General features: G+C 67.6%; 61 protein-coding genes, 1 pseudogene and 1 riboswitch (2 of these 63 running past the window's edge). Of the genes and pseudogenes, 22 read left to right on the top strand and 40 right to left on the bottom strand.

Translation table 11 applies throughout. The annotated features are described in order from the left end of the window. The 3 genes from ACO2SS_RS18880 to ACO2SS_RS18890 form a co-directional block, all read left to right on the top strand. Nucleotides 1-91 carry the 3' end of a hypothetical protein gene (locus ACO2SS_RS18880; protein WP_423279317.1) on the top strand. 2402 nt of this gene lie to the left of the window's left edge, so the window shows 91 of its 2493 coding nt (coding positions 2403-2493); the start codon falls outside the window, past its left edge; it ends in the stop codon at nucleotides 89-91. Between the two features lie 142 nt (nucleotides 92-233). Beyond that, on the top strand, nucleotides 234-1160 hold the full coding sequence (locus tag ACO2SS_RS18885; protein WP_423279422.1) for a sulfite exporter TauE/SafE family protein: 927 nt from the start codon (nucleotides 234-236) through the stop codon (nucleotides 1158-1160). Continuing rightward, a complete protein-coding gene (locus ACO2SS_RS18890) occupies nucleotides 1157-1924 on the top strand; it encodes a TIGR02186 family protein (RefSeq protein WP_423279318.1) in 768 nt (255 codons plus the stop codon). Before ACO2SS_RS18885 ends, ACO2SS_RS18890 begins: the two co-directional genes overlap by 4 nt. 4 nt (nucleotides 1925-1928) lie before the next feature. Here the strand turns inward: ACO2SS_RS18890 and ACO2SS_RS18895 are convergent, their stop codons facing one another. The 3 genes from ACO2SS_RS18895 to ACO2SS_RS18905 form a co-directional block, all read right to left on the bottom strand. Then, nucleotides 1929-2342, bottom strand: a complete 414-nt coding sequence (locus ACO2SS_RS18895; protein WP_423279319.1) for a helix-turn-helix domain-containing protein — start codon at nucleotides 2340-2342, stop codon at nucleotides 1929-1931. A 92-nt stretch (nucleotides 2343-2434) separates the two neighbouring features. Further along, on the bottom strand, nucleotides 2435-3130 hold the full coding sequence (gene pdeM / locus ACO2SS_RS18900) for a ligase-associated DNA damage response endonuclease PdeM (protein WP_423279423.1): 696 nt from the start codon (nucleotides 3128-3130) through the stop codon (nucleotides 2435-2437). Nucleotides 3131-3141: 11 nt separating this feature from the next. Further along, the gene (locus tag ACO2SS_RS18905; RefSeq protein ID WP_423279320.1) at nucleotides 3142-5631 is read right to left on the bottom strand and encodes a ligase-associated DNA damage response DEXH box helicase; all 2490 of its coding nucleotides are present in this window, start codon (nucleotides 5629-5631) and stop codon (nucleotides 3142-3144) included. Between the two features lie 132 nt (nucleotides 5632-5763). Between ACO2SS_RS18905 and ACO2SS_RS18910 the strand changes: the two genes are divergently transcribed. From ACO2SS_RS18910 to ACO2SS_RS18920, 3 genes are read left to right on the top strand one after another with little or no spacing between them, the layout of a single operon-like run. Next, nucleotides 5764-6750 (top strand): MBL fold metallo-hydrolase, encoded by a 987-nt coding sequence (locus tag ACO2SS_RS18910; RefSeq protein ID WP_423279321.1) that lies wholly within the window; start codon nucleotides 5764-5766, stop codon nucleotides 6748-6750. A 50-nt stretch (nucleotides 6751-6800) separates the two neighbouring features. Continuing rightward, complete coding sequence (locus ACO2SS_RS18915; RefSeq protein ID WP_423279322.1) at nucleotides 6801-7025, top strand: type II toxin-antitoxin system VapB family antitoxin; 225 nt, start codon at nucleotides 6801-6803, stop codon at nucleotides 7023-7025. Then, nucleotides 7022-7417, top strand: coding sequence for a PIN domain-containing protein (locus tag ACO2SS_RS18920; protein WP_423279323.1), 396 nt, complete (start codon nucleotides 7022-7024; stop codon nucleotides 7415-7417). Before ACO2SS_RS18915 ends, ACO2SS_RS18920 begins: the two co-directional genes overlap by 4 nt. Nucleotides 7418-7420: 3 nt before the next feature. Here ACO2SS_RS18920 and ACO2SS_RS18925 read toward each other — a convergent pair whose 3' ends face one another. The 4 genes from ACO2SS_RS18925 to ACO2SS_RS18940 form a co-directional block, all read right to left on the bottom strand. Next, entirely contained in the window at nucleotides 7421-8347 is a 927-nt protein-coding gene (locus ACO2SS_RS18925; RefSeq protein WP_423279324.1) for a methyltransferase domain-containing protein, read from the bottom strand. After that, nucleotides 8347-9678, bottom strand: a complete 1332-nt coding sequence (locus ACO2SS_RS18930; protein ID WP_423279325.1) for an AmpG family muropeptide MFS transporter — start codon at nucleotides 9676-9678, stop codon at nucleotides 8347-8349. Before ACO2SS_RS18930 ends, ACO2SS_RS18925 begins: the two co-directional genes overlap by 1 nt. Nucleotides 9679-9726: 48 nt before the next feature. After that, nucleotides 9727-11601 carry an ABC transporter ATP-binding protein/permease gene (locus ACO2SS_RS18935; RefSeq protein ID WP_423279326.1) on the bottom strand — a complete coding sequence of 625 codons (1875 nt, stop codon included), beginning with the start codon at nucleotides 11599-11601 and terminating at the stop codon, nucleotides 9727-9729. A gap of 115 nt (nucleotides 11602-11716) precedes the next feature. Then, entirely contained in the window at nucleotides 11717-12871 is a 1155-nt protein-coding gene (locus tag ACO2SS_RS18940; RefSeq protein WP_423279327.1) for a 2'-deoxycytidine 5'-triphosphate deaminase, read from the bottom strand. 95 nt (nucleotides 12872-12966) lie between these two features. On the opposite strand from ACO2SS_RS18940, the gene ACO2SS_RS18945 reads away from it, so the two are divergent. Continuing rightward, nucleotides 12967-13293: an NIPSNAP family protein gene (locus ACO2SS_RS18945; RefSeq protein WP_423279328.1), complete on the top strand. Its 327-nt coding sequence runs from the start codon at nucleotides 12967-12969 to the stop codon at nucleotides 13291-13293. A gap of 7 nt (nucleotides 13294-13300) precedes the next feature. Here the strand turns inward: ACO2SS_RS18945 and ACO2SS_RS18950 are convergent, their stop codons facing one another. The 5 genes from ACO2SS_RS18950 to ACO2SS_RS18970 form a co-directional block, all read right to left on the bottom strand. Beyond that, nucleotides 13301-14611, bottom strand: a complete 1311-nt coding sequence (locus tag ACO2SS_RS18950; RefSeq protein ID WP_423279329.1) for an HlyD family type I secretion periplasmic adaptor subunit — start codon at nucleotides 14609-14611, stop codon at nucleotides 13301-13303. After that, nucleotides 14608-16392: a type I secretion system permease/ATPase gene (locus ACO2SS_RS18955; protein ID WP_423279330.1), complete on the bottom strand. Its 1785-nt coding sequence runs from the start codon at nucleotides 16390-16392 to the stop codon at nucleotides 14608-14610. The genes ACO2SS_RS18950 and ACO2SS_RS18955 overlap by 4 nt, the downstream gene beginning before the upstream one ends. 427 nt (nucleotides 16393-16819) lie before the next feature. Further along, nucleotides 16820-17341: a translation initiation factor IF-3 gene (gene infC, locus ACO2SS_RS18960; protein WP_423279331.1), complete on the bottom strand. Its 522-nt coding sequence runs from the start codon at nucleotides 17339-17341 to the stop codon at nucleotides 16820-16822. Between the two features lie 222 nt (nucleotides 17342-17563). Then, nucleotides 17564-18625: a malate/lactate/ureidoglycolate dehydrogenase gene (locus ACO2SS_RS18965; protein ID WP_423279332.1), complete on the bottom strand. Its 1062-nt coding sequence runs from the start codon at nucleotides 18623-18625 to the stop codon at nucleotides 17564-17566. A gap of 40 nt (nucleotides 18626-18665) precedes the next feature. Continuing rightward, nucleotides 18666-18977 (bottom strand): polyhydroxyalkanoic acid system family protein, encoded by a 312-nt coding sequence (locus tag ACO2SS_RS18970; protein WP_423279333.1) that lies wholly within the window; start codon nucleotides 18975-18977, stop codon nucleotides 18666-18668. Between the two features lie 115 nt (nucleotides 18978-19092). Here ACO2SS_RS18970 and ACO2SS_RS18975 point away from each other — a divergent pair, with 115 nt between their 5' ends. The 4 genes from ACO2SS_RS18975 (at nucleotide 19093) to ACO2SS_RS18990 (ending at nucleotide 22845) form a co-directional block, all read left to right on the top strand. Further along, on the top strand, nucleotides 19093-20097 hold the full coding sequence (locus ACO2SS_RS18975) for a cysteine synthase A (protein ID WP_423279424.1): 1005 nt from the start codon (nucleotides 19093-19095) through the stop codon (nucleotides 20095-20097). A gap of 233 nt (nucleotides 20098-20330) precedes the next feature. Beyond that, nucleotides 20331-22022 (top strand): sensor histidine kinase, encoded by a 1692-nt coding sequence (locus ACO2SS_RS18980; RefSeq protein WP_423279334.1) that lies wholly within the window; start codon nucleotides 20331-20333, stop codon nucleotides 22020-22022. Nucleotides 22023-22113: 91 nt separating this feature from the next. Continuing rightward, nucleotides 22114-22542 carry an Hsp20 family protein gene (locus ACO2SS_RS18985; protein WP_423279335.1) on the top strand — a complete coding sequence of 143 codons (429 nt, stop codon included), beginning with the start codon at nucleotides 22114-22116 and terminating at the stop codon, nucleotides 22540-22542. A gap of 33 nt (nucleotides 22543-22575) precedes the next feature. Continuing rightward, a complete protein-coding gene (locus ACO2SS_RS18990) occupies nucleotides 22576-22845 on the top strand; it encodes a DUF1150 family protein (protein WP_423279336.1) in 270 nt (89 codons plus the stop codon). On the opposite strand, the gene ACO2SS_RS18995 is transcribed toward ACO2SS_RS18990, so the two are convergent. Further along, nucleotides 22838-23623 (bottom strand): alpha/beta hydrolase, encoded by a 786-nt coding sequence (locus tag ACO2SS_RS18995; RefSeq protein ID WP_423279337.1) that lies wholly within the window; start codon nucleotides 23621-23623, stop codon nucleotides 22838-22840. The genes ACO2SS_RS18990 and ACO2SS_RS18995 overlap by 8 nt on opposite strands. Nucleotides 23624-23707: 84 nt before the next feature. Between ACO2SS_RS18995 and ACO2SS_RS19000 the strand changes: the two genes are divergently transcribed. Continuing rightward, entirely contained in the window at nucleotides 23708-24922 is a 1215-nt protein-coding gene (locus ACO2SS_RS19000) for a glycosyltransferase family 4 protein (RefSeq protein ID WP_423279338.1), read from the top strand. Nucleotides 24923-24933: 11 nt separating this feature from the next. Then, nucleotides 24934-25200, top strand: coding sequence for a DUF6460 domain-containing protein (locus tag ACO2SS_RS19005; RefSeq protein WP_423279339.1), 267 nt, complete (start codon nucleotides 24934-24936; stop codon nucleotides 25198-25200). Between the two features lie 4 nt (nucleotides 25201-25204). Here the strand turns inward: ACO2SS_RS19005 and ACO2SS_RS19010 are convergent, their stop codons facing one another. Both ACO2SS_RS19010 and ACO2SS_RS19015 read right to left on the bottom strand, forming a co-directional pair. Further along, nucleotides 25205-25561 (bottom strand): PaaI family thioesterase, encoded by a 357-nt coding sequence (locus ACO2SS_RS19010; protein WP_423279425.1) that lies wholly within the window; start codon nucleotides 25559-25561, stop codon nucleotides 25205-25207. Between the two features lie 66 nt (nucleotides 25562-25627). Then, nucleotides 25628-25960: pseudogene (locus tag ACO2SS_RS19015) on the bottom strand (DUF952 domain-containing protein); the annotation flags it as partial. Nucleotides 25961-26060: 100 nt separating this feature from the next. Here ACO2SS_RS19015 and ACO2SS_RS19020 point away from each other — a divergent pair. Beyond that, nucleotides 26061-26693 carry a S24 family peptidase gene (locus ACO2SS_RS19020; protein ID WP_423279340.1) on the top strand — a complete coding sequence of 211 codons (633 nt, stop codon included), beginning with the start codon at nucleotides 26061-26063 and terminating at the stop codon, nucleotides 26691-26693. 21 nt (nucleotides 26694-26714) lie between these two features. Here the strand turns inward: ACO2SS_RS19020 and ACO2SS_RS19025 are convergent, their stop codons facing one another. The 8 genes from ACO2SS_RS19025 to ACO2SS_RS19060 form a co-directional block, all read right to left on the bottom strand. Next, nucleotides 26715-27260: an RNA pyrophosphohydrolase gene (locus tag ACO2SS_RS19025; protein ID WP_423279341.1), complete on the bottom strand. Its 546-nt coding sequence runs from the start codon at nucleotides 27258-27260 to the stop codon at nucleotides 26715-26717. Next, nucleotides 27260-28453, bottom strand: coding sequence for a divergent polysaccharide deacetylase family protein (locus ACO2SS_RS19030; RefSeq protein WP_423279342.1), 1194 nt, complete (start codon nucleotides 28451-28453; stop codon nucleotides 27260-27262). Before ACO2SS_RS19030 ends, ACO2SS_RS19025 begins: the two co-directional genes overlap by 1 nt. A 150-nt stretch (nucleotides 28454-28603) precedes the next feature. Continuing rightward, a complete protein-coding gene (locus ACO2SS_RS19035; RefSeq protein ID WP_423279343.1) occupies nucleotides 28604-29950 on the bottom strand; it encodes a S41 family peptidase in 1347 nt (448 codons plus the stop codon). Further along, on the bottom strand, nucleotides 29950-31302 hold the full coding sequence (locus ACO2SS_RS19040) for a murein hydrolase activator EnvC family protein (RefSeq protein ID WP_423279344.1): 1353 nt from the start codon (nucleotides 31300-31302) through the stop codon (nucleotides 29950-29952). The genes ACO2SS_RS19035 and ACO2SS_RS19040 overlap by 1 nt, the downstream gene beginning before the upstream one ends. Beyond that, entirely contained in the window at nucleotides 31302-31793 is a 492-nt protein-coding gene (gene rlmH, locus ACO2SS_RS19045; RefSeq protein WP_423279345.1) for a 23S rRNA (pseudouridine(1915)-N(3))-methyltransferase RlmH, read from the bottom strand. The genes ACO2SS_RS19040 and rlmH overlap by 1 nt, the downstream gene beginning before the upstream one ends. Before the next feature lie 18 nt (nucleotides 31794-31811). Further along, nucleotides 31812-32195, bottom strand: coding sequence for a ribosome silencing factor (rsfS, locus tag ACO2SS_RS19050; RefSeq protein WP_423279426.1), 384 nt, complete (start codon nucleotides 32193-32195; stop codon nucleotides 31812-31814). 115 nt (nucleotides 32196-32310) lie between these two features. Further along, nucleotides 32311-32940 (bottom strand): nicotinate-nucleotide adenylyltransferase, encoded by a 630-nt coding sequence (locus tag ACO2SS_RS19055; RefSeq protein WP_423279346.1) that lies wholly within the window; start codon nucleotides 32938-32940, stop codon nucleotides 32311-32313. Then, on the bottom strand, nucleotides 32940-34253 hold the full coding sequence (locus ACO2SS_RS19060) for a glutamate-5-semialdehyde dehydrogenase (RefSeq protein ID WP_423279347.1): 1314 nt from the start codon (nucleotides 34251-34253) through the stop codon (nucleotides 32940-32942). The genes ACO2SS_RS19055 and ACO2SS_RS19060 overlap by 1 nt, the downstream gene beginning before the upstream one ends. Before the next feature lie 74 nt (nucleotides 34254-34327). On the opposite strand from ACO2SS_RS19060, the gene ACO2SS_RS19065 reads away from it, so the two are divergent. Next, nucleotides 34328-35056, top strand: a complete 729-nt coding sequence (locus ACO2SS_RS19065) for a DUF72 domain-containing protein (RefSeq protein WP_423279348.1) — start codon at nucleotides 34328-34330, stop codon at nucleotides 35054-35056. Here ACO2SS_RS19065 and proB read toward each other — a convergent pair. From proB to ACO2SS_RS19105, 8 genes are all read right to left on the bottom strand, one after another. Continuing rightward, the gene (gene proB / locus ACO2SS_RS19070) at nucleotides 35043-36194 is read right to left on the bottom strand and encodes a glutamate 5-kinase (RefSeq protein WP_423279349.1); all 1152 of its coding nucleotides are present in this window, start codon (nucleotides 36192-36194) and stop codon (nucleotides 35043-35045) included. The genes ACO2SS_RS19065 and proB overlap by 14 nt on opposite strands. Then, on the bottom strand, nucleotides 36191-36463 hold the full coding sequence (locus ACO2SS_RS19075; protein WP_423279350.1) for a PIN domain-containing protein: 273 nt from the start codon (nucleotides 36461-36463) through the stop codon (nucleotides 36191-36193). Before ACO2SS_RS19075 ends, proB begins: the two co-directional genes overlap by 4 nt. Before the next feature lie 122 nt (nucleotides 36464-36585). After that, the gene (locus tag ACO2SS_RS19080) at nucleotides 36586-36864 is read right to left on the bottom strand and encodes a type II toxin-antitoxin system VapB family antitoxin (RefSeq protein ID WP_423279351.1); all 279 of its coding nucleotides are present in this window, start codon (nucleotides 36862-36864) and stop codon (nucleotides 36586-36588) included. 50 nt (nucleotides 36865-36914) lie between these two features. Beyond that, a complete protein-coding gene (obgE, locus tag ACO2SS_RS19085) occupies nucleotides 36915-37952 on the bottom strand; it encodes a GTPase ObgE (protein ID WP_423279352.1) in 1038 nt (345 codons plus the stop codon). Between the two features lie 67 nt (nucleotides 37953-38019). After that, entirely contained in the window at nucleotides 38020-38655 is a 636-nt protein-coding gene (locus ACO2SS_RS19090) for a GNAT family N-acetyltransferase (protein ID WP_423279353.1), read from the bottom strand. 181 nt (nucleotides 38656-38836) lie between these two features. Further along, nucleotides 38837-39103 carry a 50S ribosomal protein L27 gene (gene rpmA / locus ACO2SS_RS19095; protein WP_423279354.1) on the bottom strand — a complete coding sequence of 89 codons (267 nt, stop codon included), beginning with the start codon at nucleotides 39101-39103 and terminating at the stop codon, nucleotides 38837-38839. Between the two features lie 28 nt (nucleotides 39104-39131). Continuing rightward, complete coding sequence (gene rplU, locus ACO2SS_RS19100; protein ID WP_423279355.1) at nucleotides 39132-39521, bottom strand: 50S ribosomal protein L21; 390 nt, start codon at nucleotides 39519-39521, stop codon at nucleotides 39132-39134. Nucleotides 39522-39692: 171 nt separating this feature from the next. Beyond that, nucleotides 39693-40202, bottom strand: coding sequence for a hypothetical protein (locus ACO2SS_RS19105; protein ID WP_423279356.1), 510 nt, complete (start codon nucleotides 40200-40202; stop codon nucleotides 39693-39695). A 147-nt stretch (nucleotides 40203-40349) separates the two neighbouring features. On the opposite strand from ACO2SS_RS19105, the gene ACO2SS_RS19110 reads away from it, so the two are divergent. After that, the gene (locus tag ACO2SS_RS19110; protein WP_423279357.1) at nucleotides 40350-40733 is read left to right on the top strand and encodes a VOC family protein; all 384 of its coding nucleotides are present in this window, start codon (nucleotides 40350-40352) and stop codon (nucleotides 40731-40733) included. A 574-nt stretch (nucleotides 40734-41307) separates the two neighbouring features. On the opposite strand, the gene ACO2SS_RS19115 is transcribed toward ACO2SS_RS19110, so the two are convergent. Together ACO2SS_RS19115 and ACO2SS_RS19120 are read right to left on the bottom strand one after the other, a co-directional pair. Then, nucleotides 41308-41814, bottom strand: coding sequence for a hypothetical protein (locus ACO2SS_RS19115; protein ID WP_423279358.1), 507 nt, complete (start codon nucleotides 41812-41814; stop codon nucleotides 41308-41310). Nucleotides 41815-41875: 61 nt separating this feature from the next. Next, nucleotides 41876-42421, bottom strand: a complete 546-nt coding sequence (locus tag ACO2SS_RS19120; protein WP_423279359.1) for a hypothetical protein — start codon at nucleotides 42419-42421, stop codon at nucleotides 41876-41878. A 189-nt stretch (nucleotides 42422-42610) separates the two neighbouring features. Here ACO2SS_RS19120 and ACO2SS_RS19125 point away from each other — a divergent pair, with 189 nt between their 5' ends. From ACO2SS_RS19125 to ACO2SS_RS19135, 3 genes are all read left to right on the top strand, one after another. Next, nucleotides 42611-42886, top strand: a complete 276-nt coding sequence (locus ACO2SS_RS19125) for a DUF2277 domain-containing protein (RefSeq protein WP_423279360.1) — start codon at nucleotides 42611-42613, stop codon at nucleotides 42884-42886. Nucleotides 42887-43246: 360 nt separating this feature from the next. Further along, nucleotides 43247-44230 (top strand): DGQHR domain-containing protein, encoded by a 984-nt coding sequence (locus ACO2SS_RS19130; RefSeq protein WP_423279361.1) that lies wholly within the window; start codon nucleotides 43247-43249, stop codon nucleotides 44228-44230. 2 nt (nucleotides 44231-44232) lie between these two features. Continuing rightward, nucleotides 44233-45198 (top strand): hypothetical protein, encoded by a 966-nt coding sequence (locus ACO2SS_RS19135; RefSeq protein WP_423279362.1) that lies wholly within the window; start codon nucleotides 44233-44235, stop codon nucleotides 45196-45198. A gap of 585 nt (nucleotides 45199-45783) precedes the next feature. Here the strand turns inward: ACO2SS_RS19135 and thiC are convergent. The 7 genes from thiC to panC form a co-directional block, all read right to left on the bottom strand. Next, the gene (thiC, locus tag ACO2SS_RS19140) at nucleotides 45784-47682 is read right to left on the bottom strand and encodes a phosphomethylpyrimidine synthase ThiC (protein WP_423279363.1); all 1899 of its coding nucleotides are present in this window, start codon (nucleotides 47680-47682) and stop codon (nucleotides 45784-45786) included. A gap of 78 nt (nucleotides 47683-47760) precedes the next feature. After that, a riboswitch (TPP riboswitch) is annotated at nucleotides 47761-47869 on the bottom strand. A gap of 39 nt (nucleotides 47870-47908) precedes the next feature. After that, entirely contained in the window at nucleotides 47909-48154 is a 246-nt protein-coding gene (locus ACO2SS_RS19145) for a hypothetical protein (protein ID WP_423279364.1), read from the bottom strand. Between the two features lie 18 nt (nucleotides 48155-48172). Next, nucleotides 48173-48541, bottom strand: coding sequence for a polyhydroxyalkanoate synthesis regulator DNA-binding domain-containing protein (locus tag ACO2SS_RS19150; RefSeq protein ID WP_423279365.1), 369 nt, complete (start codon nucleotides 48539-48541; stop codon nucleotides 48173-48175). 127 nt (nucleotides 48542-48668) lie between these two features. Further along, nucleotides 48669-49016, bottom strand: coding sequence for a hypothetical protein (locus ACO2SS_RS19155; protein WP_423279366.1), 348 nt, complete (start codon nucleotides 49014-49016; stop codon nucleotides 48669-48671). A gap of 42 nt (nucleotides 49017-49058) precedes the next feature. Then, on the bottom strand, nucleotides 49059-49859 hold the full coding sequence (locus tag ACO2SS_RS19160; protein ID WP_423279367.1) for a Crp/Fnr family transcriptional regulator: 801 nt from the start codon (nucleotides 49857-49859) through the stop codon (nucleotides 49059-49061). Between the two features lie 191 nt (nucleotides 49860-50050). Next, on the bottom strand, nucleotides 50051-51265 hold the full coding sequence (locus ACO2SS_RS19165) for an SMP-30/gluconolactonase/LRE family protein (RefSeq protein WP_423279368.1): 1215 nt from the start codon (nucleotides 51263-51265) through the stop codon (nucleotides 50051-50053). Between the two features lie 110 nt (nucleotides 51266-51375). Then, the gene (gene panC, locus ACO2SS_RS19170; RefSeq protein WP_423279369.1) at nucleotides 51376-52221 is read right to left on the bottom strand and encodes a pantoate--beta-alanine ligase; all 846 of its coding nucleotides are present in this window, start codon (nucleotides 52219-52221) and stop codon (nucleotides 51376-51378) included. A 301-nt stretch (nucleotides 52222-52522) separates the two neighbouring features. On the opposite strand from panC, the gene ACO2SS_RS19175 reads away from it, so the two are divergent. The 3 genes from ACO2SS_RS19175 to ACO2SS_RS19185 all read left to right on the top strand — a co-directional run. Continuing rightward, entirely contained in the window at nucleotides 52523-52732 is a 210-nt protein-coding gene (locus ACO2SS_RS19175; protein ID WP_423279370.1) for a cold-shock protein, read from the top strand. A gap of 85 nt (nucleotides 52733-52817) precedes the next feature. Further along, the gene (rpsU, locus tag ACO2SS_RS19180; RefSeq protein WP_423279371.1) at nucleotides 52818-53108 is read left to right on the top strand and encodes a 30S ribosomal protein S21; all 291 of its coding nucleotides are present in this window, start codon (nucleotides 52818-52820) and stop codon (nucleotides 53106-53108) included. A gap of 15 nt (nucleotides 53109-53123) precedes the next feature. After that, nucleotides 53124-53351, top strand: partial view of a hypothetical protein gene (locus ACO2SS_RS19185; RefSeq protein ID WP_423279372.1) — the 5' portion only. Its footprint extends 84 nt past the window's final position; only the first 228 of its 312 coding nucleotides appear in the window; its start codon is at nucleotides 53124-53126; its stop codon lies beyond the right edge, outside the window.

The following is a 53351-nucleotide window of genomic DNA, read 5'->3' on the forward strand; positions in this document are numbered from 1 at the left end:
GTCGCCGTCCAACCCCAAGGCCAACGAAGTCCCGGTCCCGCCGACCGGCTGGTCCTCCGACAGCCGTTCGAAGCGTTCGGGCCGCGCATAGCCTTTCGCCACGGAAGAATCGGGCCTCTCCACGGATCTTCAGGCACGGTTTAGGAGGTTCGGGCTAGGCTTCGCTTCGCTCACGCAGTGGCCGTGAGCGAAGCATGCCGTCCTACAGCGGGGCGGCGTCCGGGACAGGCGCGTTGGAGATCTACCTGCCGATCGCGGAGATGCCTGTAAGCATCTTCCTGCTGCTCGCAATGGGCGCCGCGGTGGGCTTTGTCTCGGGCCTGTTCGGGATCGGCGGCGGCTTCCTGATGACGCCGCTGCTCATCTTCCTCGGGATCCCGGCGGCGGTCGCGGTTGCGACCCAATCGGCCCAGATCGCAGCCTCTTCCACGACAGGGACACTCAACGCGGTCAGGCGGGGCGCTCTCGACCTGAAGCTCGCACTCGTGCTGACCGCAGGCGGCTTCGTCGGCACGCTCCTCGGGGTCTGGTTCTTCGCAGCCATCCGGCGAGCGGGTCAGCTCGAGCTGATCATCGTCCTGTCCTACGTGACGCTGTTCACCGTGCTCGGATCTCTCATGCTGGCCGAAAGCCTGCGCGAGCTCTGGTGGGCGCGCAAAGGCACGGTGCGGCCGCGGCGGCGCGGCGGCGAGCATCCTTCGCTGATGAAGCTTCCCCTGAGAATCCGGTTTCCGAGATCCCGTCTGTATTCAAGCGTCATACCGATCCTCGGCCTGGCGCTCGGGGTTGGGTTCATCGGGGCCCTCCTCGGCATCGGCGGAGCCTTCATCATGGTGCCGGCCCTGTTGTACCTGTTCCGCGTGCCGACGACGGTCGTGATCGGCACCTCACAGTTCCAGGTCCTCTGCACGGCCCTCCTGGCCGTCGTGCTCCAGGCGACCCTGAATTCCGCGGTGGACATCATCCTCGCGCTCATCCTCATCCTGGGTGGTGTATTCGGGGCCCAGTTCGGCGCCCGTGCAGGACGCACGCTCCGGGCTGATCTGTTCCGCTTCCTGCTCGCCATCCTGATCCTGGCGGTAGGCCTGCGGTTCGCCATCGAGCTGGTCATGCGGCCGACCGAGCCCTTCTCGCTCTCCGTCCAGGATGTGCGCCGGTGAAGGTTCCGGCGCTCACGGCGCTCGTCGCGGCGCTCATCCTCTCCGGCCCTGCCGCGGCCGAGCGCCTCGTCCTGTCGCTCTCGACCAACCTCGTGGCGATCGGCTCCACCTATACGGGTGCACGCCTCGTGGCCTTCGGCGTGATCGAGCGGGATTCCCAGACGGCGTCGCGATCGGGTGCCTACGACGTCGTGGTCACCATCCGGGGACCGCGGGAGACGATCACGGTCCGGCAGAAGGAGCAGCTCGGACCCATCTGGCTCAACCGCTCGCAGCAGAAATTCGCACAGGTGCCATCGTTCCTGGCAGTCCTCTCGACCCGTCCCGTGAAGGACACGGTCAGCGAGATCATGCGTCGGCGCTTCCGCCTCGGCATCGAGGCAGTCGTCAACGCGCCGGAATTCGCGTCCGGTCAGGAACAGGAACGGGACCCGTTCCGGGCCGCCCTCGTCCGCCTCAAGGCACGCGACCAGCTCTATCGTGAGAACCCGCGCGGAGTGACCTTCATAACGGGCGAGTTCTTCCGGGCCCCGATCTCCCTTCCCGCAGGCGCTCCGGTCGGAAACTACGACGTCGAGGTGAGCCTTCTCGCCGATGGCATCGTCGTGTCGCGGCGGAATGCGAGCTTCGAGCTGGTCAAGATGGGCCTGGAGGAGCAGATCACGGAGATGTCACGGGAGCGTCCGGTCTTGTCCGGCTTCATCGCCGCAGCGATGGCGCTGAGCTTCGGCTGGCTCGCCAGCGTCATCTTCCGGCGGGATTAGCCGCTCAGCTCTTGGAGAGAGCCTTCGCCACGCGCAGGAGAATCTCGCGGTCCTTCGGGTCTTTGATCGCGCCGAAATACTTCAGGAGTTCGGTTGTGGCGCCTCCGGCATCATAGGCCGGTCCAGCGCCTTCCGCGAAGCCCTCTGCACCGGCCGGCGCCGCCTCGCCGATCAGGTCCTGGAGGGTGACCCCGAGGAGCGACGCAGCCTCGCGCAGCCTCGCGCCCGAGACGCGGCTCGCACCCTTCTCGTATTTCTGAACCTGCTGGTAGGAGACCCCGAGGACGTTGGCGAGCGCTTCCTGGCTCAGCCCGGCCGCTTTTCGCAGGACCTTCAGGCGTGCTCCGAGCGCGCGGTCCTGCTCTGTCGGGCGCCGCGGATCCTGGGCGCCACCGCCGCCTGTTCGCTGCCGTGCCACAAGGTCCCCGCGTAGCGAACGAACTCAGAGGTGTGTACTGAACCTGGGTTGTAACTAGCGCCAATCGTCACACCCAGGACGTGCAAAACACCTTAGTCGCCGCAGAGGACCGCCCTGGCGAGCGCGAAAAGCCGGTTACGGCCGATGACGTGAGCCGTGAAGCCGCCCGGAAAAAGCGGCGCAAACGCCTGATCGCAGGCATTAAGTCCGCCCGCATAGGCGCCGAAGGCGGGCAGGACGCAGCGCTCGCCGTTGGTCAGGAAGGCCTTCGAACGCACGCTCCGCCCATAGAGCACCACCTTGGCCACCGGATGCAGGTGGCCCGCGAGTTCGCGGCATGCGCCCGCGGACGGATGGTGGCGGAGGGTCAGAGCTCCCAGCGCAGCCTCCGCGACGACAGTGCCGCCGAGGTCCGGCGGGAGTTCCGGGTCATGGTTCCCCGTCACCCACAGCCAGTCCCGCGCAGCCATGACGTCGGCGAGCGCTGCCCGTTCGGTGTCACCGAGCCGGCCCGGTCCGTGCCGGTCATGGAAGCTGTCGCCGAGGGCGATCACGCGCGCGGGCGAATGGCGCGCGACCACTTCGGCCAGCCCCGCGATGGTGGCGCGGGTGTCGTAGGGGGGCAGGAACGAGCCGCGCCGCGCGTAGGAGGAGCCTTTTTCCAGGTGCAGGTCCGCGACGACGAGCGTCCGCTCGCCGCTGAAGAAGATCGCGCCCGACGGATCGAGGAGGCAGGCGAGGCCCGCGATCTCCGCCTCCGCCGCGGCCACCCTGTGCGGCAGAGCCATCGCGGCCGCACTCACGCCAACGCTTCCTCGAGCAACATCGCTTCCGCTTCCGCCAGGATTTCGTCCGCCGCTTCCCCGATCACGCTCTCGCGCCCGATCTCGAGAATGAGCGAGATGGCGAGCGGGGAGACGCGGTCCAGTGCCTTATGCCTGATTCGTCCCTTGATGCGGGCCAGCATGGCGCCGAGCCTCTTCACATCCAGGAGACCGGTCGCCGCATCCGCCCGCGCGGCGCGGAGCAGGATGTGGTCCGGCTCGTGACGGCGAAGGACATCGTAGACGAGATCGGTCGAAATCGTGACTTGGCGCCGCGTCTTGCGCTCGCCAAGGTGGTTGCGCTCGATCAGGCCCGCGATGACCGCGCAGTCGCGGAAGGTCCGCTTCATCATGGCGGATTCAGCGAGCCATTCCTCCAGATCGTCGCCGAGCATGTCCTGCCCGAACAGCGCGTCGAGGAAGCCAGGCTCGGCCTCCGCCCGAGCCCCGATATCGCCCATGCACCAGGTGGCGATGCCGTAATCGTTGGCCACGAAGCCGAGCGGGCGCAGCCGGGCGCGCTCGAGCCGCCGGGTGAGGAGCATGCCGAGCGTCTGGTGCGCGAGCCGCCCCTCGAACGGGAAGGCGACGAGATAGTGCCGGCGCTGGCGCGGGAACGTCTCGATCAGCATCTCGCCGGGCTCGGGGATGACCGAGCGGCGCTGCTGCTGATGCAGCCATTCGTCCGCACCCATCGGCAGCCGGTGCCATTCTGACGGATGCGCCAGCAGGCCGCGGACGCGCTCGGCCAGGAAGGTGGAGAGCGGGAACTTCGCGCCCGCATAGGCGGGGATCTTGGGATCGGTGCCGGCGGTCGTCCGCGTGACCAGGGCCTCGTCCTCGTGAATGGCCTCGAAGCGGAGGATCTCGCCGGCGAAGATGAAGGTGTCGCCCGGGCTCATCGCCTCGACGAAGCCTTCCTCCACCTCGCCGAGGACGCGCCCGCGGCGCGGCACCACCGCCCCCGGCTTGCCCGAGGACGACCGCGACAGGCGCACCTTCAGCATCGTGGCCTCGGTGATCGTCCCGACATTCATCCGGTATTGCTGCGCGACGCGCCCATCGCGCACCCGCCAGAGCCCGTCCGGCCCGCGCCGGATCTTCGCGAAGCGCTCATAGGCGCGGAGCGAGTAGCCGCCCGTCGCGACAAAATCGACGACGGCCTCGAAATCCTCCCAGGTAAGGCCCGCATAGGGCGCCGCCTGCCGGATCTCCTCATAGAGCTGTTCGAGCGCGAATGGCTCCGCGCAGGCGCGGCCGAGCACATGCTGGGCGAGTACGTCGAGCGCGCCGATGCGCGGATCGGGCGTGTCCTGCGCGGCGACCGCGATCGCGTCGAGCGCGGCCTGGCATTCGAGGATCTCGAAACGGTTCGTCGGGGCGAGATAGGCCTTCGAGGGCTCGTCCATGCGGTGATTGGCCCGGCCGATCCGCTGCATGATGCGGGAGGCGCCCTTGGGGGCGCCGACATTCACGACGAGGTCGACGTCGCCCCAGTCGATGCCAAGATCGAGCGTCGCGGTGCAGACCACCGCCTTGAGCTTGCCGGCCGTCATCGCGGCCTCGACCCGGCGGCGCTGCTCCACGTCGAGCGAGCCGTGATGGATCGCGATCGGCAGGACGTCGTCGTTCAGCCGCCAAAGCTCCTGAAAGGTGTATTCCGCCTGGAAGCGCGTGTTCGTGAAGACGAGCGTCGTCTTGTGCTGGCTGATCAGTTCGTAGATCGCCGGCATCGCGGTCGGCCCGAGATGGCCGGCAAGCGGCAGGTCGTGGCCGAGATCGAGCATGCGGATGTCCGGCTCCGCCCCACCCTCGACGACGATGACGTCGGCAATCGATCCAGTACCCTGCGGTACCAGATAGCGCCGGAGCGCGTCCGGCTCGCGGACGGTGGCAGACAGGCCGGTCGTAGACAGCCCTGGGGCGATCGCCCACAGTCGCGCGAGGTCAAGCGAAAGCAGGTCGCCGCGCTTGGAGGTGACGAGGGCGTGCAACTCGTCGAGCACGACGCGCTTCAAGCCGCCGAAGAGCTCCGAGGCGCTGGGCGACGCCAGCATGAGCGCGAGCTGCTCGGGGGTGGTCATGAGTACGTCCGGCGGCCGCTCCACCTGCCGCTTGCGCTTGGCCGGCGGCGTGTCGCCCGTACGGGTCTCGATGCGGATCGGGAGGTCCATCTCGCGCACCGGAGTCTCGACGTTGCGGGCGACGTCGATCGCGAGCGCTTTCAGGGGCGAGATGTAGAGGGTGTGCAGCCCCCTCCCCTTCAGGGGAGCCGGACCGGCCGCGGCGAGATCGACGAGGCTCGGCAAAAAGCCGGCCAGCGTCTTGCCCGCGCCGGTCGGGGCGACGAGCAGGGTCGAGCGGTCATCCTGCGCCCTCTCCAGGAGTTCGAGCTGATGCGGCCGGGGCGCCCAGCCGCGAGACGCGAACCACTCGCGAAAGTGCGCGGGAAGGAGGTCGTCCATTGTTGTACCGGATTACACCCCAGAGGTCGGACCGGCATAACTCCACCCGTCGACGTCGAGAGGAACCGTAGACGCAAGTCTTGAAGTCGATACTGTGGCCGAGCCCCTGAAAGATGTTGCCCAGAGGATTGGATGACCAGCATTAGCCGTCGCCGCATGTTGTCTGGGGCCGTCGGCCTGGGAGCGCTGGCGGGCGGTGCGGCGCGGCTCGTCTCGCCCTCGCTGGCGGCCACCCCGCTCGCGACCGTGCAGGCACCGAGCTACTACCGCCACACCCTCGGGACCTTCCAGGTCACGATCGTGAGCGACGGGGCCCGCCCCATGCCGCTTCCGGCAGCCTTCGTCCGCAACGTGTCGAACGAGCAGGTCCTCGCGGCTGCCGAGGCCGCCTACATGCCAAAGGGCAAGATCATCGCGCCCTTCAACCCGATCGTGGTCAATACGGGGACGAAGCTGGTCCTGATCGACACCGGCTACGGGCCGGGCCTCCGCCCCACAGTCGGGCTGCTGCCCGCAACGCTCGCCGCTGCCGGGTTCGACCCGAAGTCGATCGACATCGTCCTGATCTCCCACATGCACGGCGACCACATACTCGGGCTGAAGAACCCGGATGGCTCGCTCGCCTTCCCGAATGCAGAGATCAAGGTGCCCGAGCACGACTGGGCCTATTGGATGAGCGACGAGAACATGGCCCGGGCGCCCGAGGGGTTCCAGAAATCCTCGTTCGGGTTCGCGAAGAAGATCTTTTCGGACATTGGCGAGCGCGTAACGCGGTTCCGCTGGGGACAGGAAGTCGTGCCAGGGATCACGTCCGTCGAGTCGCCCGGGCACACGCCGGGACATTCCTCGTTCCTGATCCAGTCCGGCGGAGCCAGCCTCTTTTATCAGGGCGACGTGACCAACGTGCCGGAACTCTTCCTGCGGAATCCGGATTGGCAGGTCATGTTCGATGCCGAGCCGGATCGTGCCGTCGCCACGCGGCGGCGCATTTACGACATGCTCTCGACAGACCGCCTGCTCGTATCGGGCTATCACTTCCCCTTCCCCGGGCTGGGCCACATCGAGAAGGTGGGAACGGGCTACAGGCTCGTTCCTGCCGCTTGGAATCCGGCGCTGTAGAAGTTCCTCACCCAATCCGCCGAGCGTAGCCTCGGCCCAGCGAGGATCGCATGGCGCTCCACATCCGGGACGAGGAGACCGAGCGCCTCGTGCGCAGCCTGTCCTCGCTCAAGAAGGTCGGGCTGACGGAGGCCGTGCGGTTCGCGGTGGAGAACGAGCTACAGCGCATTCCGCTCCGGGAACGCATACGGCCGATCCAGGATCGGATCGCCGCGATGCCGAAGACCGGCCTGAGGGCCGACAAGGCCTTCTTCGACGAGCTCTGCGGCGAATGAAGATCGTCGATGGATCGGCATTGACCGCCTTGGTGGTCGGCGGCCCGGACGATGAACGCGTCACCGGCCAGTTGGAGGAGGCGAAGCAGCGCGTGACGCATCCTCTAGCCGTCTACGCGGCGACGGCAGCGATTGCCCGAGAGACGGGCCGGCCGATCGATGCGGCTTATCGCATGCTGGCGGAGTTGATGACGGCAGCCGAGATCGAACTCGTGCCGGTGGGAGAGCCGGAGACCATCACGGCGCTGGAGGCCTACGCTCGCTATGGCAAGGGCGGGAAGCACCCCGCCCAGCTCAACATGGAGGAGTGCTTCTCCTACGCGATCGCAAAGCTTCGTGGCGCCGGCCTGGTGTATGCGGGCGAGGCCTTCGCCAAAACCGACCTCGCCTGAGCTTCACTTCGCCAGGACCATTACCAGCCCGGGCACGTCCCGCGCGCGCTCCCGTCGGGCCGGAGCACTCTCCAGGAGCATCGGCTCGAGAGCGGCCTCCTGAGCCAGGCTTCGCAGATGACGCTCGCCGTGGGCGTAGCGCTGATCAGCGCCCAGGATCACCCCCTCCCCGGCATGCGCCTGCGCCGTGAAGGCGAAGAGCCCGCCGGGGGCGAGCGCGGCTGCAGCGGCCGCGAAGATGGGCGCGAGGTCCCCGACATAGACGAAGACGTCGGCAGCGAGCACGAGGTCGGCCTTTCCGTCAGGCCGGGCTCCAAGCCAAGGGACGAGGTCGCCCACCTCCACCTCGTCGTAGATGCGCTTGACCTCGGCTTTCCGGACCATGGCGGGCGAGAGGTCCACCCCGACGATCCGCCGGCATTCCGGCCGGAAAATCTCGGCCGCGAGGCCGGTGCCGCAGCCGAGATCCAGCACCAGGTCGAACCGGAACGGGCGCAGCAGTAGGCTGCAGGCGCGACGGACGGCATCGTGCAGGAGCTCCGGCCCGCGATAGGCGAGGCCCTGGCGCAGGTGCCGCTCGAAACGTGAGGCATATTCTTCGAAAAGGGACCGCACGTAGGCGGTGCTCATGGCATCTTCCGGCTTGCCGGCCCCGAGCCCGACGAGCCTCAGGCCGGCACCGAGGGCGTCATCCGGATCCAGCCGCCGGGCTGTCGAGAATGCCGCCAGGGCTTCCGCCCGGGCGCTCGCCTCCGCTTCGCCGATGCGTTCGCAGGCTTCGCCGAGGAGGAACCACGCCGCCGTGAACCCGGGCGCGAGCTCCAGCGCCTGGCGGGCGAGGTCGGCTGCGGCCGGCCAGTCGCCCTCGTCGAAGGCGGATCTCCCGTAGGCATAGCGGCGGTCGGCGAGGAGATCGCCCGAGCTCCTCATCAGCTCGCCCGGGCGGGCACGAGACGATCGGCGTCGTCGGTCTCCGCCTGCGGCTGCTCCTCGGCGACACGCCCGTACATGATCGCCAGGACCAGCACGGGCAGGCCGATCGCGGCTGTCAGGGCGAAGAAGGTCGAGAAGCCGTAGGCGGCCACCATGAATCCGGACAGGCCGGAGACGAGCTTGCCGGGCAGCGCGTAGAGGGAAGAGAGCAGCGCGTATTGCGTCGCCGCGAACCCGACGCCCGTGAGGCCCGACATATAGGCCATGAGGGCCGTCCCGGCGAAGGTGCCGGAGAAGTTGTCGATGGAGATAGCGACCGCCAGCCGCCAAACCTCCGGCGCGCCCATTGCCAGCCACGAGAAGGCGAGGTTCGAGGCGGCGCCCGCGATCGCACCCGCGATCAGGGTCGGATAGAGGCCGAACCGGGCGATCGACCAGCCGCCCACGAAGGCCCCCACGATCCCGATCCAGATGCCGTAGAGCTTGGAAACGGCGGCGATCTCCGGAAGCGTGAAGCCCATCCGGATGTAGAACGGGTTCGCCATCACGCCCGAGACGAAGTCCGGCATGCGGTAGAACGCCACCAGCGCCAGCACGGCGATCAACCTTGGGCCCTGGCGCCGATAGAGGTCGCTGATCGGGGCTGCGACCGCGCGCCCGAAGGAGAAGCGCTCGCGCGGCTTCGCCGGATCGCTCGCGGCTGCGGGGGCCCGCATCCGCTCGGGCGCGGGCGCAAGGAGGGATGCCACGAAGCCGACGCCCACCAGGGCGGCCATCGTCAGGTAGGAGACCTGCCAGCCGGCCGAACCGGCGATGAACAGCGCGCCGGCGCCGGCGCTGATCAGGCCGAGCCGATAGCCGAGTTGGTAGGCCGCGAGCATCGAGCCCTGCCGCTCGATATCGGCCGACTCGATGCGCCAGGCGTCCACCACGATGTCCTGCGTGGCGGCCGAGAAGGCCAGCAGGAAGGCCGCAAGGCCGAGAACCGGCAGCGAGGTGATCGGGTCCGTGACCGACATCAGGAGGAGGGACAGCCCGGCGCAGGCCTGGGCCAGCACCATCCAGGACCGCCGCCGACCGAGAAGCCGCGACAGGACCGGAATGTCGAAGGCGTCGACGACCGGGGCCCACAGAAACTTGAAGCTGTACGGGAGCAGCAGATAGGCGAAGAGCCCGATCGCCTTGATGTCGATGTTGGCGGTCGCAAGCCGAGCCGTGAACGTTCCCCCGACCAGCAGGAAGGGGAGCCCGCAGGAAAAGCCGAGGAACAGCATCAGGCCCACGCGTCGGTCGGCGTAGCTCTTCAGGCTCTCCAGGGGTGACCGCATCTTCTCGACCTCGGAGGGGGCATCCGGCCGATCATAGCTGAGAAAGCGTTAACGGGCTCCGTTCCCGCTCGGAGCTGCCCCCGGGTCCGATGTCTCGGCGGAGCTCCGCCTGAACCGGCTCCAGATCTGCCAGATGATCGGATAGCGGCGGTCCCGCGCATGCACGCTGTCGTCCCCGTCCTCGCGGACAAGGTAGATCTCGCGGTCGTGGTAGTGCTCGAGGCCGGGCCGGTGCCCGACGCTCAGGAGCGTCACGGTCGCCAGTTCCTTGGAGAAGAACTCCATCATCCTTGCCTGGCTCACCTCGTCCAGGGCGGAGGTTGCCTCGTCCATGATGGCGATATCGGGCGGATGGATGAGAAGCCGCGCAAAGGCGAGCCGCTGCTTCTCGCCGCCGGACAGGATCCCGTCCCAGTTTTCCTCCGCGTTGAGCCTTTCTGCCAGGTGGGACAGGCCGCAGCGCGCCAACGCATCCACGAGCTTGGCGTCGGGGACGCGTCCTTCGTCCGGATAGGGGTAGAGCAGCGCGTGCCGCAGCGTACCGAGCGGCAGGTACGGCCGCTGCGGCATGAACGTGACCTTCGCCCGGCGCGGGCGTAGGATTTTGCCTGAGCCCCAGGGCCACAGGCCGGCCATGGCGCGGATCAGGGTTGATTTCCCCGTTCCGGAATCCCCTTTCACCAGAACCTTCTCGCCCTTCTGGATCGTGGTCGAGGCGCCCTCGATCATCATGACGCCGTTCTGCTGCTTGATGGACAGGTCCTCGATATGGATCGCATCGTCAGGGCTGTGGCCGAGGACGATCGTCTCCTCGGGTCCGCCCTGCCCGATGGTCGCATCGAGAGCATCCATCGCCTGCGACAGCTCGACCACGCGCTGGGCCGATGCCAGCGTTTCCGCGAGCCGGACGGCGTTGTCGATCAGCCAGTTCAGGGCGATCTGGGCCTGCGTGAAGGCGGTGGCGATCTGCATGAGTTCGCCGAGGCTGAGTTCGCCGGCGAGGTATTTCGGGGCTCCGAGCAGCAGCGGGACGACAGGCGCCAGCACCGAGTTCGCGTTGGAGACCCAGGTCATGTGCGCCTGCTTGGCGATCACCCGAAGCCATCGCTGGGCAAGTGCCCCGAAAGTCTCCTTGAGGCGCTCCCGCTCGTCGTCGTCGCCGCCGATCAGCGCGATGTTCTCGGCAGATTCGCGAACCCGGGTCAGCTCGTAGCGGAGCTGGGCCTCGCCGGCGTTCTTGCGCTCCACGCCCCGGATCAGGGGGCGGCCGATGAGGACCATGGCGGCCGAGGTCAGCCCCGCATAGATCACGGCGGACACCACCATGTAGCCGGGGACCCAGACCGGCCCGATCTGGAGCGCGCCTCCGACCACCCACAGGACGCCGAAGAACGCACCTGCCGCGAGGATCGCGTTCAGGAGGCCGATCGCGAAATCGACGAAGGGCTCGACCGCGAGCCGGACATCGTCCGCGATCCGAAACTCGGGATGGGCCCCATCGCCCCCCACGATGGTGAGCTGATAGAAGCGCCGCTCCGAGAGCCAGCGGTCGACGAGCTTGTGGGTCAGCCACCGGCGCCAGCTGAGTTGGAGCCGCATCCGGGCATGGACCTGGAGGACGGCTACCGCTGCCGCCGCGAAGGCCAGGCCGAGAACAATCCCGACCCCGAGCGTGACCGAGCCGACGTTCTTCTGCTCGAGGGCATCGAAGAAGAACTTGTTCCAGCGATTGATGAGGAGCGCGACGCCGACATTCGCGAGGACCAGCGCAATGACGGCGGCCGTCAGGCCCCAGGCCTGCCGCCGCGCGGGGCCGCGCCAGAACCCGCTCGCAAGCCGCCGGAATGCGCCCGCGATCGCGACTGGGGACGGGTCGGCTACTTCCTGAGCGCTGGCCGGATCGGTCCGGTCTGGCGTAGTCACCGCAAGGCCTCCGCGCGCACCGGGGCCCCCTCCACCGTCGCCGGGCCCTAACGTTTGGGCCCGCCTGGAGATCTTCAATCCCGCCGATAGGCCGGGAACAATCCCGTGATCGACCTTAAGGCTGGATGAACTGCTTGGAGAGCTTCAGCGCCTGGCCCTGGTAATTGGAGGTGCCGATCGCGCCGTAGAGGGCGTCCGGCTCCTCGGCCATGCTCTCGTAGGCGAGCCGGCACACGACCTGACCATCCTCGACCGCGAAGGGCACCTCGTGGCTGCGCACCTCCATCACGGCCCGGCTGCCTGGGTGTCCTGACGGGCTGTAACCAAAGCCAGGGTCGAAGAACCCGGCATAATGAACCCGGAACTCGCCCATCGCGGGATCGATCGGGACCATCTCGGCCGCGAGATGCGGCGGGATGTGGAGCTTCTCCTTGGACACAAGGATGTAGAACTCGTTGGGGTCGAGGATCAGGCGGCCATCGGGACGGGCGGCGATCGGCTCCCAAAAATCCGCCGCGTGGTAGCCGCCGATGCGCTCGACATCGATGACGTCGGTGTGGCGCTGTGCCCGATACCCGACCAGCCTATCCTCCCCGAGCCCGCCGAGCTCGATCCGGAGCACGAGGCCGTTGCGGACCGCAAGCTCGCCGGAATCGACCAGCGGAGAGCGGGCGTGGAGGTCGCGTAGGGCGTGGTCGCCCAGCAGCCCGGCCTCTTCCTTCGCGGAGCCGTGCTGGCGAAACCGGATCTGGTTGAGTCGCGTTCCCTGGCGGACCTTGATGCTGAAGGTGCGGGGGGAGACCTCGGCGTAGAGCGGTCCGGAATAGCCCGCCTCGACCGCGTCGAACACCTCACTACGGTCAGTGATGAGGCGCGTGAAGACGTCCAGCCGCCCGGTCGAACTCTTCGGGTTGGCGGCCGCGGAGATCGTGCGCGGCAGGCTCAGCCGCTCGGACAGCTCCACGACGTAGACGCAGCCGCGCTCGAAAATCGCGCCCTGGCTCAGGTCGATGCGCTCCCACCTGAGGATCTCGAGCTTGTCCTCGACGCTGCTGCCCGGCCCAGGCAGGAAGCTCGCCCGGACGCGGTACGCATTGGCCCCGAGCCGCAGATCGAGACTTGCCGGCTGGAACTGCCCATCCTCCAGGGGATCCCCGGCCCGCACATACCCCCGCTCGACCAGCGTCCGGATGGCCTGGCGGGGCAGCAGCCCGGGACGGCCCGACAGGACGGGATCAGGGGTGCCGGCGGGATCGGGCGCTTGCGTCATGGCGCGGGACGCTACTGGAGCCCGGCTGTTTTCTCCAGGGTGGATTCCAGGCATGTTCCGGCCGGGCAGGCTCGCTGCACCCAAAGGGAGATAAGATGATCTACGAGTTAAGGGTTTACCGCTGCGTTCCCGGCCGTCTCCCGGCGCTCCTGAAGCGGTTCGAGACCGTGACGCTCGCCATGTGGGAAAAGCACGGGATCCGGCAGGCAGGCTTCTGGACGACGGTCATCGGCGAGTCCAACCAGGACCTGACCTACATGCTGGCCTGGGACAGCATGGCGGACCGGGAACAGCGCTGGAACGCCTTCCAGAGCGACCCCGACTGGATCGCGGCCCGGGCGGAGTCCGAGCGCGATGGCGCGATCGTCGCCAACATCACCAGCAGCTTCCTCCAGCCGACCGGCTTCTCGTCGGTGAAGTAGGCGCAGCCTACTTCTCCCGGAAGGCCCGCATCAGCTGGTCGTGGAGAGGCCGCACCAGGTACGACATCACCGTCCTCGGGGTCGTCTGGACGAAGGACTCGACGGGCATGCCGGGCACGAGTCTCAGCCCCTCGAGGCGCTTCATCTCGGCGGGCGGGATCTTGATGTGGATGGTGTAGAAGGTCGCGGCCGTCTTCTGGTCCTGGCTGACATCGGCCGAGACGTGGCTCACCTCGCCGTTCAGCTCCGGCGTGGTGCGCTGGTTGAAGGACGAGAAGCGCAGCACGGCGCGCTGCCCGACATGAAGCTGGTCGATCTGCTGCGGCTCGACCTTCGCTTCCACGCGTAGCGCGTCGGCCTCTGGCACGATGAGCATGATGGGCTCGCCCTGAGCCGTGATGACGCCGCCAATCGTGTGGACGCTCATCTGGTGCACGACCCCGTCCTGGGGGGACCGGATGTCGACACGCTTGAGCTGGTCCTCGGCGGCGACCTTGCGCTCGACGAACTCGGAGACGCGGCCGCGGATCTCCGCGAGCTCCTTGCCGACCTCGGAGCGCATCTCCTGGTCGATCTGGAGGATCTGGAGTTCGGTCTCGACGATCTTGCCCTTCGCCTCGGCGGTCGCAGCTATGAGCTGGCCGCGCTCGCCCTCCAGCCGCGCCGCATCGCGCTGCAAGCTGGTCACGCGGTTGATCTGCACCAGCCCCTTCTTCCAGAGCTCGCGCACGCCGTCGAGCTCCGGCTGGATCAGGTCGATCTCGGTCTGCTTGGCGCGGGTCTGCTGGACGAGGCCGTCGATCTGCTGGCCGAGCTGGGCAATGCGCTCGCGGAGCTGGGCGCGCTGGCCCTCGCGCGAGTTCCGCCGGATCTCGAACAGCTTGGTCTCACCCGCAATGAGGCGGGCGACCTCGGGCGAGGTCTTGGCGCGTTCCAGCAGGTCCGTGGGGAACGTGATCTTGTCCTCGCCATCGCGCTCGGCCTCGTCGCGGGCTTGGCGGGCGGCGAGTTCGTCGAGATTCTTCGTCACGATGGCGAGGTTCGCCCGCGTCACGGTCTCGTCGAGGCGCAGCAGGATGTCGCCTTCCTTGACCCTGTCGCCGTCCCGCACCCTCAGCTCGCCGACGACGCCGCCGGTCGGGTGCTGGACCTTCTTCACGCTGGAATCGACGACCAGCATGCCCTGCGCGATGACGGCTCCCGAGAGCTCGGTCGTCGCAGCCCAGCCGCCGACCCCGACGACCAGAAACGTCACCGCCGCGACACCCCCGATCAGGTGGTGCCGGATCGAGCGGCGCGTGCCCATCAGCCGGCTCATGCGCGCACCTGGCCTTCCTTCACGACGCGAAGCGGCGTGGGGCCGCCCGCTTCCGAGCCGGCTGCGGCGGCCGGCCTCGGCTGACGGAGGACCCGCGCAAGCACCTCCTCCTTGGGGCCGAACCCTTGGACGCGGCCCTCGGCCAGCATCAGCACATGATCGACCCCGGCGAGCGCGCTTGGACGATGGGCCACGACGATGACGATGCCGCCGCGGGCCCGGATACCCAGGATGGCCTCCGTGAGGGCCTGCTCGCCCTCCCCGTCGAGGTTCGAATTCGGCTCGTCCAGCACGACCAGGAACGGATCGCGATAGAGCGCGCGGGCGAGCGCGACGCGCTGGCGTTGGCCGGCCGAGAGCATGGCCCCGCCTTCGCCAATCTGGGTCTCGTAGCCCTCGGGAAGGCGCAGGATCAGGTCATGGACGCCTGCCGCCTTGGCGGCCTTGATGATGTCGGCGGAATCGGCGCCAGGCTCGAACCGGGCGATGTTCTCCGCAACCGTACCGGCGAAAAGCTCGACGTCCTGCGGCAGGTAGCCGATGTGCCGGCCGAGATCGTCCGACGGCCATTGATCGAGCGCGGCGCCGTCGACCCGGACCTTCCCGCGCATCGGTGCCCACACGCCCACGATGGTGCGGACGAGGGACGACTTGCCCGACGCGCTCGGCCCGATGACGCCCAGCCCCTGCCCGGCCCGGAGCGTGAAGCTCGCATCCACGACCGCAAGCCGCTGCGTACCCGGCGCCGCGGCCGATATCCCTTCGACGGACAGGGTGGCGCGCGGAGCCGGAAGGGCCATCCGGTCGTCCTCGGCCGGCAAGGCCTTCATCAGTTCGCTGAGGCGCCGCCAGCTCTGCCGCGCGGCCACGAAGCCCTTCCAGTTCGCGATCGCGAGTTCGACCGGAGCGAGCGCGCGGGCCGTCAGGATCGAGCTCGCGATGATGACGCCCGCGGTCACCTCCTGCCGGATGACGAGATAGGCGCCCAGGCCGAGGACCGCCGATTGCAGGGCCATGCGGATGACCTTGGAAACCGCCCCGAACCCGCCGGCGACGTCGGAGGTGCGCTGCTGGCTTTCCATGTAGCGGTCGTTGGTTTCTCCCCAGACCGCACCCAGGCGGCTCCGCATTCCAAGGGCCTGGAGGACCTCGGCGTTGCGCCTTGCCGCCTCGGCCAGCGCGTTCCGCTTCTGGCCGAGCATAACGGTCTCGCGCGCAGGGCCACGGGTCTTCAGTTCGGTCAGCAGCGTCAGGCAGATCAGGAGCAGAGCGCCGATCAGAGCCGCGATGCCGATCCATGGATGGAAGAGGAAGCAGATCGCCAGGTAGAGCGGGATCCAGGGCAGGTCGAAGAAGGCGGCCGGCCCCATGCCGGAGAGAAAGCCGCGCACCTGGTCGAGATCACGGAGCGGCTGCAGCCCATCGCCGGACGGGCGCGTCCGCAGCGGTAGCCGGGATATCGCCTCGTGCACCCGGCTGGCGAGCGTTCCGTCGAGCGCCGAGCCGATCCGCACGAGGATCCGGGCACGCACCACGTCGAGAATGCCCTGGAACGCATAGAGGCCGAAGGCGAGGATCGACAGCGCGATCAGCGTCGGGACGCTACGGCTCGGGATGACCCGGTCGTAGACCTCGAGCATGTAGAACGAGCCGGTCAGGTACAGGATGTTGATCGTCGCAGTGACGAGGGCTATCCCGAGAAAGGCGGTTCGGGCGAAGCCGAGGCTGACGCGCTTGTTGCCATTCTCGGCGCTCTGAGCAGCGCTCGCGGCCGAGGCCATTCGTGCATCTCCGGTGCTCGGTCGGACGAAAGCCGTCAGCTCCACTCGGCGGAGGACGACGCCCCGCGCCGACAAGGATGAACCACAGAAGAGACAAGCCGCAACCAATTTCGGCGGCGCCCTCTTCCACTTACCCCATTGTTGCGGCCGAATGTTTCGCCCAGGTTGCTTCGGAGCGTCGTCCGATATCCACCGAAGACGGGACGAAGTAGTGCGGGCGGGGCCGTTGGGCCGCGTCCATAAGGAACCCTGTCCGGCCCAACAACCCTAAAGTTGAGTATCGCGGGCGCAATTCGCCGCAGGGTTGAGCATCAGTCGGAACCGCCCGGGCGGCAGGAACGGGCGTACCGAGGTGCAGAAACGAAACAGCGCCGCTGGCGGGCGGCGCTGGATATTCTGGGGCGGGATATTCCCGGCGGTGGAGATCTTACCGAGGCGCGAGGATCATCACCATCTGGCGGCCTTCGAGCTGCGGCTCGCTCTCGACCTTGGCGAGTTCGGCAGTCTCCGCCTTCACCCGCTCGAGCAGCTTCAGGCCGAGATCCTGGTGCGCCATCTCGCGACCGCGGAACCGCAAGGTGACCTTCACCTTGTCGCCTTCTTCGAAGAAGCGCTGCACGGCCTTCATCTTCACGTCGTAGTCGTGCTTGTCGATGCCCGGCCGGAGCTTGATCTCCTTGACCTCGACGGTCTTCTGACGCTTTCGCGCCTCGGCCTGCTTCTTCTGCTCGAGGAACCGGAAGCGTCCGTAATCGAGGAGCTTGCAGACGGGAGGTACTGAGTTGGGGGCGATCTCGACGAGATCCAGCCCCGCCTCCTCGGCGAGCCTGAGCGCATCGAGGAACGGTACGGCCCCGCGATTCTGCCCGTCCTGGTCGATCAGTTGCACTTCGCGCACGCCACGAATGTCCCGATTGGCGCGAGGCCCCTCCTTCTGCGGGACTGGCATGGCTCTCATAGGTCTGCGAATGGGGCCAACTCCTCTTCGATTTCAGTTCGGCAGCCGGCCGCGTTCGGCATGAGCTTACGAGCTGCCATAATCGACATGTGGCGACTCGCCGCCACGAGTCAATCCGCACCGCAGGTCAAGCGGTGTTTGAGTTGCCTTGCGGATCCGAGCTGCGCCGCCTGAAAGCGGCCCCACGCCCACCTTCAAGGTAGCCCGAATGGGTCACGTCGAGACGCCGAAACGCTGCGCCGTCCTGACGATGCCGTCCCAGGTGCCGGGCGGAAGCGGGATGCCGGCTTCCGTCCGCTCCGTCCTCGTAGACCGCTCGGGATCTCCGGGGATGAGCACCTGCTCGGATGGCGGCGCCGGTCGCGCACTCCGGACCCAGGCCACAAACGACCGCGCCTCCTGAGATATGGCCTCCGCTGAGCCGAAGGCTCCAGGCTGCATGTAGATCGACACCATGCCGTTGGCGAAACGGTGCTTCTCGGGCCCCGAAGTGCCGGAGCCGAGGAGAACTCCGCTCAGCAACTCGCACATGAGTGCGAGGCCGGAGCCCTTGTGCTCGCCCATCGCCCGGATCGCCCCCGCACCTCGGCGAGCGTCCCGCTCCGTCGTCCCCTCGAACGAGCCGTAGAGCGTTGCCGGATCGGTGCTGAGCCGGCCGTCCGGGTCGATGAGGCTGCCGGACGGCAACGGCTTGCCTCCGTTCGACGCGACGAGGACCTTGCCTTCCGCGACGGCGGAGGTCGCGAAATCGAGAACAACTGGAGACTCTCCCTGGAGGGGGAAGCCGAAAGCGATCGGCGCGGTCGAGAAGCGGCGGTCGACGCCTCCGAACGGAGCGACCAGCACGCTGCCGGCGACGTTCACGAAGTGAACCGAGACAAGGCCGCTCTCGAGCGCCAGCTCGGCCCATTGCCCGATCCGGCCGAGATGGCCCGCGTGTCGGAGGGCAACGATGGACGTGCCCTGCTCGAGCGCACGGGAAATACCCAGCTCCACCGCCTGGCGGCCGACCGTCGCCCCGAACCCGTAGTTTCCGTCGACGACGCAAAGTCCGCCGGACTCTCGCACGATCTCGACGCTGCGGTCAGCCTCGACCTCGCCGGACTGGAGCCAATCCACGTATCGAGGCACTCGGGCGACCCCGTGGCTGTCATGGCCAGTGAGGTTCGCATCCACCAGGCCGGCCGCCACCCGGCGCGCCTCGGCGGGCGAGCAGCCGGCGGCTGCGAATATGTCGGAAACGAGCGCGAGCAGACGGTCGACGGGGATCAGCAAGACAGGTCACTCCTCCCAGCCCGGCCTGGACGAGCGGGCGCTACTTCTTATCCAGGAGGAGTTTTCCCTCCTTGCTGAGGAATCCTTTGGCCTTCTCGGCCAGCATTGCAAGCATCCAGGGCAGGTGCACCTCCAACCGGACGTGGTCCTGCTCGACGTCCAGGCCCGCGGAGATCGGCTGCCCCAAAGCCTTGATGGCCAAATCGAGATGGTCACCTGCCCAACGCTCCTCCACCGAGGTGAAGTGCGCCCCGAACTTGTGCTTCAGCTGCCCGAGCCCGGTCTCGAGACGTTTTCGGGCCTCCTCACGCCCGAGCTGGTGGGGAATCTCGATGATCAGCGGCTTCGACATGCAATTCTCCTTGTTCAGTTCGACAATCTAGGGACGCTCCTTCGGATCCGCCCGGCTTGTGTCCGACCCCAACTTGGTGGACATCGCCACGCGTGAGCTGACCTGGGAGTACAGGATGGACATCCGGGACGACGTCCTCGGCGCAATCGGGCGGACGCCGCTCATCCGGCTTCGAAGGGCCTCGGAACTGACCGGCGCCAACATCCTCGGCAAGGCCGAATTCATGAATCCCGGCGGGTCCGTGAAGGATCGGGCGGCGCTCGGGATCATCCAGGACGCGATGCGCCGGGGCGAGCTGAGGCCGGGGGGCACCATCGTCGAGGGAACGGCCGGGAACACCGGCATCGGCCTCGCCGTAGTCGGCAATGCGCTCGGCTTCCGGACCGTGATCGTGATTCCGGAAACCCAAAGCCAGGAAAAGAAGGACGCGCTGCGGCTGGTCGGGGCCGAACTCGTCGAGGTTCCCGCGGTGCCATATGCCAATCCCGGCAATTACGTCCGCCACTCCGGGCGGCTGGCGGAAGAACTGGCGAGAACGGAGCCCAACGGCGCGATCTGGGCCAACCAGTTCGACAACACGGCAAACCGGGCCGCCCATGTCGAGACGACGGCGCCCGAGATCTGGGAACAGACCGGAGGCAGGATCGACGGCTTCATCTGCGCGGTGGGAACAGGCGGCACTCTTGCCGGTGTCGCGGACGGGCTGCGCGCTCGGAAGCCGGACGTTGCCATCGGGCTTGCCGACCCGATGGGGGCCGCTCTCTACAGCTATTATACGCGCGGCGAGCTCCGATCCGAGGGATCCTCCGTGACCGAAGGGATCGGCCAGGGCCGGATCACGGGGAACCTCGAGGGACTGCGCGTCGACCGGGCGTACCAGATCCCCGACGAGGAAGCCCTCCCATTGCTCTTCGACCTCGTGCGACACGAGGGCCTCTGCCTCGGGGGCTCCTCAGCCATCAACGTGGCCGGCGCGATCCGGCTGGCGCGTGAACTCGGTCCCGGTTCGACGGTGGTTACCGTGCTCTGCGATTCCGGGACGCGCTACGCATCCAAACTGTTCAATCCGAGTTTTCTCGCTGCGAAGGGCCTACCACGGCCGGACTGGATGGAGCGGTGATGCTCCCCTCGTGACCTCGTGCAGCCCTGCCGGGTAGAGATCAGGAACCGGCACGGGGTATGCGGGTTTCGCCTGGACCGTAGAACCTGGTCCCGGCGGCATTGTGACCCGGTAGGACTGGGCACTCTCCAGTTCCGGTGCCGGAAGGCTCTGTCGAGGGACGAAATTGGCCGGCACCCTTCGGCCACTCGGGGTTCGGGTCGGATTGCATGAGGTTGTTGCGGCGCACGGCAGTGGAATCAGGCGTCGCGCCTTGGCTTACCGACGCCGAGCAGGGCCGGAAGCGGCTGCAGCGCCTCTACATGGTGGCAGCCGCAGGTCTTGCCGCGCTCGTGCCGCTGATCCTGTTCGCCGGTTTCTGGGTCCGCTCGGAGCTGAACAGGAGCGAGCGCGATGTCGAGAGCTATCTGTCAGCGCGCGCCTCGATGCTGTCGCGCCGCATCGATTCTTCTCTCGAACAGCAACTGCTGGCGCTGCGAGCCCTCTCTGCGCTCCCCGCCTTCGACAGGCCCGATCCGGATTTCACGGAAGCGTCGGCGCGCCTCTTGAGCATCATGCCGAACTGGACCGGGTTCGGCGTGGTCGATGCGGCATCGGGACGAGTAATCTCGGGAGCACGACCCGACTGGACGCCGGCTCAGGCCGCCCCGGTCCTGGCCGACATCAGCAAGACGCACCGGCCGGACATCACCGTGATCACGCCGGCCGGCCAGCGGGGAGAGCAGGCGCTGCTGGCCGTCCCGGTCGTACGGGACGATCGGGTGACGCTGGCGCTCCTCGCCACATTCGACATGTCCGAGTTGCAGCGGATCCTGCTCCTCGAGAGCCGGGATTCCGGACTGCTCCTGGCAATCTCGGACGGAGGAGATCGATTCCTGGCCCGATCCCAGGCGCCGGGCGCTGGAATCGGCGACGAAATCGCGGCGAGCTACCGAGAAGCCACCGCAGGACGAAACAACGGCACGTTCCAGGGCAACTCACGGGACGGAAAGGAGATCTGGGGCGCCTTCGTGCGCTCCGACCTGACCGGCTGGGTCGCCTCGGCCGCGATTGATCGCACCCAGATCGAGAACTTCTCGAAGCGATCGGTTTGGGCCACCACGGCGGCCGGCGCCCTCAGCCTCATCCTGGCCGGTATTCTCGCCGTCTTCATCGTCCACACGGTCATGGAGCGCCGCGTGAGCGAGGAGCGCCTCGCGGCGTCGCGGGCCCTTGGGGAACTCGACGCCAGACTGCTGAGGACCACGCAGGAAGCGCTCGGCGAGCAGCGCAAGGCCTCCTCCGAGCGGGAGGTGCTGCTGCGCGAGATCTACCATCGCGTGAAGAACAACCTGCAGATCGTGCAGAGCCTGCTGCGCCTCGGCTCGCGCGAGCTCAGCGCCGACCAGCGCGAGCCGTTCGAGAACGCCGTCCGGCGAATCGGCGCGATGGCCCGGGTCCACACCCTCCTCTACAATTCGCCCGATCTCGGCTCGATCGATTTCAAGGTCTACCTAGAGGAGCTGCTGCGCGAGATGTCCGACGCGTTCAGCGGCGAGGAGCGGGGCATCCAGTCCGAGCTCCACGCGGAATCGATGCGGGTTCCGCTCGACACGGCGGTCCCGCTTGCCTTCATCGCCGTCGAGCTCATGACGAACGCCTACCGGCACGCTTTCCCGGAAGGCCGCCAGGGCCGCATCACCGTCGAGCTGAGGCGGGACGAGCCTTTCGGCATCCTCGTCATCAAGGATAACGGCGTCGGGTTCGACCGGGCGGCGGCACCGCGTCGGCGGCTCGGCCTCACGATCGTGCGCAAGCTCGTCCAGCAGATCGGGGGAGGCTTGGAAGAGCCGGATGATGGCTCCTCCTCGTTCGAGATCCGGTTCCCGCTCGATCACGTGGAGCGCGGAAACCTCAAGGATCTCAGGCTCGGCTCGATGGCTTGATGTCGCCGGGCACGGCCCACATATCTGTCCGGTGTGGGACGGGGCGCCGTCAGGGCCCTGGTTCCACGAAGTGCCATGTGGGCTTCAACGTATGTCTCGTGCTTCGCCGTTCGGGCACCCGTTTCTTCTCGGCTTCGACGAGATCGAGCAGACGCTCGATCGCATCGCGAAGGCGACCAGCGACGGATATCCTCCCTACAACATCGAACGTCTGCCTCGTACCGCCGAGGCTCCGGAGCGACTGCGCATCATGCTGGCGGTCGCCGGGTTCACGCCGGAACAACTCGAGATCCATGTCGAGGAGAACCAGCTGGTCGTTCGCGGGCGGCAGATCGAGGACAAGACGCGCCAGTTCCTGCACCGCGGCATCGCGGCTCGCCAGTTCCAGCGCACCTTCCTACTCGCGGAAGGCATGGAGGTACTCGGGGCGGATCTTTCGAACGGACTTCTGTCGATTGATCTCGCCCGTCCGGAACCCGCACGCATAGCTCGTCGTATCGAGATTGTGTCGCGCGACTGAGCGGGGGCCCAGCGTTCGAAAGGAGACACCTTAATGTCGACCACCAACCATACTGCGCGATCGGGCTTTCACCTCGACCCTGGCGCCTTCGCGAGCCTTGGGGAAGGGCAGATCGCCTATGTGAAGCCGATGCGCTCGGACGAGGTAAAGCGCCTCTTCCCGCAGGCTCCTGACCTCGCCCCTGACCTCGAGCTCTTCGCGCTCCTGTCGGCGAGCGGCACCCCCATCCTGCTGACGGATTCGCGCGATGCCGCGCTGGCCAATGCGTGGGCGCAGGATCTGCGGACGGTCGGCCTCAACTGACGCGGTCGGTTTCGCGTCCGAGAACGGCCTCGACGGCTCGAAGGAGCCGCTCGAGGTCCTCCGGCCGGGAGAGCCGGTGGTCACCATCCTTGATGAGCGTCAATTGGACGTTCTCACCCGGAAGCCGCTCGACGAAATGCATGGCGTGTTCCCAGGGCACGTCGGGGTCGCGCATGCCTTGCAGGATGTGAACCGGGGCTCCGGTCTGGATCGGGCCGCCCAGGATGAGGTGCCCGCGCCCGTCCTCGATCAACTTCGCGGTGATCGGGTAGGGCTCCTCGGAATAGAGTGACGGACGGCGATAGACCCCCTCCCGCACGATCGTGTCTCGTACATCCGCCGGGAATGCATCCCACATCAGCCGTTCAGTGAAGTCGATCGCCGGCGCGATCAGGACGAGCCCGGCCGGCCTTTCATCGCCACATTCGCGCGCTAGCTGCAGCGCCGCCAGGGTTGCTATCCAGGCACCCATCGATGAGCCGACCAGGATCGGCCTGCGGCGGGCATAGGCCCGAAGAACCGCCAGGCCTTCCTCCAGCCAGCGCGAGATGGTCCCATCGATGAACGAGCCTCCCGACTCGCCATGCCCGGAATAGTCGAAGCGCACGAAGGCCTGGTTCCGGGCCGCGGCCCAGGCGTCCAGCGCTTCCGCCTTGGTGGCGCGCATGTCGGACCGGAACCCGCCGAACCAGACCACCGGGGGCGCTGCTCCCTCCCGCGCCAGAACGGCGATACGTCGCGCCTCGGCGCCCTCTCCGACCTCGATCCAAGACGTCATGGTTAACCGAACCTCAACTCGCCGGGCCCAGGGTTGCCGCCTGATGCCAGCTTCCCTCACGCCTCTATACCCGTGATTACCGCCTTGCGATCGGGTTCGGCATTCCCGCGGTCGAGCGTCCACCCGCTCGCTGGCCGGACCATCCTCCAGATTATCCCCGAACTGGATGCCGGCGGTGCCGAGCGGACCGCCATCGACGTGGCCGCGGGCCTCGCCGATGTCGGCGCCCGTGCCCTCGTGGCCAGCGAAGGGGGACGCCTCGTCGGCGAGTTGCAGGCGCATGGCGGCGTCTGGATCCCGTTCCCGGCCCGCACCAAGAACCCCTTCTCCATGCTGGCGAACGTGCGCAGGCTCGCGCGCATCGCCTATCACGAGCGCGCCGACCTCATTCACGCGCGGTCCCGCGCTCCCGCCTGGGTCGGGCTCGGTGCGGCCCGCGCGCTCGGGATCCCGTTCGTCACCACATTCCACGGCAGCTATGCCGGCCGCTCGGCCCCGAAGCGCCTCTACAACTCCGTCATGGCGAGAGGCGATACCGTGATCGCCAACTCCGCCTTCACGGCCTCTCTCGTGAAGTCGCTCTATGGGGCGGACGAGGAGCGGGTCGTCACCCTCCAGCGCGGCACCGACCTCACCGAGTTCTCCCCGGCGGCCGTTTCGCCCGAGCGCGTCGACGCCCTCAGGCGTAAATGGGAGGTCGCCCCGCACGAGCGGATCGTCCTGCTCGCGGCCCGGCTCACCGGCTGGAAGGGGCAGAAGGTCCTGATCGAGGCGGCCGCGCGCCTGCGTGACCGCGGGCATCGGGATCTCGTCTACATCCTGGCCGGCGACCACCAGGGCCGCGACGGCTATGTGAAAGAGCTCGACCGCCTGATCGCCGATCGCGGCCTCGCCGGGACCGTGAGGCGGGTCGGACACTGCACGGACATGCCGGCCGCCTATCTCGCCGCCTCGGTCGTGACCGTTCCCTCGACGGAGCCGGAGGCCTTCGGCCGCGTCGCCGTCGAGTCCCAGGCGATGGGCACCCCCGTCGTGGTCTCCGATCTCGGGGCCGTACCCGAGACGGTCCTGGCGCCCCCCGAGATACCTGCCTCGGCCCGGACCGGCTGGCGCGTACCCGCTGGCGACCCCGACGCGCTGGCAGATGCGCTCGACGAGGTGATGGCGCTCGGGGCGAGCGCCCACGAGAGCCTGTCCCGCCGGGCCCGCGTGCATGTCGAGCAGCACTTTTCGCTCGAGACGATGATCTCGGGCACGCTTTCGGTCTATGGCGCTCTGCTCGCCAAACGGAACGGCTAGGAGAGAAAACCATGGGCGCGAGCCTTCAGCGCATCTTCGGCGGCTCGCCGATCGCGGTGCTCTTCAAGCTGCTGTTCCTGTCACTCGTGATCGGCGCCATCATGGCAGGGTTCGGCTTCACGCCGACCACGCTGCCGAACCGCGTCGTCGCGGCCGTCCAATCGGTGCTCAACCTGGGCTTCGACGCCTTCCGGAACGCCGGCGCCTACATCCTCACCGGCGCGATGGTCGTGGTGCCGATCTGGCTGCTGATGCGCCTCATGAGCGGAAAGCGCTGAACGCTCAGGCTCCGAGCACCTTCCAGACGCCGGAGGCCGTCGCGACAACCCGCTCGCCGACCTTCAGCTCGCATCGCAGGAAGATGAGCGAGCGGGTGAGCCGGACGACCTCGGCATGCGCGACGACGAACTCGCCTTCCTTCGCGGCAGATAGGAAATGCGTGTCGAGTTGCACCGTCACCTGGCGGCGGCCACCATTCGCCCGAAACGCCGTCAGCCCAAGCGTCTGGTCGGCAAAGGCCGTCAGCATGCCGCCATGCACGAGCCCGCTCTGGTTCAGATGCCGGGCCTCGGCCAGGAAGCCGTAGAGGCGCCTCTCGCCTTCGAGCTTGGTCCAGAACGGGCCGAGAAGTCCGACCAAACCGGCCTCGGGCTTTGTCGTCCATCCCTCCGCGGCAGGATCGAAGGGAACTGGCGCGCTGCCGAGCGCCGGAAGAATGACGTGCCCGTCCTCGCCCAGCCGGAGCTTCTCGACTTTCCGCACGGCCCGTAGCGGCATCGCCCCATAGAGGTGCGGAAAGAGATCGCCGCCGCGCGACGGCTCGTAGCGTAGTCCCGGCCCGAGTGCCGTTTCGTCGACAGAAATCAGCAGCAGGCCGCTCTGGCCGCGGAAGTGCTTCTCGGCCGTGCCGGCGAGTTGCCCTGCGGTCGAGAAATGAATGAACCCGTCCTGGACATCGACCGGCGCGCCCGCGAACTCGCCGGCGCGCTCGGCGGCCCGCCAGAGCTCGTCAGGGCAAATTTTGTAGATGAGCCGCATGCGCGCTTACGCCTTTCGGACGAATGCCTGTTGCATCGGCACCCCACCTGCCTTATTTTCCTAGATTAGGCCGATGTTCTCACGGCGCCAAGAGCAATCCATGCTATCGCACGCACGAATTTGGGCCGCCATCGACCGTCTGGCCGAGCGCTACGGGCTATCGGCTTCGGGCCTCGCCCGCAAGGCGGGACTGGATGCGACCAGCTTCAACAAGTCCAAGCGGCAGGGTCCCGATGGCCGGGACCGCTGGCCCTCGACGGAGTCGGTGGCAAAGATCCTGGCCGCCACGGGGGCGAGCCTGGATGAGTTCATGCGCCTCATCGAGGACACCGAGCGTGCCGGCCGGCCCAAGGTCCCGCTCATCGGCATGGCCCAGGCGGGTGCCGGGCGCCTGTTCAACGAAGACGGAATGCCCACCGGCGGCCCCGGCTGGGAAGAGATCGAGTTTCCGGAATTCTCGAACGAGCGCGTCTTCGCCCTCGAAGTCCAGGGCGACTCGATGCGGCCCCTCTACCGGGAGGGCGACATCATCATCGTGTCACCGTCGGCATCCGTTCGGCGCGGCGACCGGGTCGTGGTCCGCACCAAGGACGGCGAGGTCATGGCCAAGGAGCTCAAGCGCAAGACCCAGCGGAGCCTCGAGCTGCTCTCGCTGAATCCCGAGCACCCGGACCGCGTGCTGCCGCTCAGCGATGTCGACTGGATGGCGCGGGTGATCTGGGCCCGCCAGTAAGGCGGCGGGACAGCAGCTTTCCTATTCAACTCGACGATCAGGCCGAACGACGTCACGAAAGGCGGAGACGACGCCGTCATAGACCGGCCGTTTGAAGGGGATGATCAGTTCCGGAAGGTTGTCGAGCGGCTCCCAGCGCCAGGCCTCGAACTCGGCCTTGTGGCGCCCCCCGCCCGGGTTGAGGATGTTGATCTCCGAGTCGTCTCCCGTGAAGCGGAACGCGAACCACTTCTGAGTCTGCCCGCGATAGCGGCCGCGCCATGCCCGGCCGCTGATCTCGGGCGGAAGATCGTAAGCATACCAGTCGGGCGCCTCCGCCAGGAGCTCGGCTGACCGGACGCTCGTCTCCTCGTAGAGTTCACGAAACGCGGCCTGGAGGGGCTCCTCACCGGGATCGATCCCACCCTGCGGCATCTGCCAGGCATGCCGGTCGTCCACGTGCTCGGGCCCGGCGGAGCGCTGGCGGCGGCCGATGAAGACGAGCCCGTCGCGATTGACGAGCATCACGCCCACACAGGGCCGGTATGGGAGATCTGCCAGGGAAGTCACGCTGTGCGGCCGCTTCATTATCGTGACGCGCTAGCTGAGCCGGCGGCCCGCAGGGCGGCGCTTGCCGGCACGAGCAGGATGCCTCGCCCTTCCAGGTCCTTCGCCCAGCGGGCTATCCGTTCTACCGACAGCGGCAGCGCGGTGGCCGTTCCTATGGCGATGCCACCCGTCCGCGCCGCGGTTTCCAGGCGCTTGAGCGCGCGATCGATAGCGTCTGGCCGTCCGCTTGCATCGAGTACGGCTTCGGCCCGGACGATCGGTGTCCCGCCTTTGTAGCCTGTCGCGACGGAGCGGGACGAGGAGCCGTCGTCGATGAAGCCCAGCCCCCGCGCCCCGAGCTCCTTCAGGATCGGCGCGAGCGCCTGCGCGTCGGCTGTCAGCTTTCCGCCCATATAGTTCATGACGCCCACAAATCCCGGAAACCGGCCCATAGCCCAGTGAAGATGCTCGGCGTTCTCGGCAGGCTTAGCCGCGGCCAGGAGCGTGTGCGGGCCGGGATCGCTGTCCGGGTAATCGAAGGGCTCCATGGGGACCTGCAGCATGATCTCGTGCCCGTCTTCCCGGGCCTGCGCGACCAGGCGATCGAGATCCTGACCATAGGGCGCGAAGGCGAGGGTGACGGCCGGCGGCAACTTGCCGATCGCATCGAGCGTCCCGCTGCGGCTGATGCCCAGCCCCCCGATCACGATGGCGACCCGCGCTACGGGCTTGGCGCCGCCGGGCAGCCCGATGGCTGGCCGCGCATAGACGTCCAGGGGCCGTGCCCCATCCTGGCCGATCCGCGGCAGGTTGCCGAAACGGGTCGGCTCGACGAGACGAGGATCGGGCGCGCGATTGAGCGCGAGGGTGGCCTCGTCCGGCACCCGGACGATGATGGCCTGCGGTGCAGAGGAGCCATCCGGACGCACGACGGATACGCCAGACGCCTCTTCGACCGCGTCGGCCCGCTGTGTCCGCTCCGTGGCTCCCGGCTGAGGGTCCGATTTGCGCGGCGTCTCGGAGAGCGTGGGAGGCCGGGTCGTGATCTCGACGGCCACCTTCGGCACCCCACCCTGGGGATCACCGAAGAAGTAGAGATATCCCGCGACGACCGCGACCAGCCCCGCGGAGACCGAGCCGGCGATCCGGATGCCCGCGCGCCCCGCCCCGCCCTCCCGGCGAGGGCGTGAGCGGCCCAGCGGGCGTGTCAGATCGTCCGAGGTGGCGTCCAAGACAATCGGCCTGAGGGAGACGTGGGGGCGAGAGCACCCCCGGCGGTTCACGCCGAATCGGCGCAGCCCATCATGTCAGGCGCAATCAAGCCTTCAACCCCGGCAATGAATTGCCGGGTGACCGAGCCTGGGCGGCTCGGTCCCGTCTGGTCAGTTCGGCACGCTCGTGGCTGCCGACTTCTCGCTCCCGGACGGTGCCGGGGCTGCGGTGTTCTCCGCACCCTTGCGGACGCCACGGAGGTAGTCGAACGCGGCGATGAGCTGCTTGTCCTTGGCCGGATCCGGCGGAACGTAGGCCGACGAGCCGCCCTTCTCCTCCGTGTTCTTGAGATGGCCGCGGAGCCCCGCTTCGCCCTTCGTCTCGTCCTTGCCCTTCAGCTCATCCGGGATGTCCTGCAGGACCTCCTGGTCGGGGTCGATGCCCTTCGCCTGGATGGAGCGGCCGGACGGCGTGTAGTAGCGCGCCGTGGTGAGGCGGACGGCGCCGTTCCCGCCCAGAGGAATCACGGTCTGGACCGAGCCCTTTCCAAACGAGCGCGTGCCCATGAGGATGGCCCGCTTGTGATCCTGAAGAGCGCCGGCAACGATTTCCGAAGCCGAGGCCGAGCCGCCGTTGATCAACACGACGATCGGCTTGCCCTTCGTCAGGTCGCCGCCCTTGGCGTTGAAGCGCTGGTTCTCGTCCGAATTGCGCCCACGGGTGGAGACGATCTCTCCACGGTCCAGGAACGCATCCGAGACGAGGATCGCCTGGTCGAGAAGACCGCCGGGATTATTGCGCAGATCGAGTACGAAGCCTTTCAGCTTGTCCCCGCCGATGTCGGTCGTCAGCTTCTCGATGGCGTTGCGAAGCCCTTCGAAAGTCTGCTCGTTGAACTGGGTGACGCGCAGGTAGCCGACATCTCCCTCCACCCGCGAACGGACGGGCCGGATGCGGATGATATCGCGGGTCAGCGTGACGGTGATCGGGTCCTTCTGCCCGGGCCGCTGGAGCTTCAGCCGCACGGGCGTGTTCACCGGGCCGCGCATCTTGTCCACGGCCTGGTTGAGCGTCAGCCCCTGGACCTGATCCTCCTCGATCTGGACGATCACGTCGTTCGCCATGATTCCCGCACGGGCGGCCGGCGTGTCGTCGATCGGGGTGACGACCTTCACGAGGCCCTCTTCCATCGTGACCTCGATGCCGAGGCCGCCGAACTGGCCGCTGGTCTGGACCTGCATGTCCCGGAAGCTCTTCGGGTCCATGTAGGAGGAATGGGGGTCGAGTGACGCGAGCATGCCGTTGATGGCCGACTCGATCAGCTTCGCCTCTTCGGGTTTCTCGACGTAATCCGTCCGGACCTTCTCGAAGACGTCGCCGAACAGCGAGAGCTGCCGATAGGTCTCGGCGGAAGCCGCGATCGCGCTCGTGCTCGAGAAGAGACGGGTCTGAGTGGTGACCGTGGCCGCACCCGCGCCGATGAGCGCGCCGACCAGAACGAGAGATACTTTCCGCATCAGCCGCGAACCCTTCCGCTCGGCGATCTTGCCCACCAGGGACGAGGGTCCACGGACCCGCCATCCTTGCGAAACTCAACATAGAGAGCAGGGGCGCTACTCTCAACGACGCTCAAGGCCGCAGAGAGGAGGGACGTCTCGCCCATCTGACCGACCGGCTCTCCCGCCAGGACGAACTGCCCAGTATCGACGTTGATCTGGTCCATCCCGGCGAGGAGGAGATAGTACCCGTCCCCGGCGTTGATGATCAAGAGTCGGCCAAAGGACCGAAACGGTCCCGCATAGGACACCCAGCCATCCGCCGGAGCCGTGACAATCCCCCGCGGGCGCGCCGAAATCACGATCCCGCGTGTCGCACCCCCCTGCCCGTCGGGAGCCCCGAATTCTTTGATCACCGATCCGCTCACCGGAAAAGCCAGCGAGTTCTTGGCCCCGGCGAAAGGAACACGGGGAGCCAGGTGAACGGGGTCGCGCGTTCCTGCCGCGGCAAATCGCTCTCGCACCGCGCTGGCCTGGGCCTCTGCCCGCCGGCGCTCCGCCTCGGTCTCGCGGCGAGCAGCTCCGAGCTCGTCGTCGAGCCTCTCGACCAAGTCCTTCAGGCTCGTGGCCTCCCGGCCGAGCGCCGCGCTGCGGCTCCGCTCGTCGCGGAGCGATGCTTCTGCCGTGGCGATCTGTTCGCGCCGGACCCGGACGAGGGCGTCCAGCCGCTCTCCCTCCTGATCGAGAAGTTCGAGTTCCTTTGCGAGCCGCGCCCGATCCGCATTCCCGATCTCCCGGAGCCGGACGAGTTCGGCGAGATCGCCGGCGAGGGTCTCGACCTCCTCGCGCAGCCCGGGAACGACCGCGCCGAGCAGGATCGCGCTGCGAAGCGCCGAGAGGATATCGTCTGGTTGAATCAATATGGCTGGCGCCGCACCACGTCCCAGACGCTGCAGGGCCGCCAGCACCTCGGCGATCACGTCGCGCCGGCTCTCGAGCGAGGCCTTGATGGCCGACTCGCTGCCGGCAATCGCGTCCAGGTTCGCTTCCAGGGCGCGCACCCTCGCTTCCGTCGCCTGCCGCTTCCGGGCAGCCTCGACGAGCGCGGCCGCAAGCGCCGCACCGTCGGCCCGCAGCGTCTCGACTTCGGAGGCAAGCTTCGTGGCGGCTTCATCCGCCTCGGACAACCGGCGTTCGACCTCGCGCAGCGCCTCGTCGCGGCGCCTGCGCTCAGCCTCCTTGGCGGCGGCGCGCGATTCGGCCTCCGCCACCGCGGACGCTGCCGGCTGCGCCTCGGCCTGTTCCAATCCCTTGGGCAAGAGAGCAACGAGCAAGGCTGCACCGAAAATCGCCTGCAGGCTGGCAGGTCGCATCACTCTCCGCCGGGTTCGCCGCGATGGTATGGGTGGCCGGCCAGGATCGTCAAAGCGCGGTAGATCTGCTCGGCTACCAGCACGCGGACAATCTGGTGCGGCAAGGTCAGCTGACCAAACGACATCAGGAGATCCGCCCGGCGGCGGAGCGATTCGTCGAGCCCGTCGGGCCCGCCGATGATGAAGGACACGGAATGCCCCCCATCACGCCAGGCGCGCAGGCGGGCGGCGAAATCGTTGCTCGTAAGAGGGGGCGCACGCTCATCGAGGACGACCAGCCTCGTGCCCTCGCCTTTCGCCAGGATCGCGGCAGCCTCCGCGGAGACCCGCTCCGGGGCGCTGCGCGCCCGCGCCTCCGGCAGTTCGGCGATAGTCAGGACGCCAGCCCCCAGGCTGCGCCCGAGAGCCTCCGCCCGCTGCCGATAGCGCTCGACGAGTTCACGCTCCGGACCGCTCTTGAGGCGGCCGACCGCGAGGATCTGCAGCCTCACAACATCGACCGGAGCAGGTTAGCCGGCGGCGCGCTCGCTCGGACGATCCGCGCCCCACATCTTCTCGAGATTGTAGAAGCCGCGGACCTCGGGCCGGAAGATATGGACGATGATGTCGCCCGCATCGATGAGCACCCAGTCGCAAGCGGGGAAGCCTTCGACGCGAACCCGGCCAAAGCCATTATCCTTGAAGGCCTGGATGAGGCGTTCGGCGATGGACCCGACGTGCCGATTCGACCGTCCCGAGGTGATGATCATCGCGTCAGCGATGGACGTCCTGCCGACGAGATCGATCTCGACCGTTTCCTCGGCTTTCATGTCCTCGAGGCAGGCCCGCGCCACCGAGATGATGCTCCCGCCTGCCGAAGGCTCCGCTGCGGCGACGAGGTGAAGCGGAGCAATATCCGCCTCGCGGATAGAAACGTGATCCAGTGCCCAATCTCCCAGGCGTGCATCAAGATATTAGGGTTCAAAGTCTTGACGCCGCATCAAGAAGATAATGCGACAGCGCCGGTTTTCAACGGCAATCAAGCGATTTCAGGAGCTTATCCCTAAGAGCGGTCGACGACAGGTTCGATCGCGGACCTTCGACGAAGGCCCAGGCCGGCGCGGGGCGGCAAGGAAGCTCCCTGGGAGCGACCCTGTCGTCTTCGAGCGTACGGGCTGCCCTTCCCCGGAGGGCAGGAAGCGTCCAGCGCGGCCGGTCTACCACTGCGATGGGCACCAGCGAGGCGATCTCGCGCCAGGCTCGCCAGCGATGTAGCCCTGCGAAGCTGTCCGCCCCGAGAATATAGACGAATCGCACGCCGGGGCAGCGCCGCACGAGAAACCGGATGGTTTCGACCGTGTAGCGGGCGCCGAGCACCGCCTCGAAATCAGTCACCTCCATGCGCGGATGACGCGCAATCCGCCGCGTCGCCTCGAGCCGCTCCTGCGGAGACGGGAGGCGGCTCCTGTCCTTGAGGGGGTTGCCCGGACCTACGATCCACCAGACGCGGTCGAGCCGCACGCGCCGCAGAGCAAGCAGCGCGACGTGGCGGTGCCCCGCATGCGGCGGATCGAAGCTCCCGCCATAGAGCCCGATCCGCGTGCCGGGCGCATGTGGCGGGAGGCGGATCAACCCGCCCCCGCGTCGGCCGTGATGCATCAGGGCCGGATCTGACCCGAACCGCGGACGCGATACTTGAACGAGGTCAGCTGCTCGACCCCGACCGGTCCGCGCGCATGCATGCGGCCCGTCGCGATGCCGATCTCCGCCCCGAACCCGAACTCGCCGCCATCGGCGAACTGGGTCGAGGCGTTGTGCAGGACGATCGCGGAATCGACTTCGGCCAGGAAGCGCTCGGCAGCACCCGCATCCTCCGTCAGGATCGCGTCCGTGTGATGCGAGCCATAGCGGGCGATGTGGCCGAGCGCTCCGTCGAGCCCGTCCACGACACGACACGAGATGATGGCGTCCAGGTACTCGGTCGCCCAATCGGCCTCGCCCGCCGGGATGATTCGCGGATCCGCGGCGCATGCGGCCTCGTCTCCCCGTACCTCGCAGCCTGCGTCCAGCAACGCCGTCACCAGGGGCCGGAGATGCGTCGCGGCCGCCTCCCGGTCCACCAGCAGCGTCTCGGCCGCGCCGCAGACGCCGGTCCGGCGCAGCTTGGAATTCAGCAGGACCGACTTCGCCATGTCGGGATCGGCGGAGGCCTGCACGTAGACGTGGTTCACGCCCTCGAGATGCGCGAAGACCGGCACCCGCGCATCGGCCTGGACCCGCTCGACGAGGCTTCGCCCGCCGCGCGGCACGATCACGTCGATCGCGCCGCCTAGTCCCGTCAGCATCAGGCCGACGGCGTCACGGTCGCGGACCGGGACCAGTTGGATGGCATCGGCCGGCAGCCCGGCCTGGGCGATCCCCTCCGACATCGCCGCCGCGATGGCGGACGAGGTCCGGAAACTCTCCGATCCCGCCCGCAGGATGGCGGCGTTGCCGGCCATGAGGCAGAGCGCGCCCGCATCCGCAGTCACGTTCGGCCGGCTCTCGAAGATGACGCCGACGACGCCGAGCGGTGTCGAGACGCGCTCGATCCTGAGCCCGTTCGGCCGCTCGAAACTCGCAAGCACGCGCCCGACCGGATCGGGCAGGTTCGCGATGTCCTCGACGGCCTTTGCGATGGCTTCGACACGACCGGGATCGAGCATCAACCGATCGACGAACGAGTTGGGTCGCCCAGCAGCCCGAGCATCGGCAAGGTCGAGCGCGTTCTGGGCGAGGATCACCCGCTCCGCCTTGCGGATGGCGTCGGCCACGGCAAGGAGCCCGCGACGCTTGCCCTCCGTCGGTGCGAGGGCAAGCCGGTGCGACGCCGCCCGGGCCCGCCGGCCGATATCGGCCATGAGTTCGGCGAGCGGCGGCTCCCCCGCGCGGGACGGCAAGTCGGTCCGGTCGGCGGTGATGGCGGCGCTCATGTCTCGGGAACCTTGTGACGATACCGGCGATCTTACCTGCCCGGCCTGGCACACGCCACATGCAGGGAGGAGGAATGCCGGGCAAGAGCTACATCGGGACCTCGGGCTGGCATTACGAGTCCTGGCTAGGGCCCTTCTACCCGGATCGCTATCCGAAGCCGAAGCTGCTCGCGTTCTACGCGGGCGTGTTCTCGGCGACCGAGATCAACCTGTCCTTTTATCGGCTCCCCACCGAGGCAGCTGTCGCGTGCTGGCGCGACACAACGCCCGAGGATTTCATCTTCGCCTGGAAGGCGCACCGCGTAATCACGCATTACCGACGGCTCACGAATCCCGAGGAGCCGATCGCGAACGTTCTCGGCCGGATGGGCGGCCTCGGGCGGAAGGGTGGCCCCGTGCTGTTCCAGCTCCCGCCGCGCTTGAAGGCGAACCGGGAGCGGCTCGCCTCCTTCATCGAGGCCCTCCCCAAGGGCGGACGCTACGTCTTCGAGTTCCGCGATCCGAGCTGGTACGAGGACCCGGTCCTCCGTGTCTTGCGCGACACCGGCTGCGCACTCTGCATCTCGGACCATGCGCATGCGCCGGCGCCGTGGATAGCCACCGCCGACTTTGTCTACGTCCGCGGACACGGCCCGAGCGGGCGCTATCACGGCAGCTACGACGACGAGGCCCTGGCCGACTGGGCGCGCCACATCGCAGCATGGCGGCAGGAGGGCCGCGACGTCTTCTCCTTCTCCGACAACGACATCAAGGCGGCGGCGCCGGCGGATGCGCAGCGCCTCGCGGCGCTCACGCCGCGGTAGCCGTGTCCGGGCCGCGCAGGCTCGTCGAGATCGCCAGATCGTCCCGGTGGATCATCTCGGCGCGACCCGGGTAGCCGAGGATCGCCTCGATCTCGCGACTGGACCGGCCGACGATGCGCATGGCTTCCTCGGCATCATAGGCGACGAGGCCCCGGCCGAGCACGACACCGCCCGCTCCGCGAACCAGCACGGCGTCGCCCCGCGAGAAGGTGCCCTCGATCGCCGTCACGCCGACGGGGAGAAGGCTCGCCCCCCCGAGCAGCGCCCGCTCGGCCCCGGCATCGACCAGGAGGGTCCCTTTCGGCTCGAGCGCCCCAGCGATCCAGGTCTTCCGGGCCGTCGCCGGCGAGGAGGAGGTGAGGAACCAGGTGCAGCGGGCGCCCTCCTGCACCCGGCGCAGCGGGTTCTTGGAGCGGCCGTCCGCAATCAGCATATGCGTGCCGCCGGCGGTCGCGATCTTGCCGGCATCGATCTTGGTCCGCATGCCGCCGCGAGAGAGGTTCGAGGCGGCCTCGCCGGCCATGGCCTCGATCTCCGGCGTGATCTGCCGGACGAGGGGGATGTGCTGCGCGGCCGGATCGGAGGCCGGCGGCGCCGTGTAGAGGCCGTCGATGTCGGAGAACAGGATCAGGAGGTCCGCCCCGATCATGGTCGCGACGCGCGCACCGAGGCGGTCGTTGTCGCCGTAGCGGATCTCGCTGGTCGCCACCGTGTCGTTCTCGTTCACGACCGGCACCGCGCGCATCTCGAGCAGCTTCGAGAGCGTCGCGCGACCATTGAGGTAGCGCCGGCGCTCCTCCGTGTCGGAGAGGGTCAGCAGGATCTGCCCCGCCGTGATGCCGTGATGTGCGAGCACCTCGGACCATGTCCTGGCGAGCGCGATCTGCCCGACGGCGGCCGCCGCCTGGCTCTCCTCCAGCTTGAGGGCGCCGGTTCCCAGCCCGAGGACGCTGCGCCCGAGCGCGATCGCGCCCGATGAGACCACGAGGACGTCCGCCCCGCGGCCATGCAGTTCGGCAAGATCCTCGGCGAGCGCGGCGAGCCAGGCGTGATTGAGCCGCCCGCGCACCCGGTCGACGAGAAGCGCCGAGCCGACCTTGACGACCACGCGCCGGAACTGGGTGAGGGAGGGGATCATGCGAGGGCGGACACGATGTCGGTCTGGCTGAAGTCCTCGCCCTTATACAGAAGCGGGATGCCGTGCACCTTTGCGACCGCATAGGACATGCAGTCGCCGAAATTGAGCTTGGCCGGATGACCTCGACCCCGCCCATAACGGCGGAAGGCGACCTGGGCAGCGTCGAACATCTCGACTGAGAACGCCACCCGCCGCGTCCAAGGCTCGGCCAGGAAACGGCGCAGGAAGCGGTCAGCCGCTTCTTCGGCCACGATGGACGGCATGACCATGCTTGCCTCCAATAGCGTCGGGGTCCCAACGAGTACTGGCTGCCTGGAGAGGACACCGGCGAACGAACGTGCCTACGGCTCCTCGCGAACGTTTGCCACCAGCGCCGAAGTGTCGACCGCAATCACTTCGGCAGGCCGTTCTCGTCGTAGAGCCAATCGTGATTTTCAGGCCCGCCCGGAATGAGATGCTGTCGCGCCTCGCGAGCGATATCGAGAAGCGTCTCGTAGCGCCGCCTTTGCTCCGGCGTCATCCCATGTTCGTCAACCGGCTGGATAGCGGCTTCGTACGACCGGAGAGCCTCGACGACGACTTCGGTCGTCGTCTTGCCAAGCTGTTTAGCGAGACGGCCCGCCCGCTCGACGGCCTCGTCACTGCGAATATTCAGCTGACGCTGCGCCATATGCTAGCTCCGTCGGGGAAGACGCTAGCACGCGCCTCCAAGACAACCAATCACGGCCGCCAGGCTGGCTCGGGCTCCGTTTCCGCCTTCTCCTCGACCTTCGCCGCGCCGATCACGTCGGCCAGTTGGCCCAGCACGTCCTCGACCCCGAGGCCGGATGCGGAGGAGATGACGAGCGGTGTCCGCCCGGCCGCGTCCGCCAGATCCGCGATGCGTTCGGCCAGGGTTTCCTCGTCCAGGGCGTCCGCCTTCGACAGCGCGACGATCTCCGGCTTCTCGGCCAGGCCCGCGCCATAGGCCGCGAGTTCGCCCCGCACGGTCTCGTAGGCCTGGCCCGGCTCCTCGCTCGTGCCGTCGACCAGATGCAGGAGCACGCGGCAGCGCTCGATATGGCCCAGGAAGCGGTCACCCAGGCCCGCACCCTCATGCGCGCCCTCGATCAGGCCCGGGATGTCGGCGAGCACGAATTCGCGGCCGGCGCTGCGCACCACGCCGAGCCCGGGATGGAGCGTCGTGAACGGATAATCGGCGATCTTCGGCTTTGCGGCCGTGACCGTCGCCAGGAAGGTGGACTTCCCGGCATTCGGCAGCCCGACCAGCCCGGCATCTGCGATGAGCTTAAGGCGCAGGCGGATCCAGCGCTCCGAGCCCTCCTGGCCCGGATTGGCGTGGCGCGGGGCGCGGTTGGTCGAAGTTTTGAAATGGGCGTTGCCGAAGCCACCGTTGCCGCCCTTGGCGAGCAGCACGCGCTGCCCCGGCTCGGAGATGTCGGCGATGAGCTCCTCGCCCTCCTCGTCCAGGATCTCCGTCCCGACCGGCACCTTCAAGACGATGTCGTCGCCCTTGGCGCCCGCGCGGTTCTGGCCCATGCCGTGCTGGCCGCGCTGGGCCTTGAAATGCACCTGGTAGCGGTAGTCGATGAGCGTGTTCAGCCCCTCGACGCCCTCGGCCCAGACGTCGCCGCCCTTGCCGCCATCGCCCCCGTTCGGCCCGCCGAACTCGATGAACTTCTCGCGCCGGAAGGCCACGATGCCGTTCCCGCCATCGCCGGAGCGAATGTAGATCTTGGCTTCGTCGAGGAACTTCATTGCACGCTCAAACTCCTGCCGCCCCGACCCTGCGGCAACCACGAAGATGGGGTCGGGGCGGCAGCGCTCAATGCGCGGCCGCGCTCAGCTGGGCCTCCTCGGGCCCGTGCGGCACGTAGTCGGACGAGCTCCAGGTCTTGAGGCTCTGCCACTTGCGCCGGTCCAGCCGGAACTTGTCGACCGGCAGGAGCCCTCCCCGCGCCGGGAAGCTCTCCAGCCCAGACCCGACATGCGAGAAGCCGCACTTCTCGAGCACCCGCTGGCAATCCGGGTTGACGACCCGGGCGGAGGCCAGGAGCTCCTTGCCCTCCGTATAGGCGAAGAAGGCGTCGATGAGCGAGCGCGCCGCTTCCGTCGCGAGCCCCTGCCCCCAATGCGGCGTCCCGAGCCAGTAGCCGAGAACCGGCGCGGAGGGCACGTCGCAGCGGATCTCGACGGTGCCGATCAGCTGGTTCGGCTTCGCCCGGGGCGTGATCGCCATGACGAGCCGCCTGCCGTCCGCGTTCGCTTGCCGGGCCGCGAAGACGAATTTCTCGGCCTCGTCCGGCGGGTAGGGATGCGGAATGATCCCCGTCATGTCGGCTACGACTTTCTCACCGGCGAGACGGACGATGGCGGCGGCGTCGGCGAGGCGGGGCCAACGGAGCCACAGCCGGCGGGTCTCGAGCCGGAACACGTCGTCACGGGTGAGGTCGGGAAACATTGTCCTGCTCCGATCCTGAAGGGCTGCCCGGCTGCGCCGGGGGTGGAGCCCAAACGACTTAGGGGGAGGTGGTCTCCCACCTCCCCCTTGGATCGAAGCTCGGCCGTTTACGGGCCTGTCTGGAGCTTCTTCCGCCGGTTCCGTGGGAACATCGGCGGAGCTCCAGTTGGACTCTCCGCCGTTACTCTGCCGCCTCTTGGGCGGGAATGACCGATACGAAAGCTCGGCCGGCTTTCGTGAGGAATCGGACGCGGCCAGCCGTGGTCGCGAAGATCGTATGATCCTTGCCCATGCCGACATTGGCGCCGGGATGCCATTTGGTGCCGCGCTGACGAATGATGATGTTGCCGGCGATGACGCGCTCATCACCGAACTTCTTGACGCCGAGACGACGGCCGTCGGAGTCGCGGCCGTTGCGGGACGAACCGCCTGCCTTTTTATGTGCCATGACGCGTGTTCCTGAACTTGTTCCGAGGTTACTCGGCCGAGGCCGATTCGGCCAGGGCCGGCTCCGAAGCCGCTGCCGCTGCCGCCGGGGCGGAGAGCGTCTTCCCGTTCAGCGTGAAGGAGCCGATCCGCACGACCGTGAGGTCCTGCCGGTGGCCGCGCTTGCGGCGCGAATTCTGGCGGCGGCGCTTCTTGAAGGCGATCACCTTCGGGCCGCGCGTCTGCTCGACGATGGTCCCGGCGACGGTCGCGCCGGCAACCGCCGGGGCGCCGACCTCGACGCCGCCCTCGTGCGAGAGCGTGAGAACCTGGTCGAAGGTCACGTCAGTACCGGCCTCGCCCGCGAGGGTGGCGACCTGGATGACGTCATTGGCGGCGACGCGGTACTGCTTGCCGCCGGTCTTGATCACTGCGAACATCGTTCTGATCCGTGTTCAAACCGGATCTCCGCCATCGGCGTGTCCGGCTTCTTTGCAGTTGCGGGATGTCTCGGCCCAAGGCCAAAACGGCGAATGCGCGGGCAGGGTGGCCCGCGCATGAACCCGCCGGGATTAGGGGCCCGGCCCGCCAATGTCAATGCGGAACGCGCCTCAGCCCGCGAAGGCGGCGCGCCGCCGCCACAGGCCGAACCCGCCGGCCGCCGCCACCGCGAGGCTCCCCGCCAGCACGGCGAGGGCCGGGTTGCGCAGGGCCTCCGCGCTCTTCGCATAGGCGAGGAGCACGCGCTCGCCGAGCCGCGCCTCGTAGATGAGGCGCCGCTCCGGGTCGATCAGGAAGCGCAGCGGGATCCCCTGCGGAAGCCGGTCGATATCCGGCACCCGGAGGCTCCGGGGCGGGGAGACGATCAGGTAGCCGCGCCCGCTGCCCGCCACCGCGATGTCCTGCCGGCGGCGGGTCGTGGTGCCCCACTTGCCGCCGCCCTCCCGCACCCACTCGTCCGCCGCATAGACGGGCGCGACCGCCTCCGCGACGGCCAGCGCCTCGCGCGCGACCGGCAGCGCCCGAAACGCCATGACGGCGATGACGAGCCCCGCCAGCGCGAGCCCGCCGAACCAGAGCACGGCGCCGAGGCTCGGCTCGCTGTCCTTCGTGTCGACCATTCGGTTCACCCCCACCCGAGGAATGTTGCAGGCGGGGGCCGTCCGGCTGTGCGCTGGAACACGGGGCGCTTGCGGCGCGGGGCGCTTCGCGGCACGAGGCGGGGCCGGTTCGCGCCGCCGCGCCGGCCTTGGGAGGAAAGAGACACGATGTTCAGCCATGTCATGGTCGGGTCGAACGACATCGAGCGCTCGAAGCGCTTCTACGACGCGCTGTTCGCGGCGATCGGCGGCAAGCCCGGCCGCATCGACGAGAAGGGCCGGCTGCTCTACCTGCACAAGGGCGGCCTGTTCATGGTGTCGAAGCCCATCGACGGCGAGCCGGCCCATCACGCCAATGGCGGCACGATCGGTTTCACGATGGACAGCCCGGAGCAGGCCAAGGCCTGGCACGATGCCGGCGCCGCGGCCGGCGGCACCTCCATCGAGGACCCGCCGGGCCTGCGCCACCAGCATTTCGGGACGCTCTACCTCGCCTATCTGCGCGACCCGGACGGCAACAAGCTCTGCGCCCTCCACCGCCCCGCCGCCTGAAGCGGGCGCCGCACGGGCACGTGGAGTGCCTCGAGGCATGAGTCTTCGTTCTCGCGAGCCTTTGGCTCCGAGTTTCGGCGGGTGACCCTCGGGCTTGACCCGAGGAGCCTGCCCTCGGACCTGATCCGAGGAGCTTGCCCTCGGGCTCGACCCGAGGGAGCGGGACGCCGGACGACCGGCGTGTAGGATAAGGAAGCCGGTCACCCGGCGCCCCGCGACGGTCTTTTCGGCCCCTGGGCACACGCCCGGTCAGCCGCCCGGGCGCCACGGTTTCCGGAACCGCGACCTCGGGACCCGCCCTCGCCTCCGACAACGGTGCCCGGTGTCGACCGCCGTTCCCTCGCCGGAGAGGAGTGATGGCTATATAGGAATAAATGCTAGATCTGTCAAGTTGGGGTTCCGCTCACACCGGCGAAAGCCGGTGCCCAGGGGTGGGCCCCGGCCTGCGCCGGGGCGAGCGGGGGAGGTGGCAGACGGCTGGATTGCTTCGCTACGCTCGCAAAGACGAGCGCGACCGCGCCGCCGCGCACCCTCCCCCGCGCGGGAGAGGGTTTCGCGCACGGCCGAACGAGCCTCACCCGGTGAACAGCCTCCGCTCGCGCCAGAGCCCGAACCCGCCGACGGCCAGCATCAGGCCGGCGAAGCCGAGCCCGCCGAGCGCGGCGCCGCGGCGGCTGCCGGCGCTGGTTTCGTAGGACAGGAGCACGCGCTCGCCGAGCCGCGCCTCGTAGATGAGCCGCGCATCGGGATCGATCAGGAAGCGCACCTTCGTGCCGCGGTCGAGCCGGTCGATATCGGGCACCCAAAGGGTCCTCGGCGGCGACACGACGAGGTAGCCCCGCCCTGCCCCGGCCACCGCGATGTTCTGCCTGCGCCAGGTCGAGGCGCCGCGCCGGCGCGTCTCGTGGACGAGTTCGTCCGTCACGTGGATGGGCGCCACCGCCTCCGCGACGGCGAGGCGCTCGCGCGCGGGCGGCAGGCGCAGGAGGCAATAGATTGCGAGGACCAGCCCGGCGAGCGCGATGCCGCCGAACCACACCGCCCCCCACAGGCTCGGCTCGCGCGGTTTTCCCTCGCCCATTCCTGTCTCCGGCGCCCGGCATCGCACGACGGGGCGGCGGCCCCGCGGCGCCGGAGCACGCTCAGTTCTGGAGCAGCTTCGATCCCTTGATGACCACGTCGCCGCTCGCCTTCGCGTTGATCTTGCCGCTCGCCGCGATCGTCACGTCCTTGCCCTTCAGGCCCAACGTCCCGTCCTTCTTCAGGGTGACGGAGGCGTCGCCCGCCTTCGCCAGGACGTCGTTGCCGCCCTCGAGCACGAGGCTTTTCCCCGACACGAGGCTGCCGGAATCGGTGGAGCGCAGCGCGAGGGTCGTGCCGGCCTGCACCGCCATCGCCTTGCCGGCCGTGAGCGAGACGTTCATGCCGGCCGAGAGCTGGAACCCCGCATTGCAGACCACCGAGGCCGATTGCCCGGCGACGAACGACAGGCCCGCCCCGGCGCTCACGCTGGCGCCGGCCCCGGCCGTGACCGAGAGCGCCGTGCCGGCCGTGATCGACAGCCCGGCGGGGGCGACGATCTCGACATTGCTTCCCCGGACCCGGAGCGCCGCCTCGAGCAGGGCGACCCGCGCCTCGAGATCCCGGAGCTGACGGTCCTGTCCTGGATGATGCGGTGCGCTCGCCACGGCAATGCTCCCTTGTCCCCGCGCCGGACTTGCGCCGGCCAAGTCGAGTGAAGCACAGGCGAGTATTGCCCGCTACGCGCCACCCCGGCGGAAGACGGAAGAGAGTGCCCGCCCTCCGCCCGCGCCGGGGCGGCGGAGCGGTGCGGCGCCCGGCGCCGTGCTATGCTTCGGGCGAGGAGGACGCCGCCCATGTGCCGCAGCATCAGGACGCTCCACAACTTCGACCCGCCCGCCACGGACGACGAAGTCCGCGCCGCCGCGCTGCAATTCGTGCGAAAACTGTCCGGCACGACGCATCCGTCGAAAGCCAACGCCGAGGCCTTCGACCGCGCCGTCGCGGCGGTGACCGACGCCGCCCAAACCCTCCTCGCCTCCCTGCAAACCAGCGCCCCGCCGCGGGATCGGGACGTGGAGGCGGAGAAGGCGCGGGCGCGGTCAAGGGAGCGGTTTGCCAGGGTGGGGTAGCGGCGCGCTCCCTGCCATCCCCGGCGGGCGCACAGCGCCCGGGAAGGGGATCCAAACAAGCTCACCGCAGCAGCGGGCCCTGGACTGCCTTCCCCTCCTGACCACTGAGTGGGAGGCGGGGCTCGATGATGGTTGCCGGAAGTCGAGCCCGCAATCCCACCAGGGCGCCTGGGTTTCGCTGCACTCCGCACAGCGGGCCGTTCAGACCAGCACGTTCTGAAGTCCCTCCTATGGGGCCATCAGACCGGTGTCCGGTGAATCCTTCACACTCGCGGCTCCACGAGCCGTAACACTTGGAAAAATTACTGCAGCTACTAGCGTCGCCCTCATGGTTGAGCAATATGGGCCTCGGAGGGTACAGTGGCAGATACAGTGAACGACGGTCCTTTTCTGAGCTACACAGCCAGTCTGATCACTCAGGGGAAACACCGCTTTTACACCTTGACGATCCCCTCGGACGTCCTCGCGCGAACCTGTTTTGTAATCGACAGAGACGAAGACCCCGTTCAAGGCTTTCAACGTCTCCTCGACAAGACTCGCGCTCAGCAGATCGCTGACTACATTGACGCAGGATTTGGAACTATCCCAACGTCTGTTGTTTTATCGGCACAGAAAGTTGCCGACTTCGAATATACGCGCAAGACACGCACCGTTCGCTTCCGCGAAAACCCAAAGTCCTTTCTCGTCTTGGATGGGCAACACAGGATCTATGGCTTTCATCTCGCAAAGTCTGAGCTTCGGGTTCCAGTCGTAGTTTACAATGAACTTTCTCGCGCAGATGAATCTAAATTATTCATCGACATAAATACAAAACAAAGACCCGTTCCCAACGAATTACTACTAGATATCCGAAAATTAGCAGACTATCGAAATGACATAGAGACTCGGCTTGGCGACATATTCGACTTGTTCGCCACCCAGCCGGACAGTCCGCTATTTGGTCTTATGTCACCCTCGAAACGAAAAAAAGATCACATATCAAGAGTGACCTTTAACGCCGGCCTGAAGTCGATTCTATACATTTTCGGCGAAGCTGAATCTACCGACATTTACCGCGTTGTGGCGTCGTATCTCTCGGCCTTCGTATCAGAGACCAACAAGAGAAACCTGGAGGTCGACCTCACTGCTCCCGTAGCATTCCGGGCGGTCCTCTCCATTCTGCCTGACATCGCCCAACGTGTTCGGGACAAGCACGGCACAGGTTACTCGCCTGACGATTTCGCTGACGTTGTCGGAGACATGTTGAAGAACATAAAACCGTCGTCAGCGAAAAACATAGGAAACAGCGTATCCGCTTATGCAAAGGTATTTACCGACGGACTGAAGGTTAAGACCATTTTCTAAACATGCATAATCTGATCGAATCAGCGCGACTTCTTTGGTGTCCGGGACTCTCTGGACTACAAGGAAACCCGAAGGGCAGCCTGCAAGACTGGCTTGCTACCGCAACCTACGCCCCAGTCGCTGCCGGGCCGGGCCTGACTCTGCAAGGGATCGAGATGCGCGATTTCCTTAGCTCACTGGCCGCCGACATAAACCGAGTGTCGTCGGCAGCGAGTGAGTCATTATGCAATATCAACGCCAATGACTCCGTTCCAAAATCCGTCGCTTGGCCATTTGTCAAACTTTATTACTCAGCATTATTCTATGCCCATTGCGTACTGCGAATTTGGGGTAAATCACCTAGTTATTTACGAACATCTGATATGATCAAGCTTCGGGAAATACTTTCGATTTACGGCATCTCACCGCCGTTCAAACTTAACACGGGGCAGTTCATCATCTCTGCCGATCCAGCTTCTTCGACAACTACCATAACGCCGGATCCAGGATCTGGGGGCTCACACGAGGCAATCTGGCGAGCTTTCAATTCTGGCCTAGCGGACCTGACATATCGATTGGCTGACGCCCCGATTGTCACGAAGGACAAGGAAGCATTAACTGCAAGCATCGCTCGATTATCGTCGATAATGACGAATAACGGAGCAAATATCTCCTGGCTCTCGTTTATGCGCAACAATATTCAGTACAGACAAGCTGAAGGCGTGTGGTATCCCTACCCGGGCCGCCGCCTGCGCACGGTCGATATCGAGAGCCAGATCACCCTCCTTCGAGAAGGAAAGTTGGACATTGAGGTCGTACTGAAGGCGACCGGCGATGAGCTATCGCTGTTTCGATCGGCTTGTCTGGCCGTCGCGATCTTTGGTCGAGGAGTGATATCGGATCTATCGCAGAGTTCCGGACCGCGAGGCTTCTTGAAGTACGGCCAGAGCCGTTTCGAGGGTTCATTGATAAGGGCACTTGATAGCTGATGGTGTGGAACTCGGCAGCGCCCTTAGGTTCGGCGAGGACGAAGTGGTGAACTCACAGCGGTGCAGCGGGCCGGGATGGCCGGGTCAAGCCCGGCCATGATGTCGGCGCGCTAGGCGCGCCTCGTGATTCCGCCGCGTCGACGTCGAGCTTCCCGCCGTTCGCCGGGAAACTCCGCTGACTTCGCGGCCATAGCAGCGCGCGCCTCCTACCTCGTCGCGAGTGTCCCCCGAAATGCCGCGCTCCAACCCTAGTCTCGAAACCCGTGGGGCGATTGTGCGTGCTTCGAGGCTTCGCTTCGCTCCGCACCTCAGCATGACGGGCGTCGGGTGGGCGGATGAGCGCGTCTCCTTCTCCCCTTCAGCGGGAGAAGAGCTTGCCCCCGCGAAGGCGGGGGTGGCCCCGGCGTCAGCCGGGGTCGGATGAGGGGTCCGGCGCCAAGCTCGGGAAGGGCCCACCCCTCACCCGGTCGGGCGCTGCCGCGCCCGACTCGACCTCTCCCGCACGGGAGAGGCGGGGCGCAGTGCATCGGCCCGGGATGGCCGGGTCACGCCCGGCCATGACGTCGGCGCGCGAGGCGCGCCTCGTCATTCCGCCGCGTCGACGTAGAGCTTGCCGCCGGTCGCCAAAAACTCCGCGCTCTTCGCCGCCATGCCGGCGCGCGCCGCCTCGGCTTCGGCGGAGGCGACTTCCAGCGCGCGGCGCTCGTTGTCGCCCATCGCCCGCACCTCGGCGCGCAGATCCTGCGTGATCTTCATCGAGCAGAATTTTGGGCCGCACATGGAGCAGAAATGGGCCACCTTGTGCGCGTCCTTCGGCAGCGTCTCGTCGTGGAAGGACCGGGCCGTGTCGGGGTCGAGCGAGAGGTTGAACTGGTCCTCCCAGCGGAAGTCGAAGCGGGCGCGGGAGAGGGCGTCGTCGCGCAGCAGCGCGGCCGGGTGGCCCTTGGCGAGGTCGGCCGCGTGGGCGGCGATCTTGTAGGTGATGACGCCCGTCTTGACGTCGTCGCGGTTCGGCAGGCCGAGGTGCTCCTTCGGCGTGACGTAGCAGAGCATCGCCGTGCCGTACCAGCCGATCTGCGCCGCGCCGATCGCCGAGGTGATGTGGTCGTAGCCGGGCGCGATGTCGGTGGTGAGCGGGCCGAGCGTGTAGAACGGCGCCTCGCCGCATTCGCGCAGCTGCTTCTCCATGTTGACCTTGATCTTGTGCATCGGCACGTGGCCGGGGCCCTCGATCATCACCTGGCAGCCTTTGTCCCAGGCGATCTTGGTCAGCTCGCCCAGCGTCTCCAGCTCCGCGAACTGCGCCCGGTCATTGGCGTCCGCGCGGCTCCCTGGACGAAGTCCATCGCCGAGGGAGAACGAGACGTCGTAGGCCCGCATGATGTCGCAGATCTCGTCGAAGCGCTCGTAGAGGAAGCTCTCGCGGTGCCCGGCGAGGCACCAGCGCGCCATGATCGAGCCGCCGCGCGACACGATGCCAGTGACGCGGTTGGCGGTGAGCGGGACGTGCGCGAGCCTGACGCCCGCATGGATGGTGAAGTAGTCGACGCCCTGCTCGGCCTGCTCGATCAGGGTGTCCTTGAAGACCTCCCAGTCGAGCTTGAGCGGATCGCCGTCGACCTTCTCCAGCGCCTGGTAGATCGGCACGGTGCCGATCGGCACGGGCGAGTTGCGCAGGATCCAGCCGCGGATGTTGTGGATGTTGCGGCCGGTGGAGAGGTCCATGACGGTGTCGGCGCCCCAGCGGGTCGCCCAGACCATCTTCTCCACCTCCTCGGCGACGCCGGACGTGACGGCCGAGTTGCCGATATTGGCGTTGATCTTGACCAGGAAGTTGCGGCCGATGGCCATCGGCTCGACTTCCGGGTGGTTGATGTTGGCCGGGATGATGGCGCGGCCGCGCGCCACTTCCGAGCGGACGAATTCGGGCGTGACGAAATCCGGGATGGCGGCGCCAAAACTTTCGCCGTCCGCGATGGTCTCGGCCGCACCCGCGAGCGCCGCCTCGCGGGCGAGGTTTTCGCGGTGCGCGACATAGATCATCTCGTCCGTGACGATGCCGGCCTTCGCGAATTCGTATTGCGTGACCATCTGGCCGGCTTTTCCGCGCAGGATGGTTCGCTCCGCCGGGCATTCGGGCACGAGCTTGTCGGCCGAGACGTTGCCGTTGTCCTCCGGCTTCACCTGACGGCCCGGCACGGCCTCGAAGCCGCGCGCATCGATCCAGGCGCGGCGCGTCTGCTTCAACCCGGCCGCGAGGTCGATGCCGGCATCCGTCTCCGTATAGGGGCCGGAGGGATCATAGACGCGGACGGCCGGCTCGTTCGGATCGGTGAGCTGGATCTCGCGGAAGGGCACGCGGATGTCCGGCCGGTCCTTCGGCGACGCATAGACCTTGCGCGAGCCCTGGATCGGGCCGGTCGTCACCGTCTCGGGCGTGCCGACCGGCAGTTTTGCGCTCTTCGGATCGATGTGAACCGTCATAAGTCTCGCTCCCGCGGGCACCGTGGTGCCGCCGTTGTGGGATGCTGCGAGAGATGGAGGGCGCTTGGGGGGAACTCTGACGCGCGCCGGTTCCAGTCCCTTCGCCGGCATGACCCGGATCAGGTTCAAGGGTCACGGCGCAACCAGCCGTATCTCAGCCCCTTGCGGGACCCCCCTCGGAACGGCCGCGAGTGTCCTCGCGGCCGGGGCGCTTGTCAAATGGCGGTCACGCGAGGTGGCCGCGCAGCGTGGCGCTCTGCAGGCAGCCCCGGACCCGGAGCGCGTGCTCCCGGACGGCGAGCGCCAGTTCGAGCCGTTGCGCCTCGTCGGCGCGGCCGATCCAGCGCAGCTTGCGGATCTGCTTGGTGAGGTCGCGTCGCACGATCTCGGCGGGCTCGACCTCGGGGCGGGCATGGCCCTGGGCCTCGGCGGGCATGGCGCCGAGCAATCGGGTGCGGGCTGAGTTGGGCATGGTCGCGCGCTCGCCGGATCAGGCGTTGCCCGCGCCGCTTCGCGGCGGCGCCTCCCCGCGCTGTTCGGAAAGGAGCCGCAGCGTCGTGTGGAGGTAGTCGGGCACGTAGGCCCCCAGCGTGTCGCCCCGCAGCCGGATCAGCTTCAGCATGAAATCGGCCGTCAGGAGGTTCTCCTGCGTGCGGCTCTCCTGGGCGAGGAGGATCTGCGCGAGGGTCGCGTGGGTGATGTCCTCCTGGGTCCGGGTGTCGACCACCACGAAGTCCCGGCCCGCGCGGGCCATCTCGGCCAGGTCCTCCAGGTTCACGTAGGCTCCCGCCTGTATGCTGTAGAGCCGCCTGTTCGCGTGCTTCTTGATGAGATCGGGCGTGTTTGCGCGTGCGTTCATCCGGCAGGTCTCGATTCCGGCACAACTCTCCCGTCGCCGCGACACGGCGCGGCCGGGCGGAAAGGCAATGCGATGGTCTGGCTGCTTGGAAGGCCGGTCCGCTGGGCGCGCCCGGCCCGGTATGGGATCACTGGGTCAGCACGACCCGGGTGAGTTCGCGAAGGTAGGGCTCGCGTCTCGCGCGATGCAGCTCGCGCAGCCGGTTCAGTACGTGCTTTTTCGTGGTGGAGCCCGACCCGCTGCGGCCGATGCGCTCGCATTCGCAGGCATGGGCAAAATCAAGCTCGATCAGGTCGGTCATCAGGCCGTCGAAACTGACCTGTCTGAGTTCTATCCTCTTCCCCGCTCCTTCCCCTGTTCCGACTGCATTCAACGCCTTTGCTTTTGTCTCGACCACCAGGCTGCCTCCCCCAATCCGGTAGAGATCAGCAATCGATAACGCCTTCGTGATCGAGATCAGTTCGACGCCTAACACAACGCCGAACCGTACGGAAAAGTACTTCGGCCTGTGCTGCTCCTACCTGAAGGCGCCCGGCAGGAGGCGCTCGAGATTGGCGCGGTTGAGCCGGTAGCAGCAGCAGGCGCTCTCCTCGAGCCTGCCGGGGTCCACGACGCGAATCATGCCGCGGCCCTGCTCGATGAGACCGGCAGCCTGGAGCGTGCGGGCGATGAGGCTGACCGTGGGACGCTGCACGCCCAGCATCTCCGAGAGGAAGTCGTGCGTCAGGGGGAGATCGTCCCGCCCCGCCCGGTCCCGCGTCGCCAGGAGCCAGCGGCAGAAGCGCCGCTCGACGGAGTGGAGCGCGTTGCAGGCGACCGTCTGGAAACTCTGGAACAGGATCGCCTGGAGGTAGCGGGAGAACACGTCCTGCATCGTCGGGCTGGAATGGACGGCCTGCACCAGACGCGCAGTACTGATCTTCGACGCGGTGCCGGAGATCTGCACGATGTAGCGTCCGAAGGAGTTCTCGGCGACGAGCGAGCTCAGGTAGCCCGCCACGCCCTCGCGGCCATAGACGGCCACCTCCGCCGTCTCGCCCTCCTCGAGCACCGCCACCAGCGAGATCATGCTCCCATGCGGGAAATACGCGGAGGTGATCGGCTGGCCGGGTTCGTAGAGTCCCTCGCCCTGCCGGAGGTCGACGACGCGCAGATCGGGCCTGAGGATCTCGAAGTCGCTCGGCTGGAGAGCGGAGAGAAGGCGATTCCCGAAATGGGCGTCGCCGATCTCGTCCGCCGCGCCCGTCGCGGGCGAGGCGCGCCTGGAGAGCGGCGGGTCCTTGCCCGGCGCTTCGCCCGCTAATCCCAGACGGGCCAAGATTCCGCTCCCTGAAAAGATTCTAGATCAACTGGCGATTGCGACGCCAGTTTCGGCTGCCGAACACGACGAGCGATCCGACGGCCGGACCACAAGCCTACAACGGGTCGGAGGCCCTGTTCAGGGATATGGCATCAACCCAAAGTAGTACCTCGTGGAAGCCGGCCGCAGGCCGACGGGCCGCGATTCGCTCAGCCGGGCGACGCACCCTGGGTGCCGACATGGACGGCGTAGATCGACTGGCTCGCCGCCATGAACAGGCGATTCCGCTTGGGCCCGCCGAAGCAGACATTGCCGCAGACCTCCGGCAGCCGGATCCGCCCGATCAGCTTGCCCTCGGGATTCCAGACCGTCACGCCGCTATAGCCGACGTTCCGGCCGGCATTGGAGGCCGACCAGACGTTCCCATCCACGTCGCATCGCAGCCCGTCGGAATTGCAGTTCACCCCGTCCACGACGCAATCCGTGAAGCGGCGGCCGTTGGACAGCTTGTTGTCGGGCCCGACATCGAAGACGTGGATGTCGCCCTTTCCGCCCGGCCCGCGGTCGCCGGGGCCCTTGCCGGTCGAGGCCACGTAAAGCCGCTTGTGGTCGGGCGAGAAGGCGAGCCCGTTCGGATCGGGGACCTGCTCCTCGGTGATCACCACGTCGAGCCGGCCGGAGGGATCCAGCCGGTAGACGTTGGTCGGCAGCTCGCGCCGCCAGCGGCCGATCTCGGGAGGCTGGCCGAGGCGGGGATTGATCCGGCCCGACGCGTTGGACGGCCCGCCCGCCTCGTCCGGCGCGCCCTCGTAGAGCTGCCCGCCATAGGGAGGATCCGTGAACCAGACCGACCCGTCGGGATGCGGCACCGCGTCGTTCGGCGAGTTCAGCCGCTTGCCCTGGTAGTTGTCGGCCAGGATCGTGGCGGAGCCGTCCAGCTCGTAGCGGACGACGCGGCGGTTCAGGTGCTCGCAGGAGATCTGCCGGCCCTGGTAGTCGAAGGTGTTGCCGTTGGAATTTCCGGAGGGCGCGCGGAAGACCGAGACGCGCCCGTCATCCTCGATCCAGCGCAGCTGCCGGTTGTTCGGGATGTCGCTCCAGACGAGATAGCGGCCCTGCGCGTTCCAGGCGGGTCCCTCCGCCCAGAGGGCGCCCGTCCAGATGCGCTGGATCGCGGCGTTCGGCTGCACGAGGTTGTCGAAGCTCGGATCGACCGTGAGGATGTCCGGGTCGGAGAAGTAGGTCGTCGGCGCGCCGCGCCGGCTGAAGTCGCGAGGCGGGTTGCTGATGACGGTCGGCGGCCCCTGTCGCTGCGCCGGCGCCTGCCCGAGCGCGGCGCCCGATGCCGCGGCTGCGGCTCCCGCACCCAGAATGCCCGTGAATGCGCGGCGCGACAGGGCGCCGCCGCCCACATTGCTCGACATGGCACGTCCTCCCGGCGGCGCTCTCGGGAGGCCGACGGCCTTCGGGCGACGCTCGCCGGAAAGGCTAGGCGGGGACGGATTGCACGGTCAAGGAGGTGTTCGGGATCCGCTCACACGGCCACGTTGTCGAGGAGACGGACCGAGCCGAGCCGGGCCGCGACGAGCAGGCGGGCGGGTTTTCCGGGCTCCAGCGCATCGAGCGGCTTCAGCGTCTCCGGATCGGCGACCGCGAGGTAGTCGATCGGCCCGAAGCCGAGTGCCTCCAGCTCGGCCCGCCCCTTCGCCAGCACCTCGGCCACGGGCCTTGCGCGCAACTCGCCGGCCGTGCGCGAGAGGATGACGTTCAGCTTGCGGGCGGTCGCGATCTCGTCCGGCGACAGGTACGCGTTGCGCGAGGAGAGCGCGAGGCCGGCCTCGTCCCGCACGGTCGGATGCGGCACGACCTCGAGGGGCAGGTCGAGGTCGCGCGCCATGCGGGTCACGACCTGGAGCTGCTGCCAGTCCTTCTCGCCGAAGATCGCGTAATCCGGCCCGCATTGGGTGAAGAGCTTGGCCACCACGGTGGCGACGCCGGCGAAATGACCGGGTCGCGCCGCCCCCTCGAAGCCTTCGCTCGGGCCCGCGACCGTGATCTCGGTGGCGAAGCCGGGCGGGTACATGTCGTTCACGCCGGGCGCGAAGATCACGTCGGCGAGCCCGACGAGCGCCGCCCGGTCGCGGTCGGCGACGCGCGGATAGGCCTCGAAATCCTCGTTCGGGGCGAATTGCTTCGGGTTGACGAAGATGGAGACGACGACCCGCTCGGCGCGCTCCCGCCCGGCCCGGACGAGCGCGAGATGCCCCTCATGCAGGGCTCCCATCGTGGGCACGAGTGCGACACGCTCGCCCGCCTGACGCCACGCGGCGACGCGGGCGCGAAGCTCGGCAACACTCCGAACGGTCTCAGGCGCCTGCATGATCTCCCCTGTGCTGGCTTCGGCCGACGGGCCGCTTGTCGGAAGCTTGGCCGGCCCGGTCAACCCGCGGAACGCTCTCCCTCCTTTGTCAAAAACCGGCCCCAGGGTGGGCTGCGGTTGTATCGAAGAGTGATCGGGATTATGTGGTGTGCGTCGACTTTGGCCGGACAACTGGGCCGTTTCGCCTCTACCGGGCGCACGCTTCAGACTTTTCTACCCAATATCGCGAAGCCGAAATCGAGGCGGGCAACCGCTCGCTTCCGATTTCAACGTGCACGATCGAGACGAAAGGATCCCCGTCATGACTTCGGGAACCGTGAAGTTCTACAACGAAACCAAGGGCTACGGGTTTATCGCCCCCGACGACGGCAGCAAGGACGTTTTCGTCCATGCGACCGCTCTCGAGCGCGCCGGCATCCGTAGCCTGGCAGAAGGCCAGAAGGTGTCGTTCGACACCGAGCAGGATCGCCGCTCCGGCAAGGTCGCCGTGGCGAACCTTCAGGTCGCCTGATTTCATAAACCCGGAGGAAGCCGCGCGCTTCCTCCACCCCCCTCCAACATTGCGCCTCCCTGTCGGGCGCAGAAAGCGAGATCCCTTGCAGGTCCTGGTTCGCGACAATAACGTCGATCAAGCTCTCCGCGTGCTCAAGAAGAAGATGCAGCGCGAGGGCATTTTCCGCGAGCTGAAGAAGCGCAAGGCGTTCGAGAAGCCGTCCGAGCGGAAGGCTCGCGAGCGTGGTGAGGCCGTCCGCCGCGCCCGGAAGCTCGCCCGCAAGCAGATGCAGCGCGAAGGCCTGCTGCCGAAGCCGAAGCCGAGGCAGTTCGACGCGCGCCGCCGCCCGGCACAGGCTCCGCTTCCAAGCGCGACGCAGGCCCCGAGCGCCTAAGCTCGGAGCCGTCTCTTGGCGGATCCGTCGCTCCCCGTCGCGATCTATCTGGCCGAGCTGCCGGACGCGGCGTGGTCAGACCTGGAAGCCGTGGCGGAGGATCTTCTGTCGCGGTTCCGCGGCCTGTCCCGGGCCGAGCTCGAGCGCGGCATCGCGATCTCGCTGGAGATCGCGCGCGCCCGCACGGCCGAGACCAGGACCGGTCGCCAGCAGGCGATCGCGAAGGTGCTCGCCGAATCCGGC

Source organism: Enterovirga sp. CN4-39 (assembly GCF_049446235.1).
GTDB lineage: Bacteria > Pseudomonadota > Alphaproteobacteria > Rhizobiales > Beijerinckiaceae > Enterovirga.

Excerpts from the sequence above, each read along its gene's own strand:
- pdeM (WP_423279423.1), bottom strand. The coding sequence starts at position 3,130 with ATGGCTCTGCCGCACAGGGTGGCCGCGGCGGAGGCGGAGATCGCGGGC.
- ACO2SS_RS18905 (WP_423279320.1), bottom strand. The coding sequence starts at position 5,631 with ATGGACGACCTCCTTCCCGCGCACTTTCGCGAGTGGTTCGCGTCTCGC.
- ACO2SS_RS18910 (WP_423279321.1), top strand. The coding sequence starts at position 5,764 with ATGACCAGCATTAGCCGTCGCCGCATGTTGTCTGGGGCCGTCGGCCTG.
- ACO2SS_RS18915 (WP_423279322.1), top strand. The coding sequence starts at position 6,801 with ATGGCGCTCCACATCCGGGACGAGGAGACCGAGCGCCTCGTGCGCAGC.
- ACO2SS_RS18920 (WP_423279323.1), top strand. The coding sequence starts at position 7,022 with ATGAAGATCGTCGATGGATCGGCATTGACCGCCTTGGTGGTCGGCGGC.
- ACO2SS_RS18925 (WP_423279324.1), bottom strand. The coding sequence starts at position 8,347 with ATGAGGAGCTCGGGCGATCTCCTCGCCGACCGCCGCTATGCCTACGGG.
- ACO2SS_RS18930 (WP_423279325.1), bottom strand. The coding sequence starts at position 9,678 with ATGCGGTCACCCCTGGAGAGCCTGAAGAGCTACGCCGACCGACGCGTG.
- ACO2SS_RS18940 (WP_423279327.1), bottom strand. The coding sequence starts at position 12,871 with ATGACGCAAGCGCCCGATCCCGCCGGCACCCCTGATCCCGTCCTGTCG.
- ACO2SS_RS18945 (WP_423279328.1), top strand. The coding sequence starts at position 12,967 with ATGATCTACGAGTTAAGGGTTTACCGCTGCGTTCCCGGCCGTCTCCCG.
- ACO2SS_RS18950 (WP_423279329.1), bottom strand. The coding sequence starts at position 14,611 with ATGAGCCGGCTGATGGGCACGCGCCGCTCGATCCGGCACCACCTGATC.
- ACO2SS_RS18955 (WP_423279330.1), bottom strand. The coding sequence starts at position 16,392 with ATGGCCTCGGCCGCGAGCGCTGCTCAGAGCGCCGAGAATGGCAACAAG.
- infC (WP_423279331.1), bottom strand. The coding sequence starts at position 17,341 with ATGCCAGTCCCGCAGAAGGAGGGGCCTCGCGCCAATCGGGACATTCGT.
- ACO2SS_RS18970 (WP_423279333.1), bottom strand. The coding sequence starts at position 18,977 with ATGTCGAAGCCGCTGATCATCGAGATTCCCCACCAGCTCGGGCGTGAG.
- ACO2SS_RS18975 (WP_423279424.1), top strand. The coding sequence starts at position 19,093 with ATGGACATCCGGGACGACGTCCTCGGCGCAATCGGGCGGACGCCGCTC.
- ACO2SS_RS18985 (WP_423279335.1), top strand. The coding sequence starts at position 22,114 with ATGTCTCGTGCTTCGCCGTTCGGGCACCCGTTTCTTCTCGGCTTCGAC.
- ACO2SS_RS18990 (WP_423279336.1), top strand. The coding sequence starts at position 22,576 with ATGTCGACCACCAACCATACTGCGCGATCGGGCTTTCACCTCGACCCT.
- ACO2SS_RS18995 (WP_423279337.1), bottom strand. The coding sequence starts at position 23,623 with ATGACGTCTTGGATCGAGGTCGGAGAGGGCGCCGAGGCGCGACGTATC.
- ACO2SS_RS19005 (WP_423279339.1), top strand. The coding sequence starts at position 24,934 with ATGGGCGCGAGCCTTCAGCGCATCTTCGGCGGCTCGCCGATCGCGGTG.
- ACO2SS_RS19020 (WP_423279340.1), top strand. The coding sequence starts at position 26,061 with ATGCTATCGCACGCACGAATTTGGGCCGCCATCGACCGTCTGGCCGAG.
- ACO2SS_RS19025 (WP_423279341.1), bottom strand. The coding sequence starts at position 27,260 with ATGAAGCGGCCGCACAGCGTGACTTCCCTGGCAGATCTCCCATACCGG.
- ACO2SS_RS19035 (WP_423279343.1), bottom strand. The coding sequence starts at position 29,950 with ATGCGGAAAGTATCTCTCGTTCTGGTCGGCGCGCTCATCGGCGCGGGT.
- ACO2SS_RS19040 (WP_423279344.1), bottom strand. The coding sequence starts at position 31,302 with ATGCGACCTGCCAGCCTGCAGGCGATTTTCGGTGCAGCCTTGCTCGTT.
- ACO2SS_RS19055 (WP_423279346.1), bottom strand. The coding sequence starts at position 32,940 with ATGCATCACGGCCGACGCGGGGGCGGGTTGATCCGCCTCCCGCCACAT.
- ACO2SS_RS19060 (WP_423279347.1), bottom strand. The coding sequence starts at position 34,253 with ATGAGCGCCGCCATCACCGCCGACCGGACCGACTTGCCGTCCCGCGCG.
- ACO2SS_RS19065 (WP_423279348.1), top strand. The coding sequence starts at position 34,328 with ATGCCGGGCAAGAGCTACATCGGGACCTCGGGCTGGCATTACGAGTCC.
- proB (WP_423279349.1), bottom strand. The coding sequence starts at position 36,194 with ATGATCCCCTCCCTCACCCAGTTCCGGCGCGTGGTCGTCAAGGTCGGC.
- ACO2SS_RS19075 (WP_423279350.1), bottom strand. The coding sequence starts at position 36,463 with ATGGTCATGCCGTCCATCGTGGCCGAAGAAGCGGCTGACCGCTTCCTG.
- ACO2SS_RS19080 (WP_423279351.1), bottom strand. The coding sequence starts at position 36,864 with ATGGCGCAGCGTCAGCTGAATATTCGCAGTGACGAGGCCGTCGAGCGG.
- obgE (WP_423279352.1), bottom strand. The coding sequence starts at position 37,952 with ATGAAGTTCCTCGACGAAGCCAAGATCTACATTCGCTCCGGCGATGGC.
- ACO2SS_RS19090 (WP_423279353.1), bottom strand. The coding sequence starts at position 38,655 with ATGTTTCCCGACCTCACCCGTGACGACGTGTTCCGGCTCGAGACCCGC.
- rpmA (WP_423279354.1), bottom strand. The coding sequence starts at position 39,103 with ATGGCACATAAAAAGGCAGGCGGTTCGTCCCGCAACGGCCGCGACTCC.
- rplU (WP_423279355.1), bottom strand. The coding sequence starts at position 39,521 with ATGTTCGCAGTGATCAAGACCGGCGGCAAGCAGTACCGCGTCGCCGCC.
- ACO2SS_RS19105 (WP_423279356.1), bottom strand. The coding sequence starts at position 40,202 with ATGGTCGACACGAAGGACAGCGAGCCGAGCCTCGGCGCCGTGCTCTGG.
- ACO2SS_RS19110 (WP_423279357.1), top strand. The coding sequence starts at position 40,350 with ATGTTCAGCCATGTCATGGTCGGGTCGAACGACATCGAGCGCTCGAAG.
- ACO2SS_RS19115 (WP_423279358.1), bottom strand. The coding sequence starts at position 41,814 with ATGGGCGAGGGAAAACCGCGCGAGCCGAGCCTGTGGGGGGCGGTGTGG.
- ACO2SS_RS19125 (WP_423279360.1), top strand. The coding sequence starts at position 42,611 with ATGTGCCGCAGCATCAGGACGCTCCACAACTTCGACCCGCCCGCCACG.
- ACO2SS_RS19135 (WP_423279362.1), top strand. The coding sequence starts at position 44,233 with ATGCATAATCTGATCGAATCAGCGCGACTTCTTTGGTGTCCGGGACTC.
- thiC (WP_423279363.1), bottom strand. The coding sequence starts at position 47,682 with ATGACGGTTCACATCGATCCGAAGAGCGCAAAACTGCCGGTCGGCACG.
- ACO2SS_RS19145 (WP_423279364.1), bottom strand. The coding sequence starts at position 48,154 with ATGCCCAACTCAGCCCGCACCCGATTGCTCGGCGCCATGCCCGCCGAG.
- ACO2SS_RS19150 (WP_423279365.1), bottom strand. The coding sequence starts at position 48,541 with ATGAACGCACGCGCAAACACGCCCGATCTCATCAAGAAGCACGCGAAC.
- ACO2SS_RS19165 (WP_423279368.1), bottom strand. The coding sequence starts at position 51,265 with ATGTCGAGCAATGTGGGCGGCGGCGCCCTGTCGCGCCGCGCATTCACG.
- panC (WP_423279369.1), bottom strand. The coding sequence starts at position 52,221 with ATGCAGGCGCCTGAGACCGTTCGGAGTGTTGCCGAGCTTCGCGCCCGC.
- ACO2SS_RS19175 (WP_423279370.1), top strand. The coding sequence starts at position 52,523 with ATGACTTCGGGAACCGTGAAGTTCTACAACGAAACCAAGGGCTACGGG.